Source organism: Pantoea sp. X-Soil-TKNS-1207, from assembly GCF_059730485.1.
In genome coordinates, this window is sequence record NZ_AP035958.1 from 3094913 (window position 1) to 3152583 (window position 57671).

General features: G+C 54.1%; 49 protein-coding genes, 6 tRNA genes and 1 other RNA gene (2 of these 56 running past the window's edge). 26 read left to right on the forward strand and 30 right to left on the reverse strand.

What is annotated here, in order from left to right; genetic code table 11:
- The 3 genes in view from AC6I8V_RS14425 to AC6I8V_RS14435 are tightly spaced (each overlapping or abutting the next) and all read left to right on the forward strand, a layout consistent with a single transcriptional unit that may run on beyond the window.
- Positions 1-19 carry the 3' end of an ABC transporter substrate-binding protein gene (locus AC6I8V_RS14425; RefSeq protein WP_497842944.1) on the forward strand. The gene continues 962 nt to the left of window position 1, outside the view, so only the last 19 of its 981 coding nucleotides appear in the window; its start codon lies off the left edge, out of view; it ends in the stop codon at positions 17-19.
- Positions 16-606 carry a cysteine dioxygenase family protein gene (locus tag AC6I8V_RS14430; protein ID WP_497842945.1) on the forward strand — a complete coding sequence of 197 codons (591 nt, stop codon included), beginning with the start codon at positions 16-18 and terminating at the stop codon, positions 604-606. The genes AC6I8V_RS14425 and AC6I8V_RS14430 overlap by 4 nt, the downstream gene beginning before the upstream one ends.
- The gene (locus tag AC6I8V_RS14435) at positions 599-2209 is read left to right on the forward strand and encodes a rhodanese homology domain-containing protein (RefSeq protein WP_497842946.1); all 1611 of its coding nucleotides are present in this window, start codon (positions 599-601) and stop codon (positions 2207-2209) included. Before AC6I8V_RS14430 ends, AC6I8V_RS14435 begins: the two co-directional genes overlap by 8 nt.
- 48 nt (positions 2210-2257) lie before the next feature.
- On the opposite strand, the gene AC6I8V_RS14440 is transcribed toward AC6I8V_RS14435, so the two are convergent.
- The 3 genes from AC6I8V_RS14440 to AC6I8V_RS14450 form a co-directional block, all read right to left on the reverse strand.
- Positions 2258-2896 carry an NAD(P)H-dependent oxidoreductase gene (locus AC6I8V_RS14440; RefSeq protein WP_497842947.1) on the reverse strand — a complete coding sequence of 213 codons (639 nt, stop codon included), beginning with the start codon at positions 2894-2896 and terminating at the stop codon, positions 2258-2260.
- Between the two features lie 377 nt (positions 2897-3273).
- Positions 3274-3349: transfer RNA gene (locus tag AC6I8V_RS14445), tRNA-Ala, on the reverse strand.
- Between the two features lie 45 nt (positions 3350-3394).
- A tRNA-Ala gene (locus tag AC6I8V_RS14450) sits at positions 3395-3470 on the reverse strand.
- Positions 3471-3839: 369 nt separating this feature from the next.
- Between AC6I8V_RS14450 and AC6I8V_RS14455 the strand changes: the two genes are divergently transcribed.
- A complete protein-coding gene (locus AC6I8V_RS14455; protein ID WP_497842948.1) occupies positions 3840-4628 on the forward strand; it encodes a formate/nitrite transporter family protein in 789 nt (262 codons plus the stop codon).
- A gap of 110 nt (positions 4629-4738) precedes the next feature.
- The gene (locus AC6I8V_RS14460; RefSeq protein WP_497842949.1) at positions 4739-5092 is read left to right on the forward strand and encodes a YfeC-like transcriptional regulator; all 354 of its coding nucleotides are present in this window, start codon (positions 4739-4741) and stop codon (positions 5090-5092) included.
- Positions 5093-5139: 47 nt separating this feature from the next.
- Here the strand turns inward: AC6I8V_RS14460 and gltX are convergent, their stop codons facing one another.
- Positions 5140-6561 (reverse strand): glutamate--tRNA ligase, encoded by a 1422-nt coding sequence (gene gltX, locus AC6I8V_RS14465; protein WP_497842950.1) that lies wholly within the window; start codon positions 6559-6561, stop codon positions 5140-5142.
- Between the two features lie 270 nt (positions 6562-6831).
- On the opposite strand from gltX, the gene AC6I8V_RS14470 reads away from it, so the two are divergent.
- From AC6I8V_RS14470 to AC6I8V_RS14495, 6 genes are all read left to right on the forward strand, one after another.
- Positions 6832-6907, forward strand: a tRNA-Val gene (locus tag AC6I8V_RS14470).
- A 38-nt stretch (positions 6908-6945) separates the two neighbouring features.
- A tRNA-Val gene (locus AC6I8V_RS14475) sits at positions 6946-7021 on the forward strand.
- 41 nt (positions 7022-7062) lie between these two features.
- A tRNA-Val gene (locus AC6I8V_RS14480) sits at positions 7063-7138 on the forward strand.
- Positions 7139-7142: 4 nt separating this feature from the next.
- Positions 7143-7218 (forward strand) — tRNA-Lys (locus AC6I8V_RS14485).
- A gap of 32 nt (positions 7219-7250) precedes the next feature.
- Positions 7251-7386: non-coding RNA, RtT sRNA (locus AC6I8V_RS14490), on the forward strand.
- Positions 7387-7527: 141 nt separating this feature from the next.
- A complete protein-coding gene (locus AC6I8V_RS14495) occupies positions 7528-7863 on the forward strand; it encodes a FlxA-like family protein (RefSeq protein ID WP_497842951.1) in 336 nt (111 codons plus the stop codon).
- Here the strand turns inward: AC6I8V_RS14495 and AC6I8V_RS14500 are convergent.
- On the reverse strand, positions 7860-8780 hold the full coding sequence (locus AC6I8V_RS14500) for a LysR family transcriptional regulator (RefSeq protein ID WP_497842952.1): 921 nt from the start codon (positions 8778-8780) through the stop codon (positions 7860-7862). The genes AC6I8V_RS14495 and AC6I8V_RS14500 overlap by 4 nt on opposite strands.
- Positions 8781-8880: 100 nt before the next feature.
- Between AC6I8V_RS14500 and AC6I8V_RS14505 the strand changes: the two genes are divergently transcribed.
- Positions 8881-9891 (forward strand): bile acid:sodium symporter family protein, encoded by a 1011-nt coding sequence (locus AC6I8V_RS14505; protein ID WP_497842953.1) that lies wholly within the window; start codon positions 8881-8883, stop codon positions 9889-9891.
- A gap of 222 nt (positions 9892-10113) precedes the next feature.
- The gene (locus AC6I8V_RS14510; protein ID WP_497842954.1) at positions 10114-11406 is read left to right on the forward strand and encodes a DUF4049 domain-containing protein; all 1293 of its coding nucleotides are present in this window, start codon (positions 10114-10116) and stop codon (positions 11404-11406) included.
- Between the two features lie 49 nt (positions 11407-11455).
- On the opposite strand, the gene AC6I8V_RS14515 is transcribed toward AC6I8V_RS14510, so the two are convergent.
- The 3 genes from AC6I8V_RS14515 to zipA form a co-directional block, all read right to left on the reverse strand.
- Positions 11456-11674, reverse strand: a complete 219-nt coding sequence (locus AC6I8V_RS14515) for a DUF3820 family protein (RefSeq protein ID WP_497842955.1) — start codon at positions 11672-11674, stop codon at positions 11456-11458.
- 1 nt (position 11675) lies between these two features.
- Entirely contained in the window at positions 11676-13694 is a 2019-nt protein-coding gene (ligA, locus tag AC6I8V_RS14520) for an NAD-dependent DNA ligase LigA (RefSeq protein WP_497842956.1), read from the reverse strand.
- 73 nt (positions 13695-13767) lie between these two features.
- Positions 13768-14745, reverse strand: a complete 978-nt coding sequence (zipA, locus tag AC6I8V_RS14525) for a cell division protein ZipA (protein ID WP_497842957.1) — start codon at positions 14743-14745, stop codon at positions 13768-13770.
- Between the two features lie 217 nt (positions 14746-14962).
- On the opposite strand from zipA, the gene cysZ reads away from it, so the two are divergent.
- The 5 genes from cysZ (at position 14963) to crr (ending at position 19908) form a co-directional block, all read left to right on the forward strand.
- Complete coding sequence (gene cysZ / locus AC6I8V_RS14530) at positions 14963-15721, forward strand: sulfate transporter CysZ (RefSeq protein ID WP_497842958.1); 759 nt, start codon at positions 14963-14965, stop codon at positions 15719-15721.
- A 140-nt stretch (positions 15722-15861) separates the two neighbouring features.
- Positions 15862-16833 (forward strand): cysteine synthase A, encoded by a 972-nt coding sequence (gene cysK / locus AC6I8V_RS14535; RefSeq protein ID WP_497842959.1) that lies wholly within the window; start codon positions 15862-15864, stop codon positions 16831-16833.
- Between the two features lie 386 nt (positions 16834-17219).
- Positions 17220-17477, forward strand: coding sequence for a phosphocarrier protein Hpr (gene ptsH, locus AC6I8V_RS14540; RefSeq protein WP_007889063.1), 258 nt, complete (start codon positions 17220-17222; stop codon positions 17475-17477).
- Positions 17478-17634: 157 nt separating this feature from the next.
- Positions 17635-19362 carry a phosphoenolpyruvate-protein phosphotransferase PtsI gene (gene ptsI, locus AC6I8V_RS14545; RefSeq protein WP_497842960.1) on the forward strand — a complete coding sequence of 576 codons (1728 nt, stop codon included), beginning with the start codon at positions 17635-17637 and terminating at the stop codon, positions 19360-19362.
- Positions 19363-19404: 42 nt separating this feature from the next.
- Positions 19405-19908 carry a PTS glucose transporter subunit IIA gene (gene crr, locus AC6I8V_RS14550; protein ID WP_013509993.1) on the forward strand — a complete coding sequence of 168 codons (504 nt, stop codon included), beginning with the start codon at positions 19405-19407 and terminating at the stop codon, positions 19906-19908.
- 251 nt (positions 19909-20159) lie between these two features.
- Here the strand turns inward: crr and AC6I8V_RS14555 are convergent, their stop codons facing one another.
- The 12 genes from AC6I8V_RS14555 to AC6I8V_RS14610 form a co-directional block, all read right to left on the reverse strand.
- Positions 20160-21863 (reverse strand): ricin-type beta-trefoil lectin domain protein, encoded by a 1704-nt coding sequence (locus tag AC6I8V_RS14555; RefSeq protein WP_497842961.1) that lies wholly within the window; start codon positions 21861-21863, stop codon positions 20160-20162.
- Positions 21864-22366: 503 nt separating this feature from the next.
- A complete protein-coding gene (locus AC6I8V_RS14560) occupies positions 22367-23728 on the reverse strand; it encodes an ATP-binding protein (RefSeq protein ID WP_497842962.1) in 1362 nt (453 codons plus the stop codon).
- A complete protein-coding gene (locus AC6I8V_RS14565) occupies positions 23725-24405 on the reverse strand; it encodes a response regulator transcription factor (RefSeq protein WP_497842963.1) in 681 nt (226 codons plus the stop codon). The genes AC6I8V_RS14560 and AC6I8V_RS14565 overlap by 4 nt, the downstream gene beginning before the upstream one ends.
- Before the next feature lie 175 nt (positions 24406-24580).
- The gene (gene cysM / locus AC6I8V_RS14570) at positions 24581-25462 is read right to left on the reverse strand and encodes a cysteine synthase CysM (RefSeq protein WP_497842964.1); all 882 of its coding nucleotides are present in this window, start codon (positions 25460-25462) and stop codon (positions 24581-24583) included.
- Between the two features lie 72 nt (positions 25463-25534).
- Positions 25535-26623 carry a sulfate/thiosulfate ABC transporter ATP-binding protein CysA gene (cysA, locus tag AC6I8V_RS14575; RefSeq protein ID WP_497842965.1) on the reverse strand — a complete coding sequence of 363 codons (1089 nt, stop codon included), beginning with the start codon at positions 26621-26623 and terminating at the stop codon, positions 25535-25537.
- Positions 26613-27485 carry a sulfate/thiosulfate ABC transporter permease CysW gene (gene cysW / locus AC6I8V_RS14580; protein ID WP_497842966.1) on the reverse strand — a complete coding sequence of 291 codons (873 nt, stop codon included), beginning with the start codon at positions 27483-27485 and terminating at the stop codon, positions 26613-26615. Before cysW ends, cysA begins: the two co-directional genes overlap by 11 nt.
- Positions 27485-28318, reverse strand: a complete 834-nt coding sequence (cysT, locus tag AC6I8V_RS14585) for a sulfate/thiosulfate ABC transporter permease CysT (RefSeq protein WP_497842967.1) — start codon at positions 28316-28318, stop codon at positions 27485-27487. Before cysT ends, cysW begins: the two co-directional genes overlap by 1 nt.
- The gene (locus AC6I8V_RS14590) at positions 28318-29334 is read right to left on the reverse strand and encodes a sulfate ABC transporter substrate-binding protein (protein WP_497842968.1); all 1017 of its coding nucleotides are present in this window, start codon (positions 29332-29334) and stop codon (positions 28318-28320) included. Before AC6I8V_RS14590 ends, cysT begins: the two co-directional genes overlap by 1 nt.
- A 192-nt stretch (positions 29335-29526) precedes the next feature.
- Entirely contained in the window at positions 29527-30423 is an 897-nt protein-coding gene (locus AC6I8V_RS14595; RefSeq protein ID WP_497842969.1) for a Dyp-type peroxidase, read from the reverse strand.
- Between the two features lie 102 nt (positions 30424-30525).
- A complete protein-coding gene (locus AC6I8V_RS14600) occupies positions 30526-31140 on the reverse strand; it encodes an RpoE-regulated lipoprotein (RefSeq protein WP_497842970.1) in 615 nt (204 codons plus the stop codon).
- Positions 31141-31203: 63 nt separating this feature from the next.
- Positions 31204-31662, reverse strand: a complete 459-nt coding sequence (locus AC6I8V_RS14605; RefSeq protein WP_497842971.1) for a DUF2919 domain-containing protein — start codon at positions 31660-31662, stop codon at positions 31204-31206.
- Between the two features lie 6 nt (positions 31663-31668).
- Entirely contained in the window at positions 31669-32094 is a 426-nt protein-coding gene (locus tag AC6I8V_RS14610) for a GNAT family acetyltransferase (RefSeq protein ID WP_084876235.1), read from the reverse strand.
- Positions 32095-32305: 211 nt separating this feature from the next.
- On the opposite strand from AC6I8V_RS14610, the gene amiA reads away from it, so the two are divergent.
- Positions 32306-33166 (forward strand): N-acetylmuramoyl-L-alanine amidase AmiA, encoded by an 861-nt coding sequence (gene amiA, locus AC6I8V_RS14615; RefSeq protein ID WP_497842972.1) that lies wholly within the window; start codon positions 32306-32308, stop codon positions 33164-33166.
- Positions 33167-33203: 37 nt separating this feature from the next.
- Positions 33204-34127, forward strand: coding sequence for an oxygen-dependent coproporphyrinogen oxidase (gene hemF, locus AC6I8V_RS14620; RefSeq protein ID WP_497842973.1), 924 nt, complete (start codon positions 33204-33206; stop codon positions 34125-34127).
- Positions 34128-34222: 95 nt separating this feature from the next.
- Here hemF and maeB read toward each other — a convergent pair whose 3' ends face one another.
- On the reverse strand, positions 34223-36502 hold the full coding sequence (gene maeB / locus AC6I8V_RS14625; protein WP_497842974.1) for an NADP-dependent oxaloacetate-decarboxylating malate dehydrogenase: 2280 nt from the start codon (positions 36500-36502) through the stop codon (positions 34223-34225).
- 353 nt (positions 36503-36855) lie between these two features.
- Between maeB and tal the strand changes: the two genes are divergently transcribed.
- The 3 genes from tal (at position 36856) to ampH (ending at position 41191) form a co-directional block, all read left to right on the forward strand.
- Entirely contained in the window at positions 36856-37806 is a 951-nt protein-coding gene (tal, locus tag AC6I8V_RS14630) for a transaldolase (protein ID WP_497842975.1), read from the forward strand.
- 70 nt (positions 37807-37876) lie between these two features.
- Positions 37877-39877 (forward strand): transketolase, encoded by a 2001-nt coding sequence (gene tkt, locus AC6I8V_RS14635; protein ID WP_497842976.1) that lies wholly within the window; start codon positions 37877-37879, stop codon positions 39875-39877.
- Between the two features lie 144 nt (positions 39878-40021).
- Entirely contained in the window at positions 40022-41191 is a 1170-nt protein-coding gene (gene ampH / locus AC6I8V_RS14640; RefSeq protein WP_497842977.1) for a D-alanyl-D-alanine-carboxypeptidase/endopeptidase AmpH, read from the forward strand.
- Here the strand turns inward: ampH and AC6I8V_RS14645 are convergent.
- Positions 41188-42261: a DUF1176 domain-containing protein gene (locus tag AC6I8V_RS14645; protein WP_497842978.1), complete on the reverse strand. Its 1074-nt coding sequence runs from the start codon at positions 42259-42261 to the stop codon at positions 41188-41190. The two genes, ampH and AC6I8V_RS14645, sit on opposite strands and share 4 nt — an antisense overlap.
- 475 nt (positions 42262-42736) lie before the next feature.
- Between AC6I8V_RS14645 and AC6I8V_RS14650 the strand changes: the two genes are divergently transcribed.
- Both AC6I8V_RS14650 and AC6I8V_RS14655 read left to right on the forward strand, forming a co-directional pair.
- Positions 42737-47527, forward strand: coding sequence for a hypothetical protein (locus tag AC6I8V_RS14650; protein ID WP_497842979.1), 4791 nt, complete (start codon positions 42737-42739; stop codon positions 47525-47527).
- A gap of 19 nt (positions 47528-47546) precedes the next feature.
- Positions 47547-48620: an OTU domain-containing protein gene (locus AC6I8V_RS14655; RefSeq protein WP_497842980.1), complete on the forward strand. Its 1074-nt coding sequence runs from the start codon at positions 47547-47549 to the stop codon at positions 48618-48620.
- A gap of 50 nt (positions 48621-48670) precedes the next feature.
- On the opposite strand, the gene nudK is transcribed toward AC6I8V_RS14655, so the two are convergent.
- The 8 genes from nudK to AC6I8V_RS14695 all read right to left on the reverse strand — a co-directional run bounded on the left by nudK (position 48671) and on the right by AC6I8V_RS14695 (position 55969).
- On the reverse strand, positions 48671-49249 hold the full coding sequence (nudK, locus tag AC6I8V_RS14660) for a GDP-mannose pyrophosphatase NudK (RefSeq protein WP_497842981.1): 579 nt from the start codon (positions 49247-49249) through the stop codon (positions 48671-48673).
- Positions 49250-49470: 221 nt separating this feature from the next.
- Positions 49471-50055 (reverse strand): cytochrome c-type protein NapC, encoded by a 585-nt coding sequence (napC, locus tag AC6I8V_RS14665; RefSeq protein WP_497842982.1) that lies wholly within the window; start codon positions 50053-50055, stop codon positions 49471-49473.
- Complete coding sequence (napB, locus tag AC6I8V_RS14670; RefSeq protein WP_497842983.1) at positions 50052-50483, reverse strand: nitrate reductase cytochrome c-type subunit; 432 nt, start codon at positions 50481-50483, stop codon at positions 50052-50054. Before napB ends, napC begins: the two co-directional genes overlap by 4 nt.
- An 11-nt stretch (positions 50484-50494) precedes the next feature.
- On the reverse strand, positions 50495-52981 hold the full coding sequence (napA, locus tag AC6I8V_RS14675) for a nitrate reductase catalytic subunit NapA (RefSeq protein WP_497842984.1): 2487 nt from the start codon (positions 52979-52981) through the stop codon (positions 50495-50497).
- Positions 52978-53256: a chaperone NapD gene (locus AC6I8V_RS14680; RefSeq protein ID WP_497842985.1), complete on the reverse strand. Its 279-nt coding sequence runs from the start codon at positions 53254-53256 to the stop codon at positions 52978-52980. Before AC6I8V_RS14680 ends, napA begins: the two co-directional genes overlap by 4 nt.
- Positions 53243-53716: a ferredoxin-type protein NapF gene (gene napF / locus AC6I8V_RS14685; RefSeq protein ID WP_497842986.1), complete on the reverse strand. Its 474-nt coding sequence runs from the start codon at positions 53714-53716 to the stop codon at positions 53243-53245. The genes AC6I8V_RS14680 and napF overlap by 14 nt, the downstream gene beginning before the upstream one ends.
- A 222-nt stretch (positions 53717-53938) precedes the next feature.
- A complete protein-coding gene (gene ansP / locus AC6I8V_RS14690; RefSeq protein ID WP_497842987.1) occupies positions 53939-55417 on the reverse strand; it encodes an L-asparagine permease in 1479 nt (492 codons plus the stop codon).
- A gap of 279 nt (positions 55418-55696) precedes the next feature.
- Complete coding sequence (locus AC6I8V_RS14695; protein WP_497842988.1) at positions 55697-55969, reverse strand: YdgH/BhsA/McbA-like domain containing protein; 273 nt, start codon at positions 55967-55969, stop codon at positions 55697-55699.
- A gap of 243 nt (positions 55970-56212) precedes the next feature.
- Between AC6I8V_RS14695 and narQ the strand changes: the two genes are divergently transcribed.
- Positions 56213-57671: the 5' portion of a nitrate/nitrite two-component system sensor histidine kinase NarQ gene (gene narQ, locus AC6I8V_RS14700; protein ID WP_497842989.1), read on the forward strand. Its footprint extends 230 nt past the window's final position; the window shows 1459 of its 1689 coding nt (coding positions 1-1459); the start codon lies at positions 56213-56215; the stop codon falls past the right edge of the window.

Below are 57671 nucleotides of genomic sequence, written 5' to 3' on the forward strand. Positions count from 1 at the left end.
CGGAGAGGATAAATCATGAGTGATTATCAGCATCATCGTTTACGCACCTTTGTTGCCAGTCTGGCGCAGCTGCTTGACAGCCAGCCGGATGAACAAACCATTCTGCAACGCGGCAGCGCGTGGCTGGGCGAGTTAATCCGCCATGATGACTGGCTGGATGAGGCCTTTACCCAGCCGCATCCGCAGCATTATCAACAATATTTGCTGTATGCCGACGCGCACCAGCGCTTTTCGGTGGTGAGTTTTGTCTGGGGACCGGGTCAGCAGACGCCGATTCACGATCATCGCGTCTGGGGATTGATCGGGATGCTGCGCGGCGCAGAAATTTCGCAATCCTGGCAGCCGGGACCGCAGGGGTTACAACCGGAGGGCCAGCCGGTGCGGCTGGAACCCGGCAGCGTGGAAGCCGTATCGCCGACGGTGGGCGACATCCATCGCGTCAGCAATGCATTCGACGATCGCGTCTCGATCAGCATCCACGTCTATGGCGCCAATATCGGCGCGGTGCAGCGTGCGGTGTATCGCGAAGATGGCAGCGAAAAGGTGTTTATCTCCGGCTACAGCAACCGCTATCTACCAAACATTTGGGATCTTTCACATGACTAAACCGGTTTTCCCGTTGCGCCAGACGGCCGACATTCTAAGCGCGCTGCGTCAGCAGCAGGAAGTGGCGTTGATCGACGTGCGCGATGAGGCGCTGTATGCCAGCGGCCATCCGCTGTTTGCGGTGAATATTCCCTTATCCAAACTGGAGCTGGAGCTGCTGGATCGTAATCCGCGGCGCGACACCGCCATCACCCTGTACGACAACGGCACCGCACTGGCGCAGACGGCGGCCGAACGCATTGCCGCGCTTGGCTACACCGACGTAGCGCTACTGGCGGGGGATCTCTCGGGCTGGCAGGCGGCCGGTGGCGAGCTGTTTATCGATGTCAATTCACCGAGCAAAGCCTTTGGCGAGCTGGTGGAGCATCATAACCACACGCCGTCGCTGTCAGCTGATGAAGTGTATGCGCTGCTGCGCGAGGATGCCGATGTGGTGGTGCTGGATGCACGCCGCTTTGATGAGTACCAGACCATGAGCATCCCGCACGCCACCAGCGTGCCGGGCGGGGAACTGGTGCTGCGGGTACGCGATCTCGCCCCTTCGCCGGAAACCACGGTGATCGTCAACTGTGCAGGCCGTACGCGCAGCATTATCGGCACCCAGTCGCTGGTGAATGCCGGGGTTCGCAACCCGGTGTTTGCACTGCGCAATGGCACCATCGGCTGGACGCTGGCCGGGCATCAGCTGGATAAAGGCCAGGATCGTCGGTACGGCGCGGCGAGTGAAACCGCGCAACGTCAGGCGGCCGCGAAAGCCCGTGAACTGGCGGATCGTGCCGGTGCAGAGCGCGTTTCCCTCGCCACGTTGCAAAGCTGGCAGCAGCAACCGCGTACGACCTATTTATTCGATGTGCGCGATGCGGAAGAGTACGCTGCCGGCCATGTGCCGGGCAGCCGGCATGTGCCAGGTGGGCAGCTGGTGCAGGAAACCGATCACTACGCCAGCGTGCGCGGTGCGCGCATCGTGCTGATTGATAACGATGGCGTGCGCGCCAATATGGCCGCCTCCTGGCTGGCGCAGCTCGGCTGGCAGGTGGCGGTGCTGGAGGGATTGCAGGCGCAGGATTTCAGCGCCAGCGGCAACTGGCAGGCACAGGTGCCAGCGGTGGCGGCGCCCGAGCTGGTCACGCCGCAGCAGCTTGCCAGCTGGCTGGAGGAGGGACAAACCCAGGTGCTGGATTTCACCACCCGCGCCAATCATCTCAACAGCCATATTCCCGGCGCCGCCTGGCTGTTGCGCTCAACCCTGCAACAACAGGGCAAAGCCCTGCTGCCCGAAGCACGCCGTTATGTGCTGACCTGCGGCAGCAGTCTGCTGGCGGGTTATGCGGTGGAACAGGTCGCTGCGCTGAGCGGCAAACCGGTTTATGTGCTGGCGGGCGGCAATGCAGCCTGGCGTGCCGCAGGATTGCCAACGGAACAGGGTGAGCAGCATCTGCTGTCGCCAGCGATCGATCGCTATCGCCGTCCTTATGAAGGCACCGATATCGAACCGGCGGTGATGCAGGCTTATCTGGACTGGGAATATGGTCTGGTGGCGCAGCTGGATCGCGACGGCACGCACGGTTTCCGCGTGCTGCCGCCGCAGGCGGTCGCTGTCTGAATGACAACGACCTGATGCAGGTTGACCCTGTCGCAGGGTCAGCCTGATTTATTTAATTTCAGTGACAAAGTTTTCGCGGCTGCGGCGGACTTTCTTCAGATTGACCAGCCAGTCACCTTCCGTAGCACGGTAGCCCAGCGGCAGGATAATCACGCTGCGTAATCCCTTTGATTTCAGGTCGAGGATCTCATCCACCGCTGCCGGGTCAAACCCTTCCATCGGCGTCGCATCCACTTCTTCAAAGGCGGCGGCAATCAGGGCACTGCCCAGACCGATATATGCCTGACGCGCAGCAGCATGGTAATTCGCCTCGGTTCCGCGCTCGCCAACGATGCCCAGCAGCATCTGACGGTAATTCTCCCAGCCCTCGTTACGGAAGCCACGGACCTCATTGGTCAGATCGAACATCATATTCACGCGCTCTGCGGTGATGTCGTCCCAGGCCGCAAACACCAGCAGGTGCGAACAATCCGTCACCTGTGCCTGATCCCAGGCCACAGCACGAATTTTGGCGCGAATCTCATCATTGGTGATGACCATCAGCTCAAAAGGCTGCAAGCCGCTGGTGGTTGGCGTCAGACGTACGGCTTCGATAATGCGTTCCAGTTTCTCTTCTGGCACAACTTTGCTGGCATCAAATTTCTTAGTCGCGTAGCGCCAGGCAAGCCTTTCATTAACAGTCGTCAAAATCTCTTCCTTATGGTCGGGGAGGAAGCAGGCACCGTTATCGGCCATCCGGCAACGATTACCTGCAAAGCGGTTGAAATCTTATCAGCACCCTTTCCTTTCGCTTAAAGCAGAATGAGCTATGCCGCAGGCTTTCCATCTCCGGGGAAATCATATTGTGTCTGTTTAATGATCCTGCGCCCGTCCGCGATTAACGTACCCGTGACCGCCATTATCGTGCGTAGGGGGGCATCTGGGGCGCATTCCGCTGCGGTGCCGGGGGCATCATGACAAAAAAATCCATCAGAGACGGATGGGCGTATCAGTTTATTCAGGGGATTGTGGCGCGTTAAAACAGGAAGACGTTCAAAGAATGAATGTGACAGGAAACAGATGATTGGTGGAGATAAGCGGGATCGAACCGCTGACCTCTTGCATGCCATGCAAGCGCTCTCCCAGCTGAGCTATACCCCCACATCTGGAATCATTTTTTCAGTACCAAACCCCTGGGAAGAAGTTTGGTGGAGCTAAGCGGGATCGAACCGCTGACCTCTTGCATGCCATGCAAGCGCTCTCCCAGCTGAGCTATAGCCCCGTACCGAAAAAACCGCCGAGTAATCTCGACGGACGGCATAATATGAAACCCATTCCTGGGTGTCAACGTCAAATTTCCGTTCTGTGTTCAATCGCTGAAAAAGGCGGCAAACCCGCGTCATGCTGGCTTTTTTTTCAGCGTCCTGGCGGCATTTTCTGACATTGCTTATGCATTTCCTCATTGTTCTGCGGCAGAAAATGTCACACGACGGGTTAACCACGCGTTAACAGATGTCGTGAGGACGCTTGTTTTTTGTTAATAGCCGGTGTAAAACTTCGCACGCTAATTAACCGATCAACGACCCGAAATTGCACGCTTTTGATCGGCCAGCATTCACCCGCTTTAGTTACTAATAAGAAATGTGAGTTTATGTCGCTGCATACACCTAAAGAGATCGCCCAACTGGCGATTCAGTCTGGCGTGGTTAAAAGCCGGGCATCTGTTTCAACCTTATTGATCCTCGGCTTTATGGCGGGTGCGTTTATCGCTACCGGCTTTCTGCTTGATCTCCATGTGATTAACCAACTGCCTGCCGAATGGGGTTCCTTCGGTGCGCTGCTGGGAGCTGCCGTGTTCCCGGTGGGCCTGATTCTGACGGTGCTGGCGGGCGGCGAGCTGCTGACCGGCAACATGATGGTCATGCCCGTCGCCTGGTTCGCGCGCCGTATCAGCGGTTTCAGCGTGCTGCGCAACTGGTTTTGGGTCACCCTCGCTAACTTTATCGGCAGCCTCGCCGTGGCCTGGTTCTTTGGTCATATGCTCGGTATGACGGAAGGCGACTACCTGAAGAAAACCGTGGCAATCGCTACTGCCAAGGTACATGCCGATTTCCTGCATGCCTTTATCTCCGGCATTGGTTGCAACTGGCTGGTCTGTCTGGCGGTGTGGCTAGCGTTCGCCAGTAAAGATGTGGTGGGCAAGATCCTCGGCATGTGGTTCCCGGTAATGGCTTTTGTGGCCATCGGATTCCAGCACGTAGTGGCGAACATGTTTATCGTACCCGCAGCCATTTTTGCCGGCCAGCTAAGCTGGGCGGAGTATCTGCCGAATTTTGTCGCGGTATTTTTGGGGAATGGTGTCGGCGGTGCTATTTTTGTCGGTCTGACCTACTTTATCGCCTTCCGCCCGGCACCCGAAGCGGCGACCGACGCATCCTAATCGATTGATGCCTTTCGGATTAATTGGAAGGCATTTTCATTCGTGATTACTTTTTCCTGTTAAGTTTTGTTGTAAGATGTACCGCTAATGTATTTAACAGGGAAAGCGTCGTGAAAAAGGAATGGCTAACACCCGAAGAACTCGCGCTGGAAACGGGCTACAGTCGACAAACCGTCAATAAATGGATCAAACGCGAAAACTGGACAACCACGCCAAAACCGGGTGTGCAGGGCGGTAAGGCACGGCTGATCCATATTGATGAACGCGTTAAAAGCTTTATCCAATCCACCCGCCATGCGAATGAACCGGCAGCTAATTACGGTGCTCAGCAAAATACGTTACCTGCGTTATTAATAAATTCTATCCAGCAAATGACCGTTGCCGAACAGGAGCAACTGGTGGCACTGCTGTTGCGCGAAGGGATCAAAGGCATCTTGTTACGCCTCGGCATTCAGGACAAATAAAAAAGCCGGGAGCAGCTGCTTCCGGCTTTTTTTATGCATAACGTCAATTACGCCTGCGCTTCACGCTCTGCAATAAAGGCCAGCGCTTTTTCGATACGTGCGACGCTGCGGCTGCGACCAATCGCCTGCACCGTTACATCCAGCGCGGGTGACTGCCCGGCACCGGTCACCGCCACGCGCAGCGGCATACCGACTTTACCCATACCGAGTTCCAGCTCATCGGCCGCGCCCTGAATGGCATGATGCACATTCTCCGCCGTCCAGTCGCTGTCGCTGATGGCGGCCAGCTTGTCACGCACCACTTCCAGCGGCTGACGCGCCACCGGACGTAGGTGTTTCTTCGCCGCATCCGCATCAAAGTCAGCAAAGTCTTCATAGAAGTAGCGGCAGGAAGCCGCGATTTCCACCAGCGTTTTGCAACGCTCGCCCAGCAGCGTCACCAGCTTCGCCAGTTCCGGGCCGGTGCGGGTATCAATTTTCTGCTGTTCGATGTGCCATTGCAGGTGCGTTGCCACATATTCCGGCGGCAGCGTATTAATGTAGTGATGGTTCAGCCATTGCAGTTTTTCGGTGTTGAAGGCGCTGGCTGACTTGCTTACCGCATCGAGGGTAAACAACTCGGTCATCTCCGCCACGCTGAAAATCTCCTGATCGCCGTGCGACCAGCCCAAACGGACCAGATAGTTGAGCAGCGCTTCCGGCAGATAGCCGTCATCACGGTACTGCATCACCCCTACCGCACCATGACGTTTAGAAAGCTTTTTACCGTCATCGCCAAGGATCATCGACACATGGGCGTAGGTCGGGACTTCTGCGCCAATCGCTTTCAGGATGTTGATCTGACGCGGGGTGTTGTTGATATGGTCTTCGCCACGAATTACGTGAGTGATCCCCATATCCCAGTCATCCACCACCACACAGAAGTTGTAGGTGGGTGAACCGTCAGTACGACGAATGATCAGGTCATCCAGTTCCTGATTGCTGAATTCAATCGGACCACGAATCTGGTCGTCAAAAATCACCGAACCATCCTGCGGGTTGCGGAAACGCACCACGCAAGGTTCGTCTGCGGCATGATGTTCATGGCTGTCACGGCAATGACCGTCGTAACGCGGTTTCTCACCTTTCGCCATCTGATCTTCACGCAACGCTTCCAGACGTTCTTTCGAGCAGTAACATTTATAGGCGGTGCCGGCTTCCAGCATTTCGTCAATCACCGCGTTGTAGCGATCAAAGCGTTTGGTCTGGTAGTACGGGCCTTCATTCCAGTCGAGGCTCAGCCAGTTCATGCCATCCATAATGGCTTCGATGGCTTCCGGTGTGGATCGCTCCAGATCGGTATCTTCGATACGCAGAACAAATTCGCCCTTGTTATGACGAGCATAAAGCCAGGAGTAAAGAGCAGTACGAGCACCGCCCACATGCAGGTAGCCAGTGGGGCTGGGTGCGAAGCGAGTTTTGATTTTCATTCAGCATTGCCTTAAATGCGCGGGTTCATTGTCTGGATGACAAAAAACAGGTTAACGCGAAAAACAGTGCGCATATTCTAGCAGCTGGCAATGATTCCTCAATGATTGTCGCGGCGGGGGAGCCGATAGATAGTGGTTTTTCTGCTAATAAAACCAGCACATTGGCTAAAAGCGCTTCAGGATGTTTAATTTTAAAGCGAACGCACATTTATGTTTTAAAAACCGTTGACTCACTTCGAAGGATCCCTATAATGCGACTCCACACAGCGGGGGTGATTAGCTCAGTTGGTAGAGCATCTCCCTTACAAGGAGGGGGTCGGCGGTTCGAACCCGTCATCACCCACCACTCTTAAGGTGGCCCGCAGTGAGCAAGAGATAAGATATGGGTGATTAGCTCAGTTGGTAGAGCATCTCCCTTACAAGGAGGGGGTCGGCGGTTCGAGCCCGTCATCACCCACCATATCTTAGTCAGATGACACTCTTGTTAAGCAGTACCGAAGTGGGTGATTAGCTCAGTTGGTAGAGCATCTCCCTTACAAGGAGGGGGTCGGCGGTTCGAGCCCGTCATCACCCACCACTTCGGGTCGTTAGCTCAGTTGGTAGAGCAGTTGACTTTTAATCAATTGGTCGCAGGTTCGAATCCTGCACGACCCACCAATGTAGAAAGGCGCCCTAAAGGCGCCTTTTTGCTATGCGTTAAAAAGTGCAGGATGAGAACCTGCGCAGGTTCGACTGAATCGCCGGGAGCGATTCAGGCTGATGCGCCAGCATCACCCGCAGGGCGAGGCCCCGGACGGGCCGAGGCATATCCTGCACGACCCACCAATGTAGAAAGGCGCCCTAAAGGCGCCTTTTTGCTATGCGCATTTTCCTGCCGTACCCTTTTCACAACCTTAACACTCTGGCCTCTCAAGCCTTTTTCTCCCCTTGCCGATAACGACTGTGAACTATTGCAAGGAGAAAACTATGTCTACCATTTCCAGTGTGTCCAGCAGCATCAGCAGCGCAAGCAGCGGTGGCGGTTCAACATCTCAAATCGCCAGCCTGAATAAACAAATCCAAAGCCTCACCAAACAAATCAAAGATCTGTCCAGCGATGATTCACTTACGGATGAACAAAAATCTGAAGAGGAGCAGATGCTGCAATCACAGATTCAGATGATTGAAGCGCAGATCGCGCAAATTGAGCAGCAGCAGGCCGAGAAAGCGCAACAGCAGCAAAAGCAGGAAACCACCACAGCGGCGAAAGCCGATGGTATCAACCGTCCGACCGATCAGAACCAAATCGACGTATACGTTTAAAACGCCGGCTTCAGTGAGCGTTGTTGCGTCAGCAGGGTTGCCTGCTGACGTACTTCCTGCCAGATCGCTTCCGCTGCGGGTGTCAGGGAACGGTTTCTGCGTTTAATCAGTATCAGACTGCGGTTAATTTCCGGATAGAGCCGCCGCACCATCAGTTTCCGCCCGGAGGGCAACGGCAACGCCAGCGCCGGTAAGATACTGATGCCGATCCCCGCTTCAACCATCGGATAGAGCGTGGCCGGGTGACCAATCTCCTGTACCACATTCACCCCGACGCCCTGCTGTTGCAGAGCCGCATCAATCAATACGCGACTTCCCGATGCATAATCCTGCAAAACCATGGTGCGACCGGTCAGCATCGTCCACTGCGGCTGGGCCACCTGCGCCAGAACATCATCTTCGCGGCACAGCAACAAAAAAGGTTCATCCATAATCGGCTGGTAATCGAAATCGTTGTCGCTCAGCGGCCCGATGATCAGGCCGAAATCCACCTCAGCGTTGCGCACGCTTTGCAGCACCCATTGCTGAGCGCGATCGTGCAAAATCACCCGGATATCGGGATAGCGCTGCTGGCTGCTGGCCAGACATTGCGGCATCAGATGGGCCGAAGGCGTTTGACTGGCCGCCACCCGCACCGTGCCGCTGCGCTGTTCACCATAGCTGCGCACATCCAGCACCGTGGTGTTCAGCTCTTCCAGCAGACGTTCCAGCCGCGACGCCAGCTGCTGCCCGGCTTCGGTCAGCATCACTTCACGGGTGGTACGATCCAGTAGCCGCACCCCCATTTCCGCCTCCAGCTCTTTGATGCTGTGGCTCACCGCCGACTGACTTAGCCCAATCACCTGCCCGGCCTGGCTGAAGCTGCCATACTTTGCTACAGCAACAAAGGTGCGTAGCTGACGTAAGCTGTAATTCATCGATATTACTCATAGATTGATGCAATAAATCAATTTTATTTCTAAACCCAGCTGGCGCACAATCAGCAACATCAATTTTTTAATTAACCGGATTGTAACAATGGGATTTTTACGACTCGACCCGATGATGGTCAAACTCATCATCACCGTGCTGCTGGCCAGCTTCCTCCCGGCCAAAGGCGGGTTTGTCGATTTCTTCGAATGGCTCACCACCGCCGCCATCGCCCTGCTGTTCTTTATGCATGGCGCCAAGTTGTCGCGCGAGAAAATCATCGCCGGTAGCAGCCACTGGAAACTGCATCTGTGGATCATGTGCAGTACCTTTGTGCTGTTCCCGATTCTCGGCCTGCTGCTGGTGTGGTGGCATCCGGTCAATGTCAGCACCGAAATCTATACCGGCTTTCTTTATCTGTGCATCCTGCCGGCGACCGTACAGTCGGCGATTGCCTTTACCTCAATGGCGGGCGGCAACGTGGCCGCTGCGGTTTGTAGCGCCTCGGCATCCAGCCTGCTCGGGGTATTTATCTCCCCGCTGCTGGTCAATCTGGTGATGAATGTACACAGCGATGCGCCGAGCAATGGCCTGGAGCAGATTGGTAAAATCATGCTGCAACTGCTGGTGCCGTTTGTTCTCGGCCACATTTCACGACGCTGGATCGGTGGCTGGGTGGAGAAACATCGCAGCCTGATTGGTAAAACCGACCAGACATCAATTCTGCTGGTTGTCTACTCCGCCTTCAGCGAAGCGGTGGTCAACGGTATCTGGCATCGCGTGGGTGTGGATACCCTGCTGTGGATTCTGGCGGGCAGCATTCTGCTGTTGATGGTAGCCCTGGCGATTAATCTCGGCGCTTCACGCCTGTTTGGTTTCAAACGTGCCGATGAAATCGTGGTGTTATTCTGCGGTTCGAAAAAGAGCCTGGCGAATGGGGTGCCGATGGCGAATATCCTGTTCCCGGCCAGCGCCGTGGGGATTATCGTGTTGCCGCTGATGATCTTCCACCAGGTACAGTTGATGGTCTGTTCGTTCATCGCTCAACGCTATAAAGCCAGTAATGAGAAACGTCTGGCGGAGCAGGCGCAACAACCGGCGGAAGCGCAGAAGTCCTGACGTCAGGGCTGTAACGATAATAAGGCACGCGGCCCGCGTGCCTTTTTTTATGTGTTAACGTGTTAATTAATAATTTCCGCAGCGTCTGAAAAATCATTTTCATATTAATTTCATAAAACCCTCATTCTGTTCTCCCACGAGAAGAAACGCCCCCCATGTATAATCCGTCTGCTTATAGAAAATAAAACAGCTATATCCGCCATTATCAAACAAGGAGTAAATATGTTACCAGCCATAGGACAAGGCAATCTAAGCCCGGCGGGCGCCGTAGCCTCAACGTCAAATCCAGACCCGGAGAATCAATTACCTTCCGGAATCGAACACCTCAGCAATAGAACGGAGAGCATTCAAAGCAATGAACAAAGCAAACTTTCCGCTGTTGCTAATGTTCAGGTTGAAGGAAAACTAACGCAAGAGACCTTCACCCTATTTGTACGGACGCTCATTATTGAATTCACAGCCTATAAATATATGGCTGAGAAATATATCCCGCTATTATTAGCACCCGCTGAGGTTGGTCAGTGCCATGCCTCCAGTCCGATGATAGTGGGAGATTCCGACGGCAGCGTGGCACGAATCATCGCTGCTGGCATCGTAGCCGGAAAAATAGAAATTACCCAGCAAGGGGTAATGTTACTGGCAGAGGTTCTTAACTATGAAGTTGCTGCAATTAAAAGCGGATGGCTGACTGATTACCAGGGCAATATTGATGTACAACAGAAACTCGAGGCGTTAACTCAACATCTCAGCTATCACCAATCAGATCGCCCGCTTATTTTTCTTGGTGATATCGTTCATGATCGATTCTCAAACAATAAAGATATTACCAGGGAAGTGACGGAGAATCTCCGCAATGTGGGTGCTGAATTCGTTATTGGTAACCATGATAGCGCAAGATTTTATATGGCTGGTGCCCTTTCTGACTGTGATGGCGGAACTTATGCTAAAAACTCATGGGCAAAAGCTGAAAATCCGGCTGAATATGACAGATGGAAAGAACACGAAAACAAGGTTTATAAGGCCGTGTACTTTGACAAAAATAGCAATACGCTCTGCATTCATAACGGCATAGCCGAATATCATGATCAGGAAACGGGTGAAGCAGGATTAATTACGGCTTTTGGCCCGTTAAAAATGCCAAAAGATAGCGACTCACTTATCGCCGCCATTGAAAAACAATATGAGGATTACAAAACATCAGAAGCCAGACCCAGCAGCGAAACGGAATGTCGTATAACAGAAAAAAAATATATTAATAAGCAAACAGGCGCAAAATTTCAGGCAGGAATGACTGATTTCCGACCTTCCGATGACGAGATCTCTCGGGTTGCGGCAAGGTTCGAAATAACAATTATCCATGGGCACAATGGTTATACATTTAAACCTAAAGTTTCTAAACTCACTCATGCACCGGTAATAAATCTCAATTCCCGCAGTATTGGCTATGGCGTCTCAAATGAAAACTCATTAAGGGCTACGGGGATGCTACCCGCGGCGGTTTTCATGGGTCGGTGATAACGTAACGCTCTCCCTAAGCGACGGCCCGCAAATGCGGGCCGCTATGTTATTCACTGCGCTTAAGGGGTTTAACTAAACCTTGCAGACCTTCAATTTTAATCGCCAGCGTTAACTGCATCAGTTCACCGAGCTTCCCGGCCGGGAACTCCCCACCGCGCGCGAACCACAGCAGGTACTCTTCCGGCAGGTCGATCAGCATCCTGCCTTTGTATTTGCCGAACGGCATCGGCGTGTTGGCGATCTCAATCAGCTGCTGCTTTTCCATATCAGGCTCCGAGCAGGCGAATCATCTCTGCTTCATCAATCACCGCAATGCCCAGTTCCTGCGCTTTCGCCAGCTTGGATCCGGCGGCCTCACCGGCAATCAGCAAATCGGTTTTCTTCGACACACTGCCGCTGACTTTAGCGCCCAGCGCCGTCAGTCGGGCTTTCGCATCATCACGGTTCATCTGCGACAGCGAACCCGTCAGCACCACGGTTTTCCCGGCGAACGGACTGTCGATCTCTTCGGCATTGACCACCTCGACCTGCGGCCAGTGCACGCCCATCTCTTCCGTCAGCTCGCGAATCACCTCGCGGTTGCTCTCTTCATCCATAAAGTTACGCACATGGCTGGCGACGACCTTGCCGACATCCTGCACCGCAATCAACGCATCAAGATCGGCATCCATCACTTTTTGCAGCTCGCCGAAATGATTGGCAAGGTTAGCCGCGGTGGCTTCACCCACTTCGCGGATCCCCAGCGCATAGAGGAAGCGGGCCAGCGTGGTGAATTTCGCTTTCTCCAGCGCATCGACCACGTTCTGAGCCGATTTCGGACCCATGCGGTCCAGCCCGGTGAGTTTACCGGCGGTGAGACGGAACAAATCAGCAGGGGTTTTGACGTACTCTTTCTCCACCAGCTGATCGATAATTTTGTCACCCATGCCGTCCACGTCCATCGCGCGGCGTGACACGAAGTGCTTGAGTGCCTCTTTACGCTGCGCACCGCAAATCAGCCCGCCGGTGCAGCGCGTCACCGCTTCGCCCTCAACGCGCTCCACATCGGAACCGCACACCGGACAGTGGGCCGGGAACACAATCTCGCGCGTATCTTCAGGACGTTCTGATTCCACCACGTTAACCACCTGCGGGATCACGTCACCCGCGCGGCGAATCACCACTTTGTCACCAATGCGCAGCCCGAGACGGGCGATCTCATCGGCGTTGTGCAGCGTGGCGTTGCTCACCATCACCCCGGCGACCTGCACCGGCTCCAGACGGGCTACGGGCGTGATCGCACCGGTACGACCGACCTGAAACTCCACATCGCGCACCACGGTCATCTGCTCCTGCGCCGGGAATTTAAACGCTACCGCCCAGCGTGGGGCGCGGGCGACAAAGCCCAGTTGCTCCTGCAACGCCTGCGAATCAACCTTGATCACCACGCCATCGATATCGAAACCCAGCGATGGGCGGTCCTGCTCGACCTGACGATAAAACGCCAGCACCTCATCGGCGTTGTTCGCCAGGCGAATGCGGTCGGTAACCGGCAATCCCCAGGCCTTAAATTGTTGCAGGCGCTGCCAGTGGCTGGCAGGCATTTCGCCCCCTTCCAGCAGGCCCAGGCCGTAGCAGAAAAAGGTGAGCGGGCGCTTCGCGGTGATGCGCGGATCGAGCTGGCGCAGTGAACCTGCCGCGGCATTACGCGGGTTAGCAAAAACTTTGGCGCCGGTGCGACGCGCTTCATCATTGAGCTTTTCAAAGCCGCTTTCGGTCATAAACACTTCGCCGCGCACTTCGACGCGTGCCGGGATGTTGTCACCGTGCAGACGTAAAGGAATGGCGCGGATGGTGCGTACGTTAGCGGTGATGTTCTCCCCGGTAGTGCCGTCACCGCGCGTGGCGGCGCGGACCAGCAGGCCATCTTCATACAGCAGACTTACCGCCAGGCCATCCAGTTTGAGTTCGCAGCAATACACGAGGTCGTCGCTGCTTTTCAGACGATCCTGAACGCGTTTGTTGAAGGCAAGGAAACCGGCTTCATCGAAGGTGTTATCCAGCGACAGCATCGGCACTTCATGCCGCACCTGGTCAAAGGCAGCCAGCGGCGCGGCACCGACGCGTTGGGTTGGTGAGTCCGGCGTGATCAGCTCCGGGTGCGCGCTTTCCAGCTCGCGCAGCTGCGCCATTAATCGGTCATATTCTGCATCCGGAATTTCCGGCGTATCCATCACATGGTAGAGATGTTCGTGGTGACGTAACGTGGTGTGCAGCGCGATGATCTGCTCCTGAACCGATTTCATAATGCCTCATATGATGAAAAACCCCCGACAGGCGGGGGTTAAGGATAGAGATGTTTGATGCTTATGCAGATTATCAGCCGATAACCTCACGAATGCGTGATTTATAGGTTTCCAGCTTCTGCGGCGTCATCATGCGACGCTCATCATCCAGCACCACACCACCGACATCATCCGCGATACGCTGCGCGGATTGCAGCATCAACTTGAAGTTCTGATTCGCATCACCGTACGACGGCACCATCATAAAGATGGAAACGCCCGGCGTGGTGAAATCACCCATTTCGTCAGGGTTAAACGAACCGGGTTTAACCATGTTCGCCAGGCTGAACAGCACCGGGCCGCTGCCTGCCGGACTAAGATGACGATGGAAAATATTCATTTCACCGAACTGGAAGCCCGCCTGCAGAATCCCCTGCAACAGCGCTTCGCCGTTCAGCGCGCCGCCAGCATGGGCAGCAACGTGTAACACCAGCACCGCTTCTTTTTTACTGCCAGCAGGCTGCTGCGACGGTTTTTCTTCATGATGCGCAATCGGCGCTTCTTCCGGCAGTTCAGGCTGTTCTGCTGCTTCGAACTCCGGCGCTGGCTGCGTCGCACCTAACGGGTCCTGATCCAGCAATGGATCGGCCTGAATCGGTTGCGGCTGCGGCACAGGTCTGGCAGCCGGGGGGACCGGCTGCTGCGGTTGCTGGCGCACTTCCGGCTCCGCATCAAACAGCGGATCGCGCGACGGCGTCGCGTCATGACGCGGTGCAGGCTGACGAACAGGCTCTGGCGCACGCGGCGCGCTGGCAGGCTTTTCAGCATACCCGCTAAAGTCCGGTTCATCGTGCGCATCGTGATCGCGACGAACCCGAACTTCGCCGACGCCTTCATCATCGTCGCTCAGCAGATCATCATCCGCTTCTTCGCGTTGTTTCAGACGTTTGTGCGGGCGATCGCGAAACACGGAAGAGCGCTCTTTACGGCTGGTCCACAGTCCGTGAAGTAGCAGCGCTATTATGGCGATCGCGCCAACAACGATTAATATCAGACGCAAATCCTGCATCATTGTATTCTCTGTTGTTCCAATACCTTGCCACCACGGCAAACTTTATCCTCTAACTGTATTTGCCCTGCTACACAAGTGCAAGTCTGTGCAGTATTTTCTGACAAATTAGATAGCTGCCCCACGCTTTTTTGCTGTTTTTTCGTGCAAAGCGCCCCTGTTGCCGATAAAAAGCCAGGTTATGATGTTGGCGCCCGCATACAAAGGAGAAAGGCTCGTTATGCCCGCTGAGAATGAAGTCTCAACATTAAATGGTGTTCATTACTTTACCGAAGGATGGAAGCTGATACGTTTGCCCGGCATTCGCCGCTACGTCATTATTCCATTGCTGGTCAATATCCTGCTGCTGGGCGGTGCCTTTATCTGGCTGTTTAAACGGCTTGGACAGTGGATTCCGCAGTTGATGGCGCATATCCCCGACTGGCTGCAATGGCTTAGCTACCTGTTGTGGCCGCTGTCAGTGATCTCGATTGTGCTGGTGTTCAGTTACTTTTTCTCCACCATCGCCAACTGGATTGCCGCTCCCTTTTGCGGCCTGCTGGCGGAGCAGCTGGAGGGAAGACTGACCGGCAAACCGCTGCCCGATAGCGGCTGGATCGCCATGTTTAAAGATGTTCCCCGCATCATGAAACGTGAAATGCAGAAGCTGGGCTACTATTTGCCGCGTGCGCTGGGTTTGCTGGTCCTTTATTTCATCCCCGGCTTTGGGCAGACGGTGGCTCCGGTGTTATGGTTTTTATTCAGCGCCTGGATGCTGTCGGTGCAGTATTGCGATTATCCGTTTGATAACCACAGAGTCAGTTTTCAGCAGATGCGCAACGCGTTACGCCAGCATAAAACCGACAATTTGCAGTTCGGTGCGCTGGTGAGCCTGTTTACCATGATTCCGATTCTGAATCTGGCGATCATGCCGGTGGCGGTGTGCGGTGCCACTGCCATGTGGGTAGATCGCTATCGTCAGCAACATGCCCGTCATTAACCCATCAAAAAGCCTTATGCATTTTTGCACGGGGCTTATGGTTGTGGGCTATATAGATATGCGATTTCTTTCCTTCCGCGTACGGGCAGAACGGGTATGCTCTGAGGGTTCCCAATATTTCATACAGTTAAGGACAGGCTATGAGTAAGATCTATGAAGACAACTCTCTGACAATTGGTCATACGCCGCTGGTTCGACTGAACCGCATCGGTAACGGCCGCATTCTGGCGAAGGTCGAATCGCGCAATCCGAGCTTCAGCGTCAAATGCCGTATCGGTGCCAATATGATTTGGGACGCAGAAAAACGCGGCATCCTGAAAGAAGGCGTAGAACTGGTTGAGCCAACCAGCGGTAACACCGGCATCGCCCTCGCCTATGTGGCAGCGGCGCGTGGCTACAAACTGACGCTGACCATGCCAGACACCATGTCAATCGAACGTCGTAAGCTGCTGAAAGCGCTGGGCGCCAATCTGGTGCTGACCGAAGGTGCGAAAGGCATGAAAGGCGCTATCGCCAAAGCGGAAGAGATTGTCGCCAGCAACCCGGACAAATTTGTGTTGTTGCAGCAGTTCAGCAACCCGGCCAACCCGGAAATTCACGAAAAAACCACCGGCCCGGAAATCTGGGAAGACACCGATGGCGAAGTGGATGTGTTTATTGCCGGTGTCGGTACTGGCGGTACGCTGACCGGTGTAAGCCGTTACATCAAGAACACCAAAGGTAAGAAAGATCTGATTTCTGTGGCGGTAGAGCCGACAGATTCCCCGGTTATCGCCCAGGCGCTGGCTGGCGAAGAAATTAAGCCAGGCCCGCACAAAATCCAGGGCATCGGCGCAGGCTTTATCCCAGGCAACCTTGACCTGAAGCTGATTGACCGTGTGGTGGCGATCACCAACGACGAAGCCATCAGCACGGCGCGTAAACTGATGGAAGAAGAAGGCATTCTGGCCGGTATCTCTTCTGGCGCTGCGGTCGCTGCCGCCCTGAAATTGCAGGAAGACGAGGCCTTCGCGAATAAGAACATCGTGGTGATCCTGCCCTCTTCCGGCGAGCGCTATCTGAGCACCGCGCTGTTTGCCGACCTGTTCACAGAAAAAGAACTTCAGCCGTGATACCAAAAGTGTGAAATCGGCGAAAAAAGCACCCGAATGGGTGCTTTTTTGTGGGTCAGATCTCACTTTTATCACCAGGCAGATTGCTTTCAGTGACGAGGGTCTGGTATTTAAGCTCCCAATTATTTCGGTGCCTGAAATTAATCGGGCTTTGAAGTGGATCAAGCTGAATCGATTTACTGATTTGGCGAAACGGCGAATCACGGCATACTAAGCAGATGGAGCGATCATCCCTGCTTTGATCCTTCACCTGGAATGACGCTCTCATTCATGCGTATTTTTGGTCAGCGTGATGCCATACCAGCGCACCTACACAGGCTAAAGTTACGGCTCCAGGCTAGACTTTAGATCCATAACACCAAACCTGATAAAGTTGGGGAAATAGAATGTTCCAGCAAGAAGTTACCATTACCGCACCTAACGGCCTCCACACTCGTCCTGCAGCTCAGTTCGTTAAAGAAGCCAAGGCTTTCCAGTCTGAAATCACTGTGACCTCCAATGGCAAATCCGCCAGCGCGAAAAGCCTGTTCAAACTGCAGACTTTGGGTCTGACTCAGGGTACGGTTGTTACGCTGTCTGCCGAAGGTGAAGATGAGCAGCAAGCGGTTGAGCACCTGGTGAAACTGATGGCTGAGCTGGAGTAATCCGCTCAGTTTGTAACTAAACCGACTCCTTTGCCCCATTGAGTGCAAACATCTTGATCGCGGACAATCTGTCCGCGTTATTGCTTCCGTAGAGTACTGGTCCGCGACAATGGCAATGCATCGGGTCAACGAGCCATCGTGATTAAAAGGTAGGGTTATGATTTCAGGCATTTTAGCATCACCGGGTATCGCTTTCGGCAAAGCACTGCTGCTGAAGGAAGATGAGATCGTCATCAACCGTAAAAAGATTTCTGACGATCAGGTTGAGCAGGAAGTACAGCGCTTCCTCGATGGGCGTAGTAAAGCTGCCATCCAGCTCGAAGCCATCAAAGTCAAAGCCGGTGAAACCTTCGGTGAAGAAAAAGCGGCGATCTTTGAAGGTCATATCATGCTGCTCGAAGACGAAGAGCTGGAGCAGGAAATCATCGACCTGATCAAAAAAGATCACGCGACTGCTGACGCTGCTGCCCACTCTGTCATTGACGGCCAGGCAAAAGCGCTGGAAGAACTGGACGACGAATACCTGAAAGAGCGTGCGGCTGACGTGCGTGACATCGGTAAGCGCCTGTTGCAGAACATCCTCGGTCTGCACATCGTCGACCTGAGCGCTATCGCTGACGAATCTATTCTGGTGGCAAAAGATCTGACGCCGTCAGAAACCGCACAGCTGAACCTGAAAAAGGTGCTGGGCTTTATCACCGATCTCGGCGGCCGTACGTCTCACACCTCCATCATGGCGCGTTCCCTTGAGCTGCCTGCGATTGTCGGCACCGGTAACGTGACTACCACCATCAAAAATGGTGATTTCCTGATTCTGGATGGCGTAAACAACAGCGTTTACATCAACCCGACACCGGACGTACTGGAGGAGCTGAAAGCCATCCAGACGCAATATCTGTCAGAAAAACACGAACTGGCGAAACTGAAAGATCTGCCGGCTATCACGCTGGATGGTCATCAGGTTGAAGTGTGCGCCAACATCGGTACCGTGCGCGACGTCGCAGGTGCTGAGCGCAACGGTGCTGAAGGCGTGGGCCTGTATCGTACCGAGTTCCTGTTTATGGACCGCGACTCGCTGCCGACCGAAGAAGAACAGTTCCAGGCTTACAAAGCTGTGGCTGAAGCGATGGGTTCTCAGGCGGTTATCGTTCGTACTATGGACATCGGCGGCGACAAAGACCTGCCGTACATGAACCTGCCGAAAGAAGAGAACCCGTTCCTCGGCTGGCGTGCGATTCGTATCGCCATGGACCGCAAAGAGATTCTGCACGCTCAGCTGCGCGCGATTCTGCGTGCTTCGTCGTTCGGTAAACTGCGTATCATGTTCCCGATGATCATTTCCGTAGAGGAAGTTCGTTTCCTGAAAGCGGAACTGGAAATGCTGAAAGCGCAGCTGCGTGAAGAAGGCAAAGCCTTTGATGAGACCATTGAAATGGGCATCATGGTGGAAACGCCAGCTTCTGCGGTCATCGCACGCCATCTGGCGAAAGAAGTCGACTTCTTTAGTATTGGGACAAACGATCTGACGCAGTATACTCTGGCGGTCGATCGTGGTAATGATTTGATTTCTCACCTCTATAACCCAATGTCGCCTTCTGTTCTGGGCCTCATTAAGCAAGTGATCGACGCATCACATGCCGAAGGGAAATGGACCGGCATGTGTGGTGAGCTGGCTGGTGATGAACGTGCTACACTACTGTTACTGGGAATGGGGCTGGACGAATTCAGCATGAGTGCCATTTCAATCCCGAGCATCAAGAAAATTATTCGTAATACCAATTTTGAAGATGCGAAGGCATTGGCGGAGCAGGCTCTGGCTCAACCCACAGCAGACGATTTGATGAACCTGGTTAATAAGTTCATCAAAGAAAAAACACTCTGCTGATACGCGAGACGCTGGCCCCAAATTACTGCTTAGGAGAAGATCATGGGTTTGTTTTCTAAACTTTTTGGCGACAAAACAGAGAGCGCATCTGGGACTATTGAAATTGTAGCGCCTCTGTCAGGCGAAATCGTGAATATTGAAGACGTACCAGATGTGGTATTCGCAGAGAAAATTGTTGGCGACGGTATCGCGATCAAACCGACTGGCAACAAAATGGTTGCACCGGTTGATGGCACCATCGGCAAAATCTTCGAAACCAACCACGCATTTTCAATCGAGTCTGACAACGGCATCGAGCTGTTTGTCCACTTTGGTATCGACACGGTTGAACTGAAAGGTGAAGGCTTCAAACGCATCGCTGAAGAAGGCCAGAAAGTGAAAAAAGGCGATGTGGTGATCGAGTTTGATCTGCCGCTGCTGGAAGAGAAAGCAAAATCCACGCTGACGCCGGTCGTGATCTCTAACATGGATGAGATCAAAGACCTGATCAAACTCTCTGGTCCGGTAACCGTGGGCGAGACCCCGGTGATTCGCATCAAGAAATAATCCGCAGTCTGGATTGCAAAACAAATCATGCCGGAACGCTTAGCGTTCCGGCTTTTTTTATGCCTGTAAATGATGTTTTTGCTTTCTATCCAAAGGATCAAGGCAAAGCGCCGGGAGCCGACTGAGTCGCATAAAAACCCGAATCCCTGAGAGATTACGGATGCAGTCAGGACTGCGAATTCGCTCAGCCGATCATTTCACGCCATACCGATCAACACGTTACAAGGGCGCCCATCAGGACGCCATGCGCATTACTCGGCATTCACCCCCATTGAAAAGGGTTTGGAGAAGTCCAGATACTCGCCATTATCCGCTTTAACATGTTTAAGATCGGCGTTTTTAACGAAGCCGGTAAAGGTCGCGGTACGTTGATAGGAAAGATTGTCCCAGTCGGAGAGCCTCACTGAGGTACCGGGTGCGGCCTGTACATAGATATTCTGACCTTTAATCCATGCAGGTAAATCATAAGTCACTCTTTCTCCGGCTGGTAAGCAAAACTGTAGCGCACTGGATGTGCTGATGATGCAACCTAATGGTTTCTGGCTATTGTCCACCCGCATCGAGAAAGGTTTAGAAAAGTCCAGATACTCCCCATTGTCAGCTTTAACATGTTTGAGTTTTTCATTCACAACGGTGCCAACAAAGGTGGCAGTGCGCGAATAGGAAAGATGATCCCAGTCAGAAAGTGTCACCGAAATTCCGGGATCGGCCTGAACATAGATATTATGTCCTTTAATCCAGTCGGGTAATACCAACGATTTTTGACCGGCAGAGAGGCAATATTGTCCACCAGCGTCGATATTGTAAATACACCCTGAATTATTCAGCCCCAGCAAACTAACAGACCAATTCTGACGCGGAGAACCATCACACTGGCGTAAGGCAATGTTCTGATTGAACCCTGTGTCTGTCAGGCACATATCGGTTTTGTATTTTTTAATTTGCCCGCTCTTACTAATATCCCAGTAAAAATTTGGACTGGTGTGATTGCAGGTTTGCAGTTTTATCTCACCCAGATCGGGTTCGGCAGAGGCGATACAGTAATTATTGCGGGTTTCTAAACTGCGCCCTTTCGTATAAACCCAGCCACCTTCCGGCTGGTTAAGGCAATATTGCATCGTCAGGCTGGCCCCATCATTAAAACCGCTGGCGACGATACAACCATTTTCTGCTTCCGATCCCAGTGCGCCGCGTAATGAAGTCCCGATCCCATTCTCCTGAATAGCACCTGAAGCTTGCGCATCTATTTTTGAAAAGTTTTTGCAGTCTTCACTGACGGCTGTTGAGCTAATATAAGAAGGATAGGCGTTACCAGATAAGGTACCTGTCGGGAAGGGTAAAAAAGCGGAACTATAGGGTTGACCGGTACAGGTCGAGCGGTCATTGTTCCATTCAAAATACTCGGTCCATCCTGCCATACCTGAGGATGAGATTTTAGTTGTACTGGTTTTAATGCTGCCGAGAACAAACTCGTTGGTGGTGCCATCGGGTTCCGTCGTCGTCACATTGACGGTGAACCAGCCTCCGCCACTGTGCGCCAGATGGAACTTATAATTACCGCCTTCACGCCAGATGTATTTCATACGACAACTGTAACCTGACTGGCCTTCTGTGAATGCCAGGCAATAGCTACCTGCACTTCCTACTTTGGCTTCTGTCGCATTCCAGATCGAAAACAAAAAGGTTCTGCTATTGAAATTTCCTTCATCGCTTTGCATCCCGGTGTAGCCATATTCATTAGAACCATCAAAATTAAACTGATTCGACCAAAACATATTTGATGTACTGCCAGGATCTTTAATCACGTTGATCGCAAAATCGACAGCATCAAAAGCCCCTGGATCATTATTAAACTGATAATAAGCCGTAGAACCTGGTGTGTGACCAGCGGAAAATGTGGTTGCAGAATAAAACAGTAAAGCATGGCATGATGATGTTAAAATTTTTTTAAACATAAAAAGTCCCTTTATAAAAAACAATGACTTAACGAATGGCCATCGAAATTATAATGGAACGTGTGCTCAGATAGGTCTCAACAAATCATGCTTCATAAAAATCTCAGGCCGGAAGCCTGATTTTCAGAAGTACTTTTCTTTATCATCATCCAGCAATTTATTTATAACCAGGAAAAAATTAAGACATATTTATCAGATATAAGAAGTCATACCAGGATCGATAAAATCATTAAACCCGAGAGATTATCAGCCTTATGTTATGGACATAAAATAACGTAAACAGACAATAAAACTCAGCAGGCTGAAACGAAGAAACAAAAGTCGCGCAGGGTAAAGCAGGAGTACGAAAACCTGAAATATTATCAGGGCGTAACGTCTGAGAAAATATTTTTAAGGGGGGAATTACGCAGAATTATTTACAGGCTATCTCGAAAAAACCAGTCAGTCGCGAAACTGACTGGCATGACTACTGGCGGAACCGATTTTTGTCAGTCGGCTTTAACTTAAGCGTCCTGTTTCCAACGCGGCAGCCTGAGCGTCAGCTCCAGCCCGCCTTCGGGACGATTTACCGCCTGGACTTCACCATGATGCGCCAGCACCACCTTACGCACGATCGAAAGCCCTAAGCCGTAGCCTTTCCCCATCACCGGTGAATTCACCCGTACGAAAGGGTCGAAGATGCTGGAGAGCTTCTGATCATCCACGCCCGGCCCCTGATCGCGTACCCGGATGGCCAGCCACTGGTTTTCCGCCTGCAAACGCACCTGAATATACTGCCCCTTGTGGGAGAAACGCAGCGCATTGCGCAACACATTCTCCACACCGCGGCGAATCAGTTCCGCATTGCCGCGTACCGTGTAATCCGCGTTCTCATCCACCTGGAAATCGACTTTCACCCCAGGGATCTGCGCTTCATAACGCACATCCGTCACCACCGCATGTACCAGACCGGTCAGGTCGAAATACTGTTCATCCGGCATACTTTCGTGCTCAGCGCGTGACAGGGTCAGCAACTCACCAATCATCTTGTCCAGACGGCGTGCTTCTTCATCGATGCGACTCAGTGAAGATTCAACGCTTTCCGGCGTCTGACGCGCCAGCCCGGTAGCCAGCTGCAAACGCGCCAGCGGTGAACGCAGCTCGTGCGAGATGTCATGCAGCAACTCCTCGCGCGCTTTTACCAGCGTATCCAGGCGCTCCACCATGGCATCAAAATCCTGCGCCACGCTGGAAAGCTCATCATGACGTTTACGCATCACCGGATAGAGACGCACGCTCAGGTCGCCGCTGCTCACCCTGGCAAAACCCTCACGCAACTGCTGCATCGGCCGCGTCAGGTTCCACGCCAGCAACAGGCTGAACAACAGCCCCAGCGCACCGGCGAAGGTAAACATTGGCTCGGGGATATTCAGAATGCGGCGCGGACCACCGCCGCCCATCGAGCTGTCTTCACGCAGACCTTTAACGTCATAGCGCAACTCATACTCTTTGCCGTCGGCCCCTTTCACCCAGCGCACAATCACATTCGGGAACTCACCATGGAACGGTTCATTCAAACTTTCCGGTGGCGCATGTTGTTCAGAAGCGGGTTTAACGTGCTGGATCACCGAAAAAAACTGACGATCGTTCGGTTCCCAGCCAGCCATCATATCTTCGAGCGAACCCGGACCACCGCGCTCCAGCACCGACACCGCCGAGGCCATTTGCAGGTTAACGATACGGCGAATCGCCATAATCTCCGGCGGTTCATGATGCTTGCCGGAGAGAGTAAAGCCGAGCCACAGCAGCTGGCTGATAATGACAAAAACTATCCAGAAGCCCAGCAGGATCTTCCAGAACATCCGGCCACGGTAGCTATGTTTCATCTAATGCGATAACCGATGCTGCGCACAGTTTCAATATTGACGCTGTCGGCAGTCAGCGCCGCCAGCTTCTGGCGAATATTGCTGATATGCACGTCAACGCTGCGGTCGTAGGCTTCACGCGGACGGCCCAACCCTTTTTCCGACAGCTCGTCTTTGGAGACCACACGATCCGGCGCGCGCATCAGCAGGTCCAGCAAATTGAATTCTGAAGCGGTCAGGTCAAAGGCTTTGCCCTGCCATTCGGTAATGCGGGTGGCGGGATTGAGGCAGAGATCGCCCCAGCGCAGCACTTCTTTTTTGTCTGGCAGCGGGGTCTGATCTTCAAAACGACGCAGTACGGCACGCAGACGGGCGACCAGCTCGCGCGGGTAACACGGTTTCGGCACATAATCGTCCGCGCCCATCTCCAGACCGATCACGCGATCGATATTGTCGCCTTTGGCGGTCAGCATAATGACCGGCAGACGGCTGTTCTGCCGTACCTGACGCAGCACGTCAATGCCGCTCATATCAGGCAGCATGATATCGAGGATCATAGCGGTATAATTGCCGGATAGCGCGCCTTCAACTCCGGCGCTTCCGGTCAAAACCAGTTGTGCATCAAAGCCTTCCGCAATCAGGTATTGGCTCAGCATAGTGCCAAGCTCTAAATCGTCATCAACAAGCAGAATTTTCATCTTTATCTCTCGTACAAAATTGCCGCTATTTTGTCCTGAGTTCGTCCTGAACGCAGCCGGTTTTACTCGATCCTTACAAGGTGACTATGTCGCGGCGTGATTTATCGCGTGAATTTATATCGCAGAAAAACAGCGCGATGAATCGCGCCGCTACGAAGTCGTGCCAGAAGAGAGTTTAGTGGAAAACACCGGTGGAGAGATAACGGTCGCCGCGATCGCAAATAATCGCCACCACCACGCTGCCCGGCTGAGCCGCCGCAACGCGCAATGCTCCGGCTACCGCGCCGCCAGAACTGACACCACAGAAAATACCTTCGCGTCGTGCCAGTGCACGCATGGTCTCTTCCGCTTCCTGCTGCGCCATATCCATCACCTCATCCACCAGATCGGGGCGGAAAATGCCGGGCAGATAGGCGCTCGGCCAGCGACGGATACCGGGAATGCTGCTGCCTTCCTGCGGTTGCAGGCCAATAATTTTCACCGCTGGCGCGTGTTCACGCAGAAAACGCCCGACGCCGGTGATGGTGCCGGTGGTGCCCATGCTGGAGACAAAATGGGTCATTCGTTGCTGGCTCTGCTGCCAGATTTCCGGCCCCGTGGTGAGATAGTGGCCGAGCGGGTTATCCGGGTTGTTGAACTGATCCAGCACCCTGCCCTCCCCCCGCGTCGCCATCTCCTGAGCTAAATCACGCGCCCCTTCCATCCCCTGCTCACGCGTCACCAGCACCAGTTCGGCCCCGTAGGCGCGCATCGCATCCTGCCGTTCCTGGCTCATATTTTCCGGCATCAGCAGGCGCAGACGATAGCCTTTCATCGCAGCGATCATCGCCAGCGCGATGCCGGTGTTGCCGCTGGTGGCTTCAATCAGGGTATCGCCCGGTTTGATGTCGCCACGCAGCTCAGCCTGATGGATCATCGACCAGGCCGCACGATCTTTTACCGAACCCGCCGGATTGTTGCCTTCCAGTTTTAACCAGATCTCGCTGCCGTTGTCAGGCGTCAGGCGCTGCAACTTAATCAACGGCGTATTGCCGATGGTATTTTCCAGTGTGGTCACGGTCAGATTCCCGGCGAAAGAGGGGCAAAGAAATCGGGCGGGAAAATCCCGCCCGAAGGAGTGTCAAAAATATCAGGCGCTCTCGGCAAAGGCAACCGGGCGCAGCGGCGTCGTCCCCTGGTAAAGTCGTGCCTGTTGCAGGCCAACAAACAGACGTTCGCCGCGAATCGGCGCGGTATGCTCACCATCAAACGTCAGGGTGAAGGGTTCGCTCTGCCAGCCGCTTGGCTGCACCACCAGCTGCCAGAAGTGACCACGCGGGCTGACTTCCAGCACCTGCACCGGCAGCGGCGTTTCGAGGCTGCTCTGGCGCGAAACATCAATTTCCCACGGGCGCAGGAACAGTTCGACCGCACCCTGGTGGGCTGGCGTATAACCCAGCGGCCAGCGATGGGCGGCGACATGGAATTGTGAGCCATGCACTTCGCCATCAAAACGGTTCACTTCACCGAGGAACTCCAGCACAAAGCGGGTGGCGGGATCGCGCCATACGTCGTCCGGCGTACCCACCTGCTCGATATTGCCCTGGCTCATCACCACCACGCGATCCGCGACTTCCATCGCTTCTTCCTGATCGTGGGTAACAAATACGCTGGTGAATTTCAGTTCTTCATGCAGCTGACGCAGCCAGCGACGCAGCTCTTTACGCACCTGCGCATCGAGCGCGCCGAACGGTTCGTCCAGCAATAAAATTTGCGGTTCCACTGCCAGCGCACGCGCCAGCGCGACACGCTGTTTCTGGCCGCCCGACAGCTGCGCCGGGAAGCGGTTCGCCAGATGCGCCAGTTGCACCATCTCCAGCAGACGGGTCACGCGCTGTTTGATCTCGGCGGTGGAAGGACGCTCACGGCGCGGCAGCACCGTCAGACCAAACGCGATGTTGTCGAACACCGTCATATGGCGGAACAGCGCGTAATGCTGGAACACAAAGCCCACCTGGCGATCGCGCGCATGAATGCGGCTGACGTCTTTACCGTGGAAATGGATCTGCCCGCTGTTCTGATGCTCAAGCCCGGCGATAATACGCAGCAGCGTGGTTTTGCCGGAGCCGGACGGTCCCAGCAATGCCACCATCTGACCGGAAGAAATATCCAGAGAGATATCGTTCAGCACCGGGGTACGGCCAAACGCTTTGTTAATCTGTTTAATCTCAATGCTCATGATTTTCCTCCAGTTGACGTTTCTGCTGATGCTCTAATCGCCACTGCAGCACGCTTTTCAGAAACAGTGTCACTATCGCCATCAGGGTCAGCAGCGCAGCGGCGGTAAACGCGCCTACGGTGTTGTAGTCCTGATGGAGTAATTCAACCTGAAGCGGCAAGGTATAGGTTTCGCCGCGAATCGATCCCGATACCACCGAGACCGCGCCAAACTCGCCGATAGTACGGGCGTTGGTCAGTACCACGCCGTACAACAACGCCCAGCGAATGTTCGGCAGCGTGACGCGGCGGAACATCTGCCAGCCGGATGCGCCTAACAGCACCGCGGCTTCATCTTCGTTACTGCCCTGGCTCAGCATCACCGGCACCAGCTCACGCACCACAAACGGACAGGTGACGAAGACGGTAGCCAGCACCATGCCCGGCCAGGCGAACATAATCTGGATATTGTGCGCGTCGAGCCAGCCACCGGCCGGACCGTTGATGCCCCAGAACAGCAGGTACATCAGGCCAGCGACTACCGGCGACACCGCAAACGGGATATCGAACAGGGTCAGCAGCAGCTGACGGCCAGGGAAGTTAAAACGGGTCACCAGCCATGCCAGCAGCGTGCCAAACACCAGGTTCACCGGTACGGTGATCAGCGCCACCATCACGGTCAGCCAGATGGCATGAAGCATGTCGCTGTCTTTCAGATTGCTGATGGCTGCACCCAATCCCTGATTGAGCGCTTCCCAGAAGATCGACACCATCGGCACCACCAGCAACAGGATGGAGACCAGCGCGCCGATACCAATCAGCAGCCATTTGCTCCAGTTGATCGGTGAGCGATCGGCACGATTGATTTGTGAAATCTCTGCCATTAGTGGCCTCCGAGACGACGGCCAAAGCGGCTTTGCAGGGTGTTGATGGCGAACAGCAGCAGCAGCGAGGCGGCCAGAATCACCGAGGCGATGGCGCTGGCGGCCGGGTAGTCAAACTCCTGCAAACGCACGAAAATCATCAGTGAGGTCACTTCAGTTTTCCACGCGATGTTGCCGGCGATAAAAATCACCGCGCCAAATTCACCGAGGCTACGGGTGAACGACAGCGCCGTTCCCGCCAGCAGCGCTGGCGCCACTTCCGGCAGCACCACACGACGGAAGCTCTGCCACGGCGTCGCGCCCAGCGTTTCTGCCGCTTCTTCGTATTCCGGCCCTAACTCTTCCAGCACCGGTTGCACGGTACGCACCACAAACGGGATGCTGGTAAAGGCCATCGCCACTGCGATACCGAGCCAGGTGTAAGAAACTTTGATGTCATAATGCGCCAGCCACTGACCATACCAGCCGTTGACCGAGAACAACCCGGCCAGCGTCAGACCGGCTACGGCGGTCGGCAGGGCAAAAGGTAAATCCATCAGCCCATCGAGCAGCGTACGGCCCGGAAAGCGATAACGGGTCAGGATCCACGCCATCAGCATCCCGAACACCGCATTGAAAATTGATGCCACGCCAGCCGACAGCAGCGTGACTTTGTAGGCGGCGATCAGCTGCGGGCTGGTAATCACTGCCCAATACTGCGCCAGCGTCATTTTCGACAGCTGCATCAGCAGCGCGCTGATCGGCAGCAGCAGAATCAGGCAGGTAAACAGCAGGCTGGTGCCGAGGCTGAGACCGAATCCGGGCAGTACCCGTTTTTGTGTTAAAGCAAACATCAACCGCGCCCCGCTGCCAGCAGTTTGTCCAGCTCACCGCCGCTGGAAAAATGGGTTTTCATCACGTTATCCCAGCCGCCAAACGCCTCGTCGACGTTGAACAGCGCAGTCTGCGGGAAGCGGCCCTGCTGCTCCGCCATCAGCTGCGGGTTATTTACGCGATAGTAAAAGCTGGTGATAATTTTCTGCGCTTCCGGGCTGTAGAGATAATTCAGGTAGGCTTTCGCCGCATCGGCGGTGCCGTTGTGCTCAACGTTTTTGTCTACCCAGGCAACCGGGAACTCGGCGAGGATATTGGTCTTCGGCACAATCACTTCGTAATCGTCTTTGCCGTACTGGTTACGGATGTTGTTCACTTCTGACTCAAAGCTAATCAGCACATCACCCAGCCCGCGTTCGGCAAACGTGGTGGTCGCACCGCGGCCGCCGGTATCAAACACTTCAACGTTCTTCAGAAATTTGGTCATGTAGGCTTCGGTTTTCGCCTGATCTTTGCCATCCGTCTTATCTGTCGCGCCCCAGGCGGCCAGATAGGTATAACGACCGTTGCCGGAGGTTTTTGGATTCGGGAAGATTAGCTTCACATCATCACGCGCCAGATCGGCCCAGTCGTGAATATGTTTCGGATTACCTTTGCGCACCAGAAACGCCATGGTGGAGTAAAACGGCGAGCTGTTGTTCGGCAGACGGGTTTGCCAGTCCGCCGGGATGAGCTGGCCTTTGTCATGCAGCACCTGCACATCGGTTACCTGGTTGTAGGTCACCACATCGGCGCGTAATCCTTGCAGGATCGCCAGTGCCTGTTTCGATGAACCGGCATGAGATTGTTTGATGGTCAGCTTGTCACCGGGATGGCTGGCATCCCACTGTTTTTCAAAAGGCGCATTGAGGGCGACGAACAGCTCGCGCGAGACGTCATACGAGCTGTTGAGCAGCTCGGTCGCCTGCGCCGCACCCGCCATTGCCAGCGCAAGCGCGATACCGCCAACCAACTTTTTGCAAATGGGAAGTGTCATGCTGCACCTGGATATTTGAAGTCACGGCTGATGCCATCAGATGTTGTCAGTGTATTTATAACTCAGGGCAAACCAGTAACGGTTTTATATATCGTTTGCTGATTTCAAAGTCTAAAAAGGCATAAGACGCCGGGGAAGGTTATGCATCAGACGGGATAAAAACCGGACGGCGCAACGGCCGTCCGCGGGCGATTACAGCGCCTGCAACGCGTCAAGCGACGGGGCAAAGTAGTAGCTGCCGGTCACCGGTTTGGTAAAGCGCAGCATGGCGTCCATCTTGCCGTCGCGCTCGCCAAACATACTCAGCAGCTGCTGTTCAATATTATACAGGCGATGGCAGTAGGCGATAAAAAACAGGCCATGCGTGCCGCTGGCGGTGCCGTAGGGCAGGCTCTGACGCAGGATCTTCAGCCCTTTCCCCTCTTCTTTCAGATCGACACGGCTGAGGTGCGAGGTCGCCGGACGCTGATCGCCAGGCAACTCTTCGTTATCTTGTTTGGTGCGGCCAATCACCGCCTCCTGCTTCTCCACCGCCATACGGTTCCACAGCTTGAGATTGTGCTCCCAGCGCTGCGTGAAGACGTAGCTGCCACCGGCGTCCGGGCCGTCAGCGATAATCGCCACCTGCTGGCGTTGCTCGCCCTGCGGGTTTTCGGTGCCATCGACAAAGCCAGAGAGATCGCGTTCTTCCACCCAGCGGAAACCCTGGGTTTCTTCTTCTATCGTTACCGCATCGGCAAAGGCCACCAGCGCCGCCTGCGCCAGCGAGAAATTGACGTCATGGCGCAGCGACTGGATATGGATCAGCAGATCACGCTGAGTGGCGGGCGCAATGCCTTTGCCCAGCGCGCTAAAGGCCTTCAGCTCCGGGGCGCTGTCTGCGCCCTGCAAGTCACGCCACAGCGCATCGCCAAAGGCGATTACCGCACCGAGTCCGGCATCCGGGAATTTTTGTTGCAGCGCATCGAGATGTTGCAGGAAGGTTTTGCTGCCCAGGCGCAGCGCATCAAGATCGCCCGTGACACGGGCTTCCAGCCAAATGGCGAAACGGCGGTGTTCCAGCAGGATCCCGCTCTGAAATTGAGACATCGAAATGCTCTCCGGCAATGGGGGGATAAACGGTGTTTTTTTCGCCCGTATCATACCGGAAAGCCGCGGTGATAGCCCGTATCACCGCAACTTTTTAGTGGATTAGCGTTGCCAGACGATCTTGCTGATTTTCCAGTTTTTCAGCGTGTCGTCAGACGGCATCAGCCCCTCAGGACCATGCCATTCGCCGCTGTAGATGTAGGCGATGTGCTGGCTGTTCGGCGCACGGCATTCGACATCACGGCTGTCGAGACCTGGCACCATTTTGCAGTTATCAAAGGCTTTGCTGAATCTGGCGCTGAACAGGTCGCCGATTTTGCTGCCATCGGCACTTTTCGCGCCAGTATCCAGCACTTCAATGCGTTCAACGCTGCTCTGTCCGTTGATCACCAGTTTGACCTGGCCGTCATCCAGCGCCTGCCAGAACTCCACCACCTGGCCGTTCTGGGTGCGCATCCCCTGACGCAGGGTGTAATCACCGTTCAGCGCTTTATCGATGGCGCTCTGCGTCATGGCGGTGGCGCTGGACAGCCCGGCCACGCCCTGCTCGCTCACGGTAAGCGCACCCCCAAACCAGTTCATCGGATTGAGTGCCGACCAGTGATAGCTGAGGGGGTTGTACCAGTGGCTTTCTGCCGCCGGGGTGGATGCACCGGAACTGGCGCAGCCTGCCAACACCAGAGCCGACGCCAGCAGCGCGGGACGAACAACTTTCATGAAAACTCCTTGATATTCTTTGCCGGTTGGCGTGCCTGTTGGAGTCGCAAAGCGGCAAAAAGTTTATTCGGGATGCTGATGTTCAGGTAAAAAACAGTCGCGCAGGCGTCGATGGGTTTGCAGCCAGTAGAGCGCCAGCAGGTCAAACAGCGCCAGCAGCAGCGGGAACGGCGAGTCGGGCATCTCGCCTTGCAACAGGCTGTAGCCCTGCCACAGCAGGTTAATCAGCACCGAGAGGCTCAGCACCTGACGCCAGCTTTGCCACAGACGCGGCCAGCGCAGACGGTAGCCGGTGAGCAGCAGGCCGATTGCCGAGGGAATGCCAAGGGCGAGGCCCAGCCAGAAACTTTGTCGATCGGGATAGAACAACGCCAGCAGATCGTTGCCCTGCTGACGTGACGCACCGGCCATCACCAGCAGCAGCCAGGTACGCGCCTGTAACAACAGAATCAGCCAGAAAAGAAATGGCAGCCGCAGCTGCCCTTTCGCATCGTACTCTTCTGGCGGGTATTTCAATGTCATCGATGATTAATACTCGCGGTCTTCGATTAAACGCTTGCCCAGCAACAGCGAATCCACCGGCTCGTAATCGAGCTTTTCATAGAAGGCCACCACCTGATCGTTCTCTTCACGCACCATCAGATGGATTTTCGGACAGCCGCGCGCAATCAGTTTCTTTTCGAGGCGATTCATCAACGCATTGGCGAAACCGCGGCCCTGATAATCAGGATGGACCGCCAGGTAGTAAGCCGCTCCCCGATGGCCGTCGTAGCCACCCATCAGAGTACCGACCACTTCACCGCCAACTTCAGCCACCAGAAACAGCTCCGGGTCATGGTTCATTTTGCGTTCAATGTCCAGCTCCGGGTCGTTCCACGGGCGTAACAGATCGCAACGCTCCCAGAGCGTGATCACTTCTTCAAAATCTTCCTGGCGGAAAGAGCGGATTTCCATTGGCGTTACCCTATAGTTAGGCACAATTCGCTGATTATCACGCATTCTTTGCCAGGCAGCTACCCTCGCACCCCACAGCGGCGGAAAAAAGCGACGAAATTCCTGTTAGCGACCTGAAATACAAAGTAAAGCCCTGAAATGGTTACGGGGTCGCTCCGGGATGAATGTTACGATATAACACTTTGCAGGTTTACCTGTCAGGGATTCATTGATGAAAAAGATTTCGCTGCTTAAACGCTTAACCAATCGCCGTCAGCTGCTGCTATCCGGGCTGGCACTGGCAGTGCTGTCACCACGCATGGTGATGGCGAAAGAAGAAAACGCCGATTTGCGCGTCAGCACGCGCCATAGCAAACCGGCTCCCCCGGCCAACAACGGCAAACGCATTGTGATGATCGACCCCGGCCATGGCGGTATCGATTCGGGTGCCGTGGGCGAACAGGGGTCGGAAGAGAAGCACATCGTGCTGGATATCGCTAACAACGTGCGTCAGCTGTTGCAGAATCATCCGCGCGTTGAAGTGCGTCTGACCCGTGACACGGACTACTTTATCCCGCTGTATCAGCGCGTTGAAATCGCCCACCAGCACGGTGCGAACCTGTTTATGTCGATTCACGCCGATGGCTATACCAGCCCCGATGCCAACGGTGCGTCGGTGTTTGCCCTGTCAAATCGCGGAGCAAGCAGCGCCATGGCGCGCTATATGTCGCAGAAAGAGAACGATGCGGACAAAGTGGGCGGCGCGGAAGTGGCGCAGAAAGATCAGTATCTGAACCAGATCCTGTTCGATCTGGTGCAGACCGATACCATTCGCAACAGCCTGACGCTTGGCAAACACGTACTGGATCAGATTCGCCCGGTGCACCATCTGCACAGCCAGCACACCGAACAGGCGGCGTTTGCGGTACTGAAATCGCCGTCGATTCCGTCGGTACTGGTGGAAACCTCGTTTATCACCAATCCCCACGAAGAACAGCTGCTCGGCACCCAGGCGTTCCGCCACAAGATCGCCAGCGCCATTGCGGATGGCATCGTCAATTATTTTGATGAGTATGATCGTCAGCGGGCTTAACGCTATAATCGCGGCAAATTTTCGCAGCGAGTAAATCATGAGCAAACCCGATATTTCCCGCGTCCGCGCTTTTTTGCTGGCGTTGCAGGATGACATTTGCGCCCAGCTGGCGGCGGAAGATGGCGCAGCCGAATTTGCTGAAGACAGCTGGCAGCGCCCCGGCGGCGGCGGCGGACGCAGCCGCGTGCTGCGTAACGGCGCGGTGTTTGAGCAGGCCGGCGTCAATTTCTCCCACGTCCACGGCGACCAGATGCCCGCCTCGGCAACCGCGCACCGCCCGGAGCTGGCGGGTCGCAGCTTTGAGGCCATGGGTGTGTCACTGGTGATCCATCCGAACAACCCCTATGTGCCGACCAGCCACGCCAACGTGCGTTTCTTTATCGCTGAGAAGCCCGGCGCCGACCCGGTCTGGTGGTTTGGCGGCGGTTTCGATCTCACGCCCTACTACGGTTTTGAGGAAGATGCGCTGCACTGGCATCAGACCGCCTTTGATCTGTGCCAGCCGTTTGGCGAGGATGTCTATCCGCGCTTTAAAAAGTGGTGTGATGATTACTTCTACCTGAAGCATCGTGACGAACAGCGCGGTATCGGCGGTCTGTTCTTTGACGATCTCAACACCCCCGATTTTGACTACTGCTTTGATTTTACCCAGGCGGTCGGCAACGGTTTCCTGCAAGCCTATCGCCCGATTGTAGCGCAGCGTAAGGCGCTGCCGTGGGGCGAGCGTGAGCGCCAGTTCCAGCTGTATCGTCGTGGTCGTTATGTGGAGTTCAATCTGGTGTGGGATCGCGGAACGCTGTTCGGCCTGCAAACCGGCGGCCGCACCGAGTCGATCCTGATGTCGATGCCACCGCTGGTGCGCTGGGAATATGATTATCAGCCGGATGAGGATTCCGCAGAAGCCGCGCTGTATCGCGATTTCCTGCCGGTGAAGGATTGGCTGAAACGGGGATCGCATTAAGCCAGCTGCGGCGGATGAACGGTGCGTATCAATACGCACCGTTCATAACACAGGATCGGCATTGATGCCGACCTGGCCGATTAACCACCCGCTACCTACAACGGCTCGGTCTGCGCCTCCACCACCGCCAGCGCCACCATATTCACGATGCGTCGCACCGAGGCGATGCGCGTCAGCACATGCACCGGCTTGCTGATGCCCATCAGCACCGGCCCCACCGTTACCCCTTCTGAACAAGAGACGCGCAGCAGGTTATAGCTGATGCGTGCCGCTTCCACATTCGGCATGATCAACAGATTCGCGGTGCCTTTCAGCGGGCTGTCCGGCATCAGCTCACGCCGAATGCTCTCCACCAGCGCCGCATCGCCATGCATCTCACCGTCAATCTCCAGATCCGGCGCACGTTGCTGAATCAGCGCCAGCGCCTCACGCATTTTACGCGCGCCCGGCGCGTTTGAGGTGCCAAAGCTGGAGTGCGACAGCAGCGCCACGCGCGGTTCGATACCAAAGCGCCGTACCGTTTCCGCCGCCAGCAGCGTGATATCCGCCAGCTGCTGCGGCGTCGGATCCTCGTTGACGTAGGTGTCGGCGATAAAGGTATTGCCGCTCGGCAGCAGCAGCGCATTCATCGCTCCTGCCACCCGCACATCGGGGCGGAAACCGAAGACCTTCTCAATCACCTCGTAATGTTCGTGGTAATCGCCCACCGTGCCGCAGATCATCGCGTCCGCCTCGCCACGATGTACCATAATGGCCCCGATTAAGGTGGGGTTGCCGATCACCGCCCGCTGCGCCATCTCCGGCGTGACGCCGCGCCGCTTCATCAGCTGATAATACTCGTTCCAGTAGGCTTTAAAGCGCGGGTCAGACTCATTGTTTACCACTTCAAAATCCTTGCCTGCCTCGATTTTCAGCCCCTGCTTTTGCAAACGCATCGCGATCACATTCGGGCGACCAATCAGGATCGGCTTCGCCAGGCCGAGCGAGACCAGCTCCTGCGTGGCGTGCAGCACCCGCACCTCCTCCCCTTCCGCCAGCACCACGCGCTGCGGCGCTTTGCGCGCCTGCGAGAAGATCGGCTTCATAAACAGGTTGGTTTTATAGACAAACTCGGTGAGCTTCTCGCGATAGGCATCGAAATCTGCAATCGGTCGGGTGGCCACGCCGGATTCCATTGCCGCTTTCGCAACCGCCGGGGCAATTTGTACGATCAGACGCGGATCGAAGGGTTTGGGGATCAGATACTCCGGGCCAAAGCTCAGGTCCTGATCGTCATAGGCCGAGGCCACCACATCGCTCTGCTCGGCCTGCGCCAGGTTAGCAATGGCATGGACCGCCGCCAGCTTCATCTCTTCATTTATGGCGGTGGCGCCCACATCCAGCGCGCCGCGGAAGATAAACGGGAAACACAGCACGTTGTTGACCTGGTTGGGGAAATCAGAGCGCCCGGTACAGATAATCGCGTCCGGCCGCACCGCTTTCGCCAGCGGCGGCATAATCTCCGGTTCCGGGTTAGCCAGCGCCAGAATCAGCGGGTCCGGCGCCATCTGCTGCACCATCTCCGGCGTCAGCACCTGCGGTCCCGAGCAGCCGAGGAAAATATCCGCCCCGGCAATCACCTGCTCCAGCGTGCGTTTCCCGTTATCCTCGACGGCATAGGCCGCTTTGGTTTCCGCCATATCGGCGTCGCGCCCGCGCCAGATCACCCCTTTCGAATCGCACACCACGATGTTGTGTTTCTGCATCCCGAGCGCCACCAGCAGATTCAGGCAGGCAATCGCGGAGGCCCCCGCGCCTGACACTACCAGCCGCACATCGGAGATGGCTTTTTTGACAATCTGCAACCCGTTGAGCACCGCTGCGGTGCAGATAATCGCGGTACCATGCTGATCGTCGTGGAACACCGGGATCTTCATGCGCTCGCGCAGCCGCTTTTCAATATAGAAACACTCCGGCGCTTTGATATCTTCCAGGTTGATGCCGCCGAACGTCGGCTCCAGCGCCGCAATCACCTCAATCAGTTTGTCCGGGTCCAGCTCATCGATTTCGATATCAAACACATCGATACCGGCGAACTTCTTAAACAGCACGCCCTTGCCTTCCATCACCGGCTTACCGGCCAGCGCCCCGATATTGCCCAGGCCGAGTACCGCAGTGCCGTTGGAGATCACCGCCACCAGATTGCCGCGCGCGGTGTATTTGTGCGCCGCGAGCGGGTCCGCAGCAATTTCCAGACAGGGGGCCGCCACGCCGGGCGAATAGGCCAATGCCAGATCGCGCTGGGTCGCCAGCGGTTTGGTGGGTGATACCTGGATTTTTCCGGGGGTGGGATACTGATGAAAATCGAGCGCGCTTTGCTTTAGTTGATCGTCCATTGGGCATCCTGTTGCGCCGGTGAATGAGCGTCCAGTATAGAAATCAACGGCGCAAAAGAGGGTGAAGGCGCTCAAAGAACGAGCGGCTTACAAGGGCACAGATTGCCACAGCCGGAGCAACAGCTCCGTCACAGGCTGCTATGCTTAGGAGTGGCAAAACGCGCAGCCCGGCCCCTTTATTACAACCGCGCGCCGTGGGCCTCCCGGCTGCACTATCAGAGAAAACGCATTTTCTTAGCCTGACGTCTGTAGCAATGTGTTGGACCGGTACCCACCAGGAAATGGCGCAACAAGGCCATGGCTGCCTGAGGTTTGCTATTTGCCCTAATTATTGCTAATCAAGGAGTTAAGCGATGAACCAGCTAGATGCATTGAAACAGTTCACCACCGTGGTGGCGGACAGTGGCGATATCGAATCGATTCGCAACTACCACCCGGAAGACGCCACCACCAACCCCTCGTTAATCCTCAAAGCCGCCGGACTCGACGCCTACAAACACCTGATTGATGACGCCATCGACTACGCCAAAAAACAGGGCGGCAGCAAAGAAACCCAGATCATCAACGCCAGCGACAAAGTGGCGATCAACCTCGGTATGGAAATTCTGAAAAGCGTACCGGGCCGTGTTTCGACCGAAGTGGATGCGCGCCTCTCTTTCGATCGTGGCATGTGTGTTACCAAAGCTGAAAAACTGGTACGTCTGTACGAAGAACACGGGATCGAACGTTCACGCATTCTGATCAAACTGGCTTCCACCTGGGAAGGCATCCGCGCCGCCGAGGAGCTGGAAAAGAACGGCATCAACTGTAACCTGACGCTGCTGTTCTCCTTCGCCCAGGCCCGCGCCTGCGCCGAAGCCGGCGTGTTCCTGATTTCGCCGTTTGTCGGCCGTATTTATGACTGGTACAACAGCCGCAAGCCGATCGACCCCTATTCAGCGGATGAAGATCCTGGCGTGAAATCGGTACGTCGCATTTACGACTACTACAAAAAGCATCGCTACAGCACCGTCATCATGGGCGCCAGCTTCCGTAAAGTGGAACAGATTCTGGCGCTGGCCGGTTGTGACCGTCTGACCATTTCACCTAACCTGCTGGAAGAGCTGGCGAACAGCGATGCACCGGTGGAGCGTAAGCTGGAGCCGTCTACCGAAGGATTCCACCAGCCTGCCTCGCTGTCCGAAGCGGAGTTCCGCTGGGAGCATAATCAGGACCCGATGGCAGTGGAAAAACTGTCCGACGGTATCCGTCAGTTTGCTGTTGACCAGCAAAAACTGGAGGACGTGCTGGCCGCTCGCCTCTAGTTGCTAACACTTCATCATGCCGGACGGGCGTCTTGCCCGTCCTTTAGTGCCAATCACAAGGGAGAACCCTATGTCTTCACGCAGAGAGTTGGCTAACGCGATTCGTGCCCTGAGCATGGACGCCGTACAAAAAGCAAATTCCGGCCACCCAGGCGCGCCGATGGGAATGGCAGATATCGCCGAAGTGCTGTGGCGCGATTTCCTGAAACACAATCCATCCAATCCGGCGTGGGCCGACCGTGACCGGTTTATCCTTTCCAATGGTCATGCCTCGATGCTGCTGTACAGCCTGCTGCATCTCACCGGTTATGATCTGCCTATGGAAGAGTTGAAGAACTTCCGCCAGCTGCATTCGAAAACCCCCGGACACCCGGAAATTGGCTATACCCCAGGCGTGGAAACCACCACCGGCCCGCTCGGCCAGGGGCTGGCGAATGCGGTAGGGATGGCGATCTCCGAACGGACGCTGGCGGCGCAGTTTAACCAGCCCGGCCACGAGATTGTTGACCATTACACCTACGTGTTTATGGGCGATGGCTGTCTGATGGAGGGGATTTCCCATGAAGTCAGTTCACTGGCGGGCACCCTTGGACTTGGCAAGCTGATTGGTTTCTACGATCACAACGGCATCTCAATTGATGGTGAAACCGAAGGCTGGTTCACCGACGATACGCACAAACGTTTCGAAGCCTATAACTGGCACGTCATCGGCGATATCGACGGCCACGATGCGGATGCGGTGGCGCGCGCCATCAAAGAAGCGCAGAGCGTCACCGATAAACCTACGCTGATTATGTGTCGTACCATCATCGGCTTCGGCTCGCCGAATAAAGCGGGTAAAGAGGAGTCGCACGGCGCGGCGCTGGGCGAAGCGGAAGTGGCGCTGGCGCGTAAGCAGCTTGGCTGGAACTACCCGCCGTTTGAGATCCCCAAAGAGATTTATCAGCAGTGGGATGCCAAAGAAGCCGGTGCGGCGCATGAGAAAGCCTGGGATGAAAAAATGGCGGCCTATCAGTCCGCTCACCCGGAACTGGCAAAAGAATTTAAACGTCGCATGAGCGGTGCGATGCCCGATAACTGGGAAAGCGACGTGCAGGCGTTTGTTGCGCAGTTGCAGGCCAATCCGCAGAAAATCGCCAGCCGTAAGGCCTCGCAAAATACCCTCGAAGTGTTCGGTAAGCTGCTGCCGGAATTCCTCGGCGGCTCTGCGGATCTCGCTCCCAGCAACCTCACTATCTGGTCCGGCTCCAAATCGATCAAAGAGGATATTGCCGGCAACTACATTCACTACGGGGTGCGCGAGTTCGGCATGACGGCGATTGGCAACGGCATCGCCCATCACGGTGGTTTTTTGCCGTATACCGCCACCTTCCTGATGTTTGTCGAGTACGCGCGCAATGCGGCACGTATGGCGGCGCTGATGAAAGCGCGTCAGGTGCTGGTCTATACCCATGACTCAATTGGGCTGGGCGAAGATGGCCCGACGCATCAGCCGGTGGAGCAGCTCGCCAGCCTGCGTCTGACGCCGAATATGAGCGTATGGCGTCCGTGCGATCAGGTGGAAACCGCCGTGGCGTGGAAAGCCGCCGTGGAGCGCCATCACGGTCCGACCGCGCTGATTCTGTCGCGTCAGAACCTGCTGCAACCGGAGCGCAGTCAGGCTCAGGTGGCAGACATCGCCCGTGGCGGTTATGTCTTGCAGGATTGCGCTGGCACGCCGGAAGCGATCATTATCGCCACCGGTTCCGAAATTGAGATCGCGCTGGGCGCGGCGGAGAAGCTGGGCGCCAGCGGCCATCAAATCCGCGTAGTATCGCTGCCCTCGACCGATGTGTTTGATAAGCAGGATGCGGCTTATCGTGAGTCGGTGCTGCCTTCGGGCGTCAAAGCGCGCGTGGCGGTGGAAGCCGGGATTGCGGATTACTGGTTCAAATATGTCGGTCTCGATGGCGCGATTGTCGGGATGACCACCTTTGGTGAATCCGCGCCAGCAGGCAAGCTGTTCCCGGAATTTGGCTTTACGGTGGAAAATATCGTCAGCCATACCGAAGCATTACTCAAGCCTCACTAATCGATTCGGCCCTGCGTCAACCGGCGCATGGGCCGTTTTTGATCACAGCCTGATACAGAAAAAAATCTGCCCTGCCCCCTTCACGCCCCGCGGAAACTGATTACTATAGACTTTCCTCCGAATATTCTGACGGACGCTTTCCCGTTGAAAAAACGTACCCCCTATATCCTGGCATTAATGGTTTCACTGCTTCCGTTAAAAAGCATGGCCCAGGTGACACCGGACCCGCTGCTGGCTTCACAAATTGTTGATCGTTATGCCGAGCATATCTTCTACGGCAGTGGCGCAGTCGGCATGGCGCTGGTGGCGATTGATGGCAACCAGCGCGTATTTGCCAGCTTTGGCGAGACCCGTCCCGGCAGCAACGTGCGGCCGCAGCAGGATTCGCTGATCCGCATCGCCTCGCTGAGCAAGCTGATGACCAGCGAAGTGATGGTCAAGATGGCGGAGCGCGGCGTGATTCGTCTCGACGATCCGCTCAGCAAATACGCCCCGCCGGGCGCGCGGGTGCCGAGCTATAACGGCCAACCGATTCGCCTGATTAATCTGTCGACCCATACCAGCGGCCTGCCGCGCGAGCAGCCGGGTGGTAAGCCGCATCGCCCGGTATTCAACTGGCCGACACGCAGCGACCGCTGGCAGTGGCTGTCACGCGCGTCCCTCAAAGTGGCGCCGGGCACCGACGCCGCCTATTCCAACCTCGGCTTTGATCTGCTGAGCGATGCGCTGGCGCAGGCGGCGGGGAAACCCTATCCGGCGCTGTTCCAGCAGTTGATCACCCGCCCGCTGGGGATGAAGGACACCACCTTTACCCCGTCGCCGGATCAGTGTGAACGCCTGATGATTGCCGAAAAAGGCGCCAGCCCCTGTAATAACACCCTGGCAGCAACGGGCAGCGGCGGCGTCTATTCCACGCCGGATGATATGGGCCGCTGGATGCAGCAGTTCCTTAATTCGTCCGTCAATAAACGCACCCCGCAGATCGACCGGCTGCAAACGCTGATCTATCGCCGTGACCAGCTGAATAAAGTGGAAGGCATGGATGTACCTGGCCGTGCCGATGCGCTGGGCATGGGCTGGGTCTATATGGGACCGAAAAACGGCCATCCGGGGATTATTCAGAAAACCGGCGGCGGCGGTGGCTTTATTACCTATATGGCAATGGTGCCGCAGCAAAACGTTGGTGTGTTTGTTGTCGTCACCCGTTCACCGCTGACGCGCTTCACGCCAATGAGCGATGGCGTCAACGATATGCTGGCCGAGCTGGTGGGGAATCAGAACGGTTCACCAATGATGGTGCAGGCCATTCGCTAACGCGATTGGGGTGCGGTATGCGACTGGCTGACCCACAGGGTTGGCCAGTCGTCACTGCTGTGCCAGGCATCGCAGGTTTTCTCTTCCGCATATTCCGCCAGCACGAACTCGTTACCATCAAACTGCCAGCGCGTGGCAACACCGCAATCCCCTAAGCCCCGACCTTTGCTGAAGGTGTACAGGAAACCGCTGCTGGCATCGTACTCGGCATTCACTAAATCCAGTTGATCATCATTGCGCGACGGCGGCGTAAACGGCAGCGTCAGGGTCAGTCCCCGCGCGACATAGGGCTGGGTGCGTGTCACTTCAAAGGCCAGATCGATGACGTTGTAAGCACCGGTTTCGCAGCTGATCAGTAGCAGCGCTTTGCTGTCGGTGAGCGGCGCCACGCTGACTTCACGCCGCATCGGATCGAGCGAACAGCCGTCGGTATTGATGCGCCAGGTGCCGTAATCAATCAGTCCGCTGGTTTCATCGCGCGTCAGTGCAGCGGGCTGCGGTAGTGGCTCTGGCAATTGCGGCAATACGGGCTGCGGCGGCACATCCCATACCACGCGGTCGCCGCGTTTAACCCAGGCGCTCATGCCATTCACCCTGCCCTGCACATCATCCATCTGCAACAACGCGGCTTTCATGCCGTGCAGCGAGATTGCGGCTTTCGCCTGATACGTCAGCTGGAGGGTATCGGCGTCCAGCGTCTGGGCCAGAAACTCATCAATGGCGATAGCATTGCTGGTGGCGAGATGGTGCGGTTCCACGCTCCAGTGTTTGAGATCGGGGTTGAGACGGCGTTGGTCGAGCAACAGATTGTCTTTCAGCGGACCGCCCGGTAATTCGCCGCTGTACCCGCTGCCGTAGTCAATTCGCAGCAACGGGCGATCGTTCACGCCTGCATGGCGTGAAAGGGTCATAACCAGTCCGTTATCGCCGGGGAAACTGCGTGCCACGCAAAAGGCCGCATTGTTACAGGTCAGCTGCCAGTCGGAAAATGACTTTTGCAGTGGTTCTGCCTGAACACCCGCCACAAACAGAAAAGGCAACAAAAGCAGCGATTTCATCCAATACGACATGAAAAAAAACGATCCCCAAATTCTTAGAGAGAGAATGATAGCGCAACGGCAGCGCTGACAGCGGACCTAATCTGTGAGCTGGCCCGAAAAGCGGTACTAACTGCCGAAAAAGACGTCGCTTTGGAGCGATCTGTGCGGATGACACGAGGGGGTATCATCCGTGTCGATGGAATTGTGCTCAATCGGATTTATCGCACAATTAACCCTCCCGCAGGAAATAGCGCCTTTCGACTGAGGATTTAATGCCGATGAATTATCCAGAATATCCACATTCGTCACACAACGGGTATTTTTGATTATGTTAACCTCAACCCGCGTAATGACTTATTACGTTCTGACCTCTATTTAATCCTGAATCACCGTTAATGAAGAAAATCCACACGTAAAGGCGGATCTTCCGTGGAAGAACGTTTTGATCTGTTGGCTGGGAAATATCGCCAACGTAATGCTATCTCATCAGGGAATATGATGAATTATGATGTCAACCAACTCAATTTCTCCATCAATCAGTGCGCCCATCATTACAGCCCCGAAAATTAGCACCCCAATTGCTTCACAAATAAATTGCCTGCAAAACCCCTCGCCACCGCAATACCTGGCCAGCCAGTCGGTGCCGGCTATGGGGGTAATCACAGGGCCAAAACCATTAATTTCTTATCCTGCCACCGTTACCGTTAATACAATAAAATCCAAAGGATTCCAGTCGCGCCGCCCAATCTATACCGAGAACCATGGCAGCCAAAACATATCCCGATTCATGGAATTCAAAGGCTATATTGATACACTCCCTGCCACATCTGAATATCTCATTCAGTCACAACACCCTCATCTTAAAACCATCGCGAACAAATGTATTAAAATCGTCAAAATGAAAGAGGATTTAACAGACAAAGTCAGGAATAACGCCAGGTCGGCTTGCAATGACAATAAAAAAATCCTGAATGAATTAGTAAAAAAAACCAACAGCACAGAAATAAAAAACTTCCTCAATACACTATTTGCAATTGCAAGCTTCAAATCTGATTACGTATTAAAACAGCTGTATTCGATGAAGTCACAGATTGATAAATACGATCCAGAAATCAGAGATTATCGACATCTGTGGTATTTTATCTCTACAAATGAAAATATTAAGGAATTTTTAACTCGCCATGATCTATGGGATAGCATCCAGGATGAGATAAAGGCGATAGCATTTAACGGCTATGAGCCTTTGGCTTCGTTTTCAGAACCCCAAAAGATCCTGTTCAGAAAATTCGAGATGCTTTTCTCTCCGGTAGACTGGCAACTTACCATGGCGTTACGTGAAACAAATGTCTACGGAACCGTTGTCGAAGCCATTGATTCACTCGGCAATAATGAACTATTGAAAGAATTTTTATGTTCCACACCTTTTGGTGAAACATTATGGCGGCAACTCAATAATTACCCACTGATTTTAAAGCTGGAGAAATTTCATAGCGATTTGAAATCGCTCGAGGGAGAATTAAAAATAAGCATAGAGAAACTCGCCAACCAGAAAAGAAAATCCATCTTTACGCGTTTACGCAATCTCTTATTATTTAAGACACCAGGTAACATTAAAAAGATAAATAATTCATTAAGACATCAACGTACCTTTGGTGAAGAGCACGTTCTATTGCAGGACCCATTTTTCAACGCGCTGGATATAATTATAAACGGGGGCGTACACAACTCATTCGCATCGCTCTGGCAAGAAGACACTGCATTACAGAACTCGATTGCCTCGGTACTTGAACTGGGGCCGATTGCGAATAAGATAAAGCCGAAGATTTTTGATAATTACCATCGTTATTACGATGCGCTTTGTGTCGCCTCTGCCCTCGATGTTTCTCGTTTAATTTCTGATAATATAAAAGATAATCATAAATTATATCATGCAATGAGGAATTATTTTCCATATCCACGTTTGGTCGATAAAATTCAGCTGCCAGACAAAGATGCGCAAGGTGAAGAGATAATCCCAGGTTTAATGCTGGCTGCCATTAACCTGCTCCCTCTTAAATTAAATGAAGATATGCTGGCGGAAGTACTTAAAACTCTAAGAGATGATAACAACGCCAAAACGGCGGAATATTCCAGGAGTAGTATCGAAACCTGTTATTATGAAAAAATTGAGCATAGTCTTATAAACAAACTCAACAAGGAAAAACTGGTAAGAATTTATCAGCATGGCATTTCTTTTGACCAAAACCTGGTTAATAAACTGAAAATAACAAAATTACAACTCAAAAAACTGGACGCTATATCATTGGATTTCTTATTAGCAGGCGGAAAGTTCTCCCATCCACAACTGAAATTTCCACGTTTCCGCATTGCCATAGCCACAATCCTCAACCTATTGCCGGAAAAACTAGCCAGCGACCTTAAAAACATATCACTATCACCCGAACGCTTTTCCCAATATAACACGATAGATACGGATAATATTCTTAATAATCAGCAAGTATGTATAATGGATCACTTTAATATTTTAAATCATCAGCTTGATAAAATATTAGATGAAACCATTGATGCCTTTGGCCACATTAGCACAATGATCAATTTATTATCATGGAGTAATATCGCCGATGAGAAAAAGGCCTGGAATTTAAACTCTCTGGATAATGCATTGCGAAACAAGCCCTTTGATAACAACATAAGAACAGATATAAAAAACTATATTGAAATTATCTTATCAACAGAAGAAATAGCCAAAGCTATTGATGACAATGAACTAATGATGGCGAATGAACTGAAAGAAATACAGGATTTCTTTTCTTCATTTCCTGCCTGTAACATTGACGATTTTTATGGCAGCGCCAGCGAGATGGGTATCGTTCTGGATGAGGAAATCAAGAACGAAATAAATGATAAACTGAGTGACTCCATCTTCCAGCCTCTGCGCAATGAAGATCGCATTCGAGTTATTTTGTCAAATATAACCAACCACTTACTCACTGCCTCGCGCGTTTTAGAATTACCCGAAAACACTATTGCAGGACAACCGCATGAATTTTTGAATGCATTCACCACTGACTTAATGAATCGGATAAGGAGTTTGATCGCCGATACGGTTGAGTCCGCAACTTCACCTTTCCGCCCGCAAGATCCGGAGGAAGACATAGTAAGGCTGGCGCTTTGCAAAGTAGTTAACGAGCCAGATCGTATTGGTGATATTTTAAAAGAATATGTAAAAAAGAAAAATGCAAAAGAAAAACGTTTAAATCCAGATGCTTTAACGCATGATGAATTTTTACATTTGCAACAAGGATTATTTTACCTGCTCGATCATGGCAGTGATGATATCCAGCATGACATCCGGAGTTTATTGATCACTCAGAAGCTGGATAGAGACAATAAAATCAAGAAAAACATGATGTATATAAATAAAACTTATTCAACCCTAAAAGGACTACGGAAGAATGATGCATTAGACAACCCTGACAAAATATACAATGAAATAATGCGATCGATAGAAGAAAAAGGCCTTCCTTCCCGAATAAAGGTCGTTGATGAATTTCTGGGGGATTCTAAATTAAGTAAGATTATTGCAACTGAAGAAGAATACCTGGGTAATACTAACGCCAGAAACGCCAAAGATTTCATTAAATCATTTGATAGCATGCATGGCATTTCAGACTCAATTCTCTTCTATATTGTTCTACTTGATGAATATATGGAGAGCGCGAAAGAGCATCGTGATATCGAAAGAGAACAGGAGATCAAAAAGCTGATTTTAGAACAGAGCGCCGCTGATGCGTTAACCATGTTTTGTATTGGCCGAAGTTTTGGGTTTTTCGATATTCATGAATATGATATGGCTGTCAAAAGATCAACCTGTGAATTTAATGATGCGTTAAATGATGATATAAAAGCTTTCGATCGGGAAATAAGGGATTTTTTTAACAGGCAATTAACCAGCGAGTCTGATTTCTTTTTGCAATCACTCACGTTTATGGCTAATTATTACATTGAAATGAGCAAGCCTTATTTTATTAGTTATAACACCAAAGCGTCAGATACTCATCAATCCGTGATTAAAATCGTTAATGGTGACAGCGTCGAAACCAAATTCGTTCAGGAGTCTAATTCTGGTGTAAAAACAATCCAGACAAAGCTTTTCGAGATCCTGGGTAAAGATGGAAATATAGACTACGACAAGCTGGAGAAAGTTATCCAGGGTTCCAACCCGCACTTCAGAATGAAAAATGAAAGGATCGTTATCCAGGAAGGTTTCGAAAAAGTCACGCTCCCGGCAGATGGCTCAGAAAAAGATAAAAAGAAAGAAAAGGTAGTCGCCACAATTGAAAAAAATCATATCGTTGAAACCGAAATCAATCTGGCGTTTAAAGCTGGCAGTTATATGCACAAAGCCAGTAGCAGTAACCCTGAGTTTGTAAAAAATGGTGTGCCGATGTACTTTCCCCCTACCATGACAACCTATTCTGAGCCTGAAACACATCGTATTCAGGCACCGGTTATCAGCGCTGCGGCTCGGGAAAAAATTAATGAAGCAAGAAACATTTATCTTCCGCGCAATGAATATTCATATCCCTTTCAGGATAAGCCATCAACAAGCAAGGGGTCAGAATTAGTAAGCGTGGCGAGTTTTCATAGAACAAGAAATTTAGAAAACATTGTGAGTCCGTTTACCGAAAATCGTGACATTTACCATCACAATTTCCGCCCTTCGATTAAGCCTCTGCATGATGACATATTTTCTGTCGCAGCTAAAACCATGAATAAACAGATTCTTGTGTTAGATAATAAAAACCGTTTGCATTTTTTCCTTCGCCACGGACAGATTAATTGTACTGGCAAACCTCTCGTACCGTTAACGTCCAGTATCAACGAGGGTGAAATAGCTCAACTGCTGGGGCCAGATATTCTGGAAGAGGTCAGAAGAGGCAATGCACTGCTTGTAAAACAAGATAATCAGGGAGTCTATAATGGCGTGGGGGTTCAACTACTGGGTTCCGGGGGATATAAATCGGAGATTATTCCGCGACCGGCCGAACTCCGTAATAGCCTCGATAACTATCAGAAAGTATATTTACCCCCAGCGCCATTAACTACAGCGACAAACGTGTTTCAACCCGTAGCAAGTGCATCTCACTTTGCCATATCACGCGATGCCAGATTAGCCACCAATGCCAGTGACTTTGCCCTGCGGAAAAAAGCGTTATCACTGCTGAAAAACAATGATACCGAAGAAAGCAATGCTCCTGAATCTACTAACACCCATTTAAACTCACTATTATAATCGTTCAAAGGATATGAATATGTTTAACCATCCAGCTGGCAGGAATAGTGTGATACAAAACTTAAGTCTTCACTCGCAGCAAATCACACAAAATACCCTCCCTGCAATGCAAGTGCATAATAGTTTCAAGCGTCCGGGAAGTTTCCAGATGCCAAACTTCCCCCCTATGATTGCTTCAACATCGGGTCTGCAACTGAGTCACCAATCTCTTAAAAAGCCTGGATTGCGTTCTGACATACCGTTAAAGCTGACAAAGAGAAATATTATGCAATCTGAGCCGATGATAAAACGCCATCATTTTCAAAGTCTGCCCACTCAGAGGGAAAGTCATATGCGGGCCGATATGAAATTCGCCACATCTTCAGGCCAACAGGTAACTGAATTACTGTGTCAGCAGGCGAAAAATACTTTCAAGGGGAAAGGAACGGTCTACGTCAGACCGAAGTCTAACGTTATCGATTTACCTTCATTGTTCGCTGCGCATAACCAACAGCAAGTTAAAGAGAATACCGTACAAAAAATACGCACCCCCGGCAGCTGGAATAACTTTGCCATGGATATCGCTGTGCATGGTATGGCAGATTGCTTAGATATTCAGTTGCATATCATTGATGAGGTGGAAGCAAGCGACTCGTTTATTCATCATATTGCTGGCAGCACAATAAACAGGGAGAATTCAATTATTTTACTGAGAACCAGAACGGGTAATATTATGCATTATGATTTAATTGATGATAAAAACCATGTGCTGAGTGTTGAGGCTGATGGCGAGTGCTTCTTTCGCGCTATCGCACTACACCGGACGGGAGATCAAAATAATTACCAACAGTTTCGCGCCGCTGCTGCCAGTCATATTGAAAATCACTGGGAAAATTACCGTGATTTTATTTCTACGGACCGCGGAAATATTATTCCGAAACATGAACAGCCGGATTATTATGACAAAAATGTCAGATTTAAGACGCTGTGGGATTCATTAGCAAAACGCGCTGATGAAAAAAGTAAATTCTGGAAAGAGCTGCATAAAAGCGTAACAGTCGCTAAGCAGGAAAATTCTCAGAATGCGTACCGGGATTCGATTGCTTTAGATTAAACCTTTAAATCAACGAAAGCAGGGCAGCAGTCCTGCTTTCGTTACAGCCATCAGGCTTTCAGCCAGCCCGCCACCTGTGCATGAAGCAGCAGCATAATCGTTTTGCCATCGCAGATACGGCCACTTTTCACCATGGCCAGCGCTTCCGGGTATGGCAGCTCCAGCACAGCAATATCTTCATCGTCTACGCCGCCGCCATCATTAGCACGCTGCGATTCGCTGTATTCCGCCGCAAAAAAATGCACAATTTCTGTTACGCCGCCCGGCGACATATAGGCTTGCCAAAGTTTTTCCACTTTGCCCACCTGATAACCGGTTTCCTCCATCGCCTCTTTGCGGATGCAATCTTCCGGTGTGTCGTCATCCAGCAGTCCGGCGCAGGTCTCAATCAGTTCACCGCTTGGGTTGCCATTGATATAGGTGGCGATGCGGAACTGACGTATCAGCACCACGCTGTTTTTTTCACGATTGTAGAGCAGGATGGTGGCACCGTTGCCGCGATTGTAGACTTCGCGCTTATGACGGACAACTTCGCCGTTATTGCGGGTGAGTTCGTAGGTGAAGTTGCGCAGTACAAACCAGTTTTCTGACAGCAACTTATCTTTAATGATGTTGATCTTTAACGACATGACCACTCCACTGCAATTTTGAGGGAGCCTGAAATCATAGGCCGAAGTGGCAGGGAAAACTATCTGAATTATTGAGACAGGTCGCCATTAATGGCGAACCTGTGGAGATGGCGGGGAAACGTGGTCGCCATTAATGGCGACCCTACAGGGATGGAGGAGATTCCGGTCGCCATCAACGGCCCTGCGCCGTAGGGTGCGCATTGATGCGCACCGGGAAACGATTAAAACCCGTTCTTTTCCTCTTTCATATCCGGCAGATGGTGCGCGATGCCTTTATGACAATCGATGCAGGTTTGCCCATCCTGCACCGCTTTGGCATGCATCTTCGCCGCCACCGTCTTCTGCGCGGTGAAATCCATATAGTCAAAGTTGTGGCAGTTACGGCAGGCCTGAGAATTGTTGTTCTTCATCCTGCGCCATTCGTTTTGCGCCAGCTCCAGCCGCTTCTCTTCAAACTTTTCTGGCGTATCAACAATGCCGAAAATCTTGGCGTAAACTTCTTTACTCGCTTCCAGCTTACGCCACATCTTCGGTCCCCACTCATGCGGCACATGGCAATCCGGGCAGGTGGCGCGTACGCCGCTACGGTTGTTGTAATGCACCGTCTGCATATATTCCTGATAAACGTTATTCCGCATTTCATGGCAACCAATGCAGAACTGTTCGCGGTTGGTCATCTCCAGGCCGGTATTAAATCCCCCCCAGAAAATGATGCCCCCAGCGAAACCAATCAGCAGCAAAGTGCCGATCGCCAGACGGCTCGGTCGCCGCCACCAGCGCCAGATGCGCAGAATCCTCTGTTTCATTGACCGAAGCCCTCAGCCGGACGGAAGGTATTTTCCACCACCGGTTTCGCATCGGTCTGCGGCACATGGCATTGCAGGCAGAAGTAGCGACGCGGCGAAACCGTGCTGCTCACCAGACCATCGCGGTCGGTAAAGTGCGTCGGGCTGACGCGCGGCGCGCCGGTGGTGAGATAGCTTTGGGTGCCGTGGCATTGCAGGCAGCGGTTCACGTTTTTCGTCACCTGATAGCCATCCACGCTATGCGGGATCACCGGCGGCTGATTCACGTAATTCAGCGGCTTGCGGCCCTGCTCTTTGGGCTGATGAATGGTGCCCTGCTGCGTGGCCGTCACCTCGGGTGACTGCGTGAGGTCCACGCCGTTGTTGGCCCAGACCGTGCCGCCCAGCATCAGGGCGGCGAAGGTAAATAGTGTGATGAGGGATTTCATGACATCCTTCCTTAGATTTTCACCAGCTTAACGGCACATTTTTTGTAATCGGTCTGCTTCGACAGCGGATCGGTCGCATCCAGCGTGATGTTGTTGACCAGCACCCCGGCATCAAAAAACGGTGTAAAGACCAGACCCTGCGGCGGCTGATTGCGGCCACGGGTTTCAACGGTGGCGGTCGCTTCACCGCGACGCGACACCACCCGCACCTTCTCGCCACGCCGCAGACCGCGCGCTTTGGCGTCCAGCGGATGGATATACAACAGCGCCTGCGGCACCGCGCGGTGCAGCTCCGGCACTCGGCGTGTCATGGTGCCGGTGTGCCAGTGCTCCAGCACGCGTCCGGTGCAGAACCACAAATCGTATTCCGCATCCGGCGATTCGGCGGCAGGCTCGTACGGCAGCGCGAAAATCGTCGCTTTACCGTCAGGCTTACCGTAGAAACGCACGCCCTCGCCCGCTTTGACGTAGCTGTCGTAGCCCTCGCGATAACGCCAGCGCGTCTCTTTGCCCTCCACCACCGGCCAGCGCAAACCGCGTGCCTTATGGTAGGCATCGAACGGCGCCAGGTCGTGGCCGTGGCCGCGGCCAAAACTGGCGTACTCTTCAAACAGGCCTTTTTGCAGATAGAAGCCGAAGGCGCGCGCTTCGTCATTCAGCTGATCGTCCGCCACTGCGCTCAGCGGGAACTGGTTAACCTGGCCATTGGCGAACAACACGTCGTACAGGGTTTTGTCACGCAGCTCCGGCTGCTGGGCGATCAACGCTTCCGGCCATACCTCGTCCACGCGGAAGCGTTTTGCGAAGTTAACCAGCTGCCAGAGATCGGATTTGGCTTCGCCCGGCGCAGTCACCTGCTGATGCCAGAACTGGGTGCGGCGTTCGGCGTTGCCGTACGCCCCTTCTTTTTCCACCCACATGGCGGTGGGCAGAATCAGGTCGGCCGAAAGCGCGCTGACGGTCGGATACGGGTCCGATACCACAACAAAGTTGCGCTCATCGCGCCAGCCCGGCATACGTTCCTGGGTGAGGTTCGGCCCGGCCTGCATATTGTTGTTGCACATCGACCAGTAGGCGTTGATCTTGCCATCCTTCAGCGCGCGATCCTGCGCTACCGCGTGATAACCCACTTTGGCCGGGATGGTGCCCGCCGGCAGTTTCCACAGCTTTTCTGCCAGCGCGCGATGTTTGTCGTTGGTCACCACCATGTCAGCAGGCAGGCGGTGGGAAAAAGTGCCCACTTCACGCGCCGTGCCGCAGGCGGAGGGTTGACCGGTGAGGGAGAACGGACCGGTGCCGGGACGGGAAATCTTGCCGGTCAGCAGGTGCAGGTTGTAGCACAGGTTATTAGCCCACACGCCGCGCGTATGCTGGTTAAAGCCCATGGTCCAGTAAGACACCACTTTGATCGCCGGATCGGCATACAACTCGGCCAGCGCCACCAGCTGATCTTTCTCAACGCCGGACATGGCGCTGGTTTTTTCCAGCGTATAGTCGGCGACGAAAGCCGCATACTCCTCAAAGCTGATCGGCGTGGAGGCATCGCTGTCGGGATTTTTCGCAGAGGCCTGACGCGGATCGGTCGGACGCAGGCCATAACCAATATCGGTTGCGCCACGGCGCAGCGTGACGTGGTTTTGCAGGAAGGTTTTATCCACCTTGCCGTTCTGAATGATGTAGTTGGCGATAAAGTTGAGGATCACCAGATCGCTCTGCGGCGTAAACACCATGCCGTTATCGGCCAGCTCAAAGCTGCGGTGGCGATAGGTCGACAGCACCGCCACTTTGACGTTGTCATTGCTGAGGCGCCGCGCCGTCAGACGCGACCAGAGAATCGGGTGCATCTCGGCCATGTTTGACCCCCACAACACGAAGGCATCGGCCTGCTCGATATCGTCGTAGCAGCCCATCGGTTCGTCCATGCCGAAGGTGCGCATAAAGCCAACCACTGCGGAAGCCATGCAGTGACGGGCATTCGGGTCGAGGTTATTGCTGCGGAAACCCGCTTTCATCAATTTCGATGCCGCATAGCCTTCCCACAGCGTCCACTGGCCGGAGCCGAACATGCCGATGGCTTCCGGCCCTTTGTCCTTCAGCACCGCCTTGAACTTTTCTTCCATAATGTCGAACGCCTGATCCCAGCTGATCGGCGTGAATTCACCGTTCTTATCAAAACGGCCATCGGTCATACGCAGCAGCGGCTGGGTCAGGCGATCCTTGCCGTACATGATTTTTGGCAGAAAGTAACCTTTGATACAGTTCAGCCCGCGGTTCACTTCTGCCTGCGGATCTCCCTGCGACGCCACCACCCGGCCATCCTGGGTTCCGACCAGCACGCCACAGCCGGTGCCGCAAAAACGACACGGCGCTTTTTCCCAGCGGATCGGCGCTCCCAGCGCGCTGGCTGCTTGGGTGACGGTGGGGATGGTCAGGCCTGCCGCCGTCGCGGCGGCGGCCGCCGCATTGGCTTTCATAAAATCACGACGACTCAGTTTCATGATGCTTCCTTACTGGGTTCTTCAAATTCGTCCTGCTGGTGATACACCAGCGATACCGCCAGCACGCCGGGGATATTGCGTGTGGCTTCGATGTTGCTGAGTAGCGTGGCGCTGTCGGCCGCACCGAGCGTTACCGCCAGCGTGCCGCGCGCCGCGTCCTGTGCGGCAATATCGCTATCGGCAAGGCTGAGCAGCGCCTCGGTAACGCCTGTCAGCGCTGCGGGCCGCGCCTGAATCACCAGGCCGCAAATGTGCCAGCTGTTATTCGGTGTCATGATGTAATCCTGTGGCTGAAACCGGGCAAGGCGCGATGCACGCGCCACAGCCGGTGCAGTGCTGAGGCGCAATTTCGGGTTGTGCAATGCCGCGGGCGGTGAGACGAAAGCGAATCGCCTGCTGCGCGCAACTCTCCTGGCAACTGCGGCAATCGACGCCCTGCAAGGTGATGCAACCCCCGCTGATACGGATACGCTGCCGCCACGGCGGGTGTTCACGCGGGAGAAACAGCGGTTGCGGACAGGCATCGGCGCAGGCGGCGCAGAAGGTGCATTCACCGAGCTGAAAATCGAGCTGCGGTGGCGCCCCGGCCGTAAGGCGTACAATCTGCGTTTCGCAGGCCGCCACGCAGCGACCACAGGCGTCACACCCTGGCTGATGACGCCACCACGGCAGGGCGAAGGTCTCCACAACAGCCTTGCGCTGCCCGGTAAAGAATTCGCGTCGTGACAGCGCCATCGCAGCACCTTAATTCGGGTTAGAAAAAGATTGTGCGTAAAATAACCCGACAATAAGGAGGGCTATATCACCCGAAAGGCGTAAATCCCGCGTCAGGATCAAGTGATAAGCAAATGGGGGTAAGACGCTTCTGATGGCGGATAGAAAGCGCTGTTTTGGCGGGGGCAAAAAACAAAAGGCCGTCATCGCTGACGGCCTCTTTTTTCACAACATCAGGCTGCGTTAGCCGCGTTGTGCATCATCCTCAACGTGATGATGGTCATGCTCTTTCAGCGCTTCTTCGTGTACGCGCTTACGCACGCCGAACCAACCCAGCACCAGGATCACCGCAATCAACGGAATGGAGGCAATGGTGTAAGTCCCGTTCGGGTAGTCGAACGCCATCAATACCAGCACGCTAACCAGGAACAGCAGCGTCAGCCATGATGTGACCGGCGCCCACGGCAGCTTAAAGCTGACATCTTCCGCTTTGCCTTCTTTGATCGCTTTGCGCAGACGCATCTGACACACCACGATAAAGCCCCACGAGGTGATGATGCCCAGCGAGGCGACGTTCAGCACGATCTCAAACACCTGCGACGGCACGTAGTAGTTCAGCACCACGCCCACCACATATACCGCGATGGTGACCAGGATGCCGGCGAACGGCACCTGCTGGTTGCTCATCTTCGACATGAACTTCGGCGCAGAACCGCCCATCGACATTGAGCGCAGAATACGCCCCGTCGAGTACAGACCTGAGTTCAGGCTGGAGAGCGCCGCGCTCAGCACTACGATGTTCATTATGCTGCCGACATAAGGCACGCCAAGTTTGGTGAAGAAGGTGACGAACGGGCTCTGCCCGGCCTGATAGGCGTTCCACGGCAGCAGCAGTACCAGCAGTACCACGGAACCGACATAGAACAGGCCGATACGCCAGATGACGCTGTTGATCGCTTTCGGCAGCATGGTTTTCGGGTCTTTACACTCCCCGGCCGCGGTGCCAACCAGCTCGATCGAGGCGAAGGCAAATACCACGCCCTGCACCAGCACCAGCGCGGGCAGCAGGCCATGCGGGAACAGGCCGCCGTTATCGGTTATCAGGTGGAAGCCGGTGGTGTTGCCGTCCAGCGGCTTACCGCTGCCAAGGAACACCACGCCAACCACGAGGAAAATCACAATCGCCAGCACCTTAATCAGCGCAAACCAGAACTCCATCTCGGCGAACCACTTCACGCCGATCATGTTCATGGTGCCGACAATCGCCAGCGCGCCAAGGGCAAACACCCACTGCGGTACATCGCCAAACGCACCCCAGTAATGCATATAGAGCGCAACGGCCGTGATATCAACGATACCGGTCATCGCCCAGTTAACGAAGTACATCCAGCCCGCGACGTATGACGCTTTTTCACCAAGGAATTCACGCGCATAAGAGACAAAGCTGCCGCTGGAAGGACGATGTAATACCAGCTCGCCCAACGCACGGAGAATGAAGAAAGAGAAGATACCGCACACCAGATAGACCAGCGCCAGTGCCGGACCTGCCATCTGCAGGCGCGCGCCTGCGCCTAAAAACAGGCCGGTACCGATAGCACCGCCGATGGCGATCATTTGAACCTGACGGTTACCCATAGCTTTGTGGTAACCGGTGTCGTGGGAATTAAGCCAGCGTCGTTTCGCAGCGTTTTGTTCCGCTGCGGTTTTTGTAGTAGGTTTCATAGCTTTCCTGTTTGTCCTGACCATCAATCACCGCATAGCCAATCGTTTGCGCAGACGGTGCGAAATGGGGTAATCGCCCGGAATCCGGCGGCGGAACGAGGCCGCGCAGCGAACCGGGAAATTACGGCGATGAATCCTACCCGTTCTGCGAGAATGAAGCAAAATATACCGCCAGTCTGCACGGTATGATTTGCAATAATCCGTTGCGGTGCACAAAAAAACCGGCCAGAGGATCTGGCCGGTGAAGGTCGCTACAGGAAGAAAAAACTACGAAGGGTATTAGCGGTAAATCTCTGCGGTGCCGCTCCACAGGCTGGAATCGCCCGGATTTTGTACGCCAATGACGCGATAATGGCTGGCCCCCATCGCCTCCGCTTTCTGAGACAGCTGGCGGGTGGCGTCATCCAGCGAACCGCTTACGCCGCTGACGGATACGCTACCGATACTTTGTCTGTTTTGCGCCTGTTCCGCAGTGAGCGGCGTGGCCGCCAGCGTGCTAAAACTGAAGGTGGCTAGCAGTGCACCAGCCAGAACGGCATAACGTGTCTTCATGGGATGCTCCTGTTGTCTTCCGGGTGATTGATGTCTTACGCAGATAAGTATTAGCCAGCTAATGAAAATCAGGCCTGGTCGGCGGTAAAGCTGTTTAATATTTCGCCAGCGGTATCAGATTCATCCAGGGAAACGTAAAGAGAGGTTAGTTTTTGTACGAAAGGTAACCTAATGTGGCGGATGCCGCTCGCCGATGCGTCAGCGCTGCTTTATAATCCCGCGCTCTTAACAAGGTTTTTTACCGTGATAGTTAAACGCCCCGTAACCCGTACCATTGCCCGCGCGCTAAGCGCCATCGTGCTGCTTTCGCTGCTGACCTCCGGGCTGGCGCTGATGACGCTCTCCAGCAGTTTGCGGGATGCCGAAGCGGTCAATATCGCCGGGTCGCTGCGTATGCAGGTTTACCGCCTCGCCTGGGACAGTACCCGCGATCCGCAACAGCTGGCGTACCATGGCCTGCTTTATCAGCAAACGCTGGATTCCCCGGCGTTAAGCGATCTCGATCGCCCGTGGGTGCCGATTGAAGTCCGTAATCGCTATCGCTACCTGCGTGACAGCTGGCCGGATTTGCAACATCGTCTGCAACCGACACGCGTAGAAATTTATCAGCAGCAGGTGGCGAGCTACGTCAGCGAAATCAATCGCTTTGTGCTGGAAGTGCAGCATTACGCCGAACTGAAAATGCATCTGGTGGTCGCCAGCAGCCTGTTTGGTTTTCTGGCGATTGTCGGGCTGGCGCTGTGGACCATTCGTTTTATCCGCCGCAACGTGGTAGGGCCGCTCAATTCTCTGGTCACCGCCAGCCAGTACGTCGAACAAACCCGATTTAGCTTTCCGCCGCTGCCGGTAATGCAGCCTACTGAACTTGGCGTGCTGGCGCAGGCCTTTACCGCGATGGCCTCGCGCCTGCAATCCCATTACCGCCTGCTGGAAGATGCGGTCGAGGAGAAGACGGAAAATCTGACCCAGGCCAACCGTATGCTGTCGTTGCTGTATGAAAGCTCGCAATTGCTGACCAGCAGCTCGCTCAATCCCGAGGTTTTTCAGGGCCTGCTGGAGCAGCTGCGACAGCGCGAAGGTTTTAGCGCGGTGGTGCTGGAAAGCGAAAACCAGACATTTCAGACCGGCTGCATCGATGATATCCAACCCTGGCAGCGGCTGGCGTTGCAGCAGGAAGAACAGCTGCTCGGCGAGTTGCGCTGGCAGTCGCCGCGCCCCGCCTCGTCGGAAGAACTGATGCAAAGCCTTGCCAATATGCTGGCCCGCGCGCTGTGGATCTGGCAGTCGCAGAAGCAGTATCAGCAAATGCTGCTGATTGAGGAGCGCGCCACCATTGCCCGCGAACTGCACGATTCGCTGGCGCAGTCGCTCTCTTTTTTACGTATTCAGCTCACGTTGCTGCGTCGCACCGTAGACGCCAGCCAGCCGCAGGCGCAAAGTATTATCAGCGAGTTTGATCGCGCGCTGGCCGAGGCTTATCAGCAACTGCGCGAGCTGCTGACCACCTTCCGCCTGACCATCGAACAGGCCGATCTGGTGGCCGCGATGCAGGCGATGATTGTGCCGTTGCAGGAGCAATCGCAGGCGGCCATCCAGTTTGATTATCAACCCGGACTGCAAAGCCTTGATGCGCAGCAGCAGGTCCATGTGTTGCAGATTGCGCGCGAGGCGTTGTTGAATGCGATTCGCCACGCTGGCGCGC

Bases quoted from the DNA above. Each gene is read 5' to 3' on its own strand.
- AC6I8V_RS14430 (WP_497842945.1), top strand. From the start codon at position 16: ATGAGTGATTATCAGCATCATCGTTTACGCACCTTTGTTGCCAGTCTG.
- AC6I8V_RS14435 (WP_497842946.1), top strand. From the start codon at position 599: ATGACTAAACCGGTTTTCCCGTTGCGCCAGACGGCCGACATTCTAAGC.
- AC6I8V_RS14455 (WP_497842948.1), top strand. From the start codon at position 3,840: ATGTCGCTGCATACACCTAAAGAGATCGCCCAACTGGCGATTCAGTCT.
- gltX (WP_497842950.1), bottom strand. From the start codon at position 6,561: ATGAAAATCAAAACTCGCTTCGCACCCAGCCCCACTGGCTACCTGCAT.
- AC6I8V_RS14495 (WP_497842951.1), top strand. From the start codon at position 7,528: ATGTCTACCATTTCCAGTGTGTCCAGCAGCATCAGCAGCGCAAGCAGC.
- AC6I8V_RS14500 (WP_497842952.1), bottom strand. From the start codon at position 8,780: ATGAATTACAGCTTACGTCAGCTACGCACCTTTGTTGCTGTAGCAAAG.
- AC6I8V_RS14505 (WP_497842953.1), top strand. From the start codon at position 8,881: ATGGGATTTTTACGACTCGACCCGATGATGGTCAAACTCATCATCACC.
- AC6I8V_RS14510 (WP_497842954.1), top strand. From the start codon at position 10,114: ATGTTACCAGCCATAGGACAAGGCAATCTAAGCCCGGCGGGCGCCGTA.
- AC6I8V_RS14515 (WP_497842955.1), bottom strand. From the start codon at position 11,674: ATGGAAAAGCAGCAGCTGATTGAGATCGCCAACACGCCGATGCCGTTC.
- ligA (WP_497842956.1), bottom strand. From the start codon at position 13,694: ATGAAATCGGTTCAGGAGCAGATCATCGCGCTGCACACCACGTTACGT.
- zipA (WP_497842957.1), bottom strand. From the start codon at position 14,745: ATGATGCAGGATTTGCGTCTGATATTAATCGTTGTTGGCGCGATCGCC.
- cysZ (WP_497842958.1), top strand. From the start codon at position 14,963: ATGCCCGCTGAGAATGAAGTCTCAACATTAAATGGTGTTCATTACTTT.
- cysK (WP_497842959.1), top strand. From the start codon at position 15,862: ATGAGTAAGATCTATGAAGACAACTCTCTGACAATTGGTCATACGCCG.
- ptsH (WP_007889063.1), top strand. From the start codon at position 17,220: ATGTTCCAGCAAGAAGTTACCATTACCGCACCTAACGGCCTCCACACT.
- ptsI (WP_497842960.1), top strand. From the start codon at position 17,635: ATGATTTCAGGCATTTTAGCATCACCGGGTATCGCTTTCGGCAAAGCA.
- crr (WP_013509993.1), top strand. From the start codon at position 19,405: ATGGGTTTGTTTTCTAAACTTTTTGGCGACAAAACAGAGAGCGCATCT.
- AC6I8V_RS14555 (WP_497842961.1), bottom strand. From the start codon at position 21,863: ATGTTTAAAAAAATTTTAACATCATCATGCCATGCTTTACTGTTTTAT.
- AC6I8V_RS14560 (WP_497842962.1), bottom strand. From the start codon at position 23,728: ATGAAACATAGCTACCGTGGCCGGATGTTCTGGAAGATCCTGCTGGGC.
- AC6I8V_RS14565 (WP_497842963.1), bottom strand. From the start codon at position 24,405: ATGAAAATTCTGCTTGTTGATGACGATTTAGAGCTTGGCACTATGCTG.
- cysA (WP_497842965.1), bottom strand. From the start codon at position 26,623: ATGAGCATTGAGATTAAACAGATTAACAAAGCGTTTGGCCGTACCCCG.
- cysW (WP_497842966.1), bottom strand. From the start codon at position 27,485: ATGGCAGAGATTTCACAAATCAATCGTGCCGATCGCTCACCGATCAAC.
- cysT (WP_497842967.1), bottom strand. From the start codon at position 28,318: ATGTTTGCTTTAACACAAAAACGGGTACTGCCCGGATTCGGTCTCAGC.
- AC6I8V_RS14590 (WP_497842968.1), bottom strand. From the start codon at position 29,334: ATGACACTTCCCATTTGCAAAAAGTTGGTTGGCGGTATCGCGCTTGCG.
- AC6I8V_RS14595 (WP_497842969.1), bottom strand. From the start codon at position 30,423: ATGTCTCAATTTCAGAGCGGGATCCTGCTGGAACACCGCCGTTTCGCC.
- AC6I8V_RS14600 (WP_497842970.1), bottom strand. From the start codon at position 31,140: ATGAAAGTTGTTCGTCCCGCGCTGCTGGCGTCGGCTCTGGTGTTGGCA.
- AC6I8V_RS14605 (WP_497842971.1), bottom strand. From the start codon at position 31,662: ATGACATTGAAATACCCGCCAGAAGAGTACGATGCGAAAGGGCAGCTG.
- AC6I8V_RS14610 (WP_084876235.1), bottom strand. From the start codon at position 32,094: ATGGAAATCCGCTCTTTCCGCCAGGAAGATTTTGAAGAAGTGATCACG.
- amiA (WP_497842972.1), top strand. From the start codon at position 32,306: ATGAAAAAGATTTCGCTGCTTAAACGCTTAACCAATCGCCGTCAGCTG.
- hemF (WP_497842973.1), top strand. From the start codon at position 33,204: ATGAGCAAACCCGATATTTCCCGCGTCCGCGCTTTTTTGCTGGCGTTG.
- maeB (WP_497842974.1), bottom strand. From the start codon at position 36,502: ATGGACGATCAACTAAAGCAAAGCGCGCTCGATTTTCATCAGTATCCC.
- tal (WP_497842975.1), top strand. From the start codon at position 36,856: ATGAACCAGCTAGATGCATTGAAACAGTTCACCACCGTGGTGGCGGAC.
- tkt (WP_497842976.1), top strand. From the start codon at position 37,877: ATGTCTTCACGCAGAGAGTTGGCTAACGCGATTCGTGCCCTGAGCATG.
- AC6I8V_RS14645 (WP_497842978.1), bottom strand. From the start codon at position 42,261: ATGTCGTATTGGATGAAATCGCTGCTTTTGTTGCCTTTTCTGTTTGTG.
- AC6I8V_RS14650 (WP_497842979.1), top strand. From the start codon at position 42,737: ATGATGTCAACCAACTCAATTTCTCCATCAATCAGTGCGCCCATCATT.
- AC6I8V_RS14655 (WP_497842980.1), top strand. From the start codon at position 47,547: ATGTTTAACCATCCAGCTGGCAGGAATAGTGTGATACAAAACTTAAGT.
- nudK (WP_497842981.1), bottom strand. From the start codon at position 49,249: ATGTCGTTAAAGATCAACATCATTAAAGATAAGTTGCTGTCAGAAAAC.
- napC (WP_497842982.1), bottom strand. From the start codon at position 50,055: ATGAAACAGAGGATTCTGCGCATCTGGCGCTGGTGGCGGCGACCGAGC.
- napB (WP_497842983.1), bottom strand. From the start codon at position 50,483: ATGAAATCCCTCATCACACTATTTACCTTCGCCGCCCTGATGCTGGGC.
- napA (WP_497842984.1), bottom strand. From the start codon at position 52,981: ATGAAACTGAGTCGTCGTGATTTTATGAAAGCCAATGCGGCGGCCGCC.
- AC6I8V_RS14680 (WP_497842985.1), bottom strand. From the start codon at position 53,256: ATGACACCGAATAACAGCTGGCACATTTGCGGCCTGGTGATTCAGGCG.
- napF (WP_497842986.1), bottom strand. From the start codon at position 53,716: ATGGCGCTGTCACGACGCGAATTCTTTACCGGGCAGCGCAAGGCTGTT.
- ansP (WP_497842987.1), bottom strand. From the start codon at position 55,417: ATGAAACCTACTACAAAAACCGCAGCGGAACAAAACGCTGCGAAACGA.
- AC6I8V_RS14695 (WP_497842988.1), bottom strand. From the start codon at position 55,969: ATGAAGACACGTTATGCCGTTCTGGCTGGTGCACTGCTAGCCACCTTC.